We start from the raw sequence: 53,524 nt of genomic DNA, 5'->3' as shown, positions 1-53,524 counted from the left end.
CGCCGGGGCCGCAATGACCCCGGCCGGCACTGGGCGACTGGCGTCGTGCGCCCGCCCCACCGCGTATCCTGCGTGGCACAACAACCACCCCAGGAGACACCCCATGACGTTTTCCCCGCGCACCGCGCACATCGGCCTGGTCGCCGCCGCCCTGCTTGTCCTGTCTGGCTGCGCCCGCCACGACCACGCGGCCATGCACGCCATGCACCACGGCGGCATGATGAGCACCGCCGCGCCCACCGCGCCGGTGAGCATCACGGCCAGCACGCCCGCGCTGAGCTCGGGCTACAAGAAGGTGGCTGCTGCGCCCGAGGCCAAGGTGTATTTTGCGAACCTGCGCAACGGCGCCACCGTCACCAACCCGGTGAAGGTGGTGTTTGGCCTCAGCGGCATGGGCGTGGCGCCGGCGGGTGTTGAGAAGGCCGGCACCGGCCACCACCACCTGCTGATCGACGTGGCCGCGGTGGATGCCAATGCTCCGCTCCCCGCCAACGACCAGCACCGCCACTTCGGCCTGGGCCAGACCGAAACCAGCGTGGAGCTCAAGCCCGGCACACACACGCTGCAACTCATCGTGGCCGATCAGAACCACATCCCGCACCACCCGGTGGTGATCAGCGAGCGCATCACCATCACGGTGAAGTGATCGCAAGCCCCGCCCGCGCAGTCAGCGCCGGTCGGGCTTGCGCACCTTGGGCTTGTTGGCGCGCTCTTTCTTTTTGTTCTGGCGCTCGACGTCGGCCTGCTGGCCGGCCGCGAGCCACTGCACAAACTGCTCCGGGGTTTCGAGCGTGACGCGTCCGAGCACACCGCTGCGGAAGTCGGCGATCAGCAGTTCGGCCACTTTCTGCCAGTTGATGCTGCAGCCAGCACCGATGGCGCCACGCTTGCGTGCGATGGCGGCCATCAGCTCTTCGTCCGGCAGGCTGGCCACGGTGTCCATGGGCAGGCCGAGCTTGTAGCGCGCTTCGAGCTGCGCACCGTAGGCAACCTTGAGTCTGGACAACAGCTCCAGCGCCACCTCCTGGTCGTCGTAGGCGTTGCGGCCCACCGCGCCACTGGCAGCCAGGTTGTAGCCGCTCTCGGGCACCACGATGCGCGGCCACAGCATGCCGGGCGTGTCAAAGAGGTAAAAGTCGTCGGCCAGCGCGATGCGCTGTTCGGTGCGGGTGATGCCGGCCTCATCGCCGGTCTTGGCCGCGCGCTTGCCCATGAAGGTGTTGATCAGCGTGCTCTTGCCCACGTTGGGAATGCCGCAGATCAGCACCCGCATGGGCTTGACCATGCCGCCGCGCAGCGGTGCGAGTTCGAAGCACGACGCGATGATGGCGCGCGCTGGCGCGGTGATGCTGGCGTCGAGCGAAATGGCGCGGGTGTTGGGCTGGGCGTTGTAGTGCGCAAGCCAGAGCGCGGTGCGCTCGGGGTCGGCCATGTCCTGCTTGTTGATCACCTTGAGCGCGGGCCGCCCGGCCGTGAGCTCGGCCAGCAGCGGGTTGGCGCTGGACCCCGGCAGGCGCGCGTCGAGCATCTCGATCACGACGTCGATGTCCTTCACCCGCTCGGTGATGGCCTTGCGCGTGAGGTGCATGTGCCCGGGGAACCACTGGATGCTCATGGGTGAGTGTTGAAGAAGGGTCTGAAAGTGAGATGGAGAGCGGGGATTGTGCCTTGGTGTATTTCCCGGGGTGCGCGGGCAGTGGCGCTGCCTACAATGAATTTCCACCACAACATCCCCCGAGGAGCCCCATGGCCATCACCGTGAAAATCGATCTGGGCTACGAATTCGACGTCAAGGCCAAGGCGGCCGAGGTGTTCGAGGTGCTCTCCGATGTGCCCACATCAGTTGCCCATTTTCCCAAGGTCGAGAAGCTCACCGATCTGGGGGGCGGCGTTTACCAGTGGGAGATGGAGAAGGTCGGCACAGCGCAGGTGAACATCCAGACCATCTACGCCAGCAAGTACGTGAGCGACAAGGCCAAGGGCACAGTGAAGTGGACACCGGTCAAGGGCGTGGGCAATGCGCTGGTGGGCGGCAACTGGAAGATCGTGGACAACAAGAAGTCCACCAACGTGACGCTGGCGATTCAGGGCGAGATCGAGGTGCCGCTGCCCGGGCTGATGAAGATGGTGGTGGCGCCGGTGGTCGAGGGCGAGTTTGAAAAACTCGTCGAAAAATACATCGACAACCTCGTCAAGCGCTTCGGCGGAGAGGCTTGAAGAAAGGGACTCAGGCCGTCACCACCGCGGTCTGGGCCTGTGGCCGACCCAACCGGCTGGGCGAGGTGTATTCCTGCCGGTAAATCTCGAACGGCATGGTGTCGGCAGCCTCAATGGCACGCTGGTCTTCGATCGACTTGGCCGCCATGGCTTCAAAGCGCGCCTGCTGCTTGGCGCTCCAGTCGAGCGAGAGCAGGTGCTGGTGCGTGACCAGGGACTGCGCGCGCGCAAAGCCCACGAACGAATCGGCGTGGTGTGCGTGCATGGCCTGCAGCACGCGGGCCGAGGGCAGCAGCTCGGGCGACTGCAGATGGGCCAGTGCCAGGGCCACGGCGCTGGCGTGCTCGGTGCCGCCATGCGCGGCATCCAGCGCCTGTGCAATCGGCGCCAGCTCGGCCATGATCTCGGCCGCCCACTGCATCAGCGGCACAGCCTCGCCGGCCCTCATGAGGTTCAGGCCGGGCTCGCGCCCGCGCGCAGCGGTGAGGTGCTGGTTGTGCGCGAGTTCGCGGATCTCGGCCGGTGTGTCGGGCGGGCTGTCTGAGAGCATGCAGTGCAGCAGGAACACGTCAAGAAAACGCAGCGTGCTCGCACCGATGCCAATGGGCTCGAACGGGTTGAGGTCCATCAAACGCACTTCGATGTACTCCACGCCGCGTTCGCGCAGCGCGTGCAGCGGGCGTTCGCCGGGGTAGATCACACGCTTGGGGCGGATGGTGCCGTAGAACTCGTTCTCGATCTGCAGCAGCGTGGTGGCGAGCTGGTTGTAGTCACCGCCCGGGTTGCGGATGCCCAGCGCCTCATACGCAGGCCAGGGCCGTGTGAGCGCGTCGTGCAGCGAGGCCGCGTAGCCCTCCAGGCCGTTGTAGCTCACGGCCAGCGTGGCCTGTGCCTCGCTCTGGTAACCCAGGCGCCCCATGCGCAGCGAGGTGCCGTGCGGCATGTACAGCGTGCCGGTGTCACCCAGTTTTTGCAGTTCGTGTTCACGGCCTTCGACAAACGACGAACACACGGCCGGCGAAGCGCCGAACAGCGTGAGCAGCAAAAAGGCGTGGCGGCGGAAATTGCGGATGGTGGCGAAGTACTCGTCGCTGCTCACTCCGGGCAGCGACCAGTTGTAGTGAATGCCCGAGATGGTCTGCATGCGCCGGCCATAACGGTGGCCCAGGCCCATGCGGTAGACACTCTTGGCACGGCCGACGTTGGACGAGCCGTAGCGGCCCAGCGGGATGGTCTCGTCGGTGGGCAGGCCACACGGCATGCTGGACGCCCACATCATTTCTTCACCCACGGCGCGCAGGCTGCGCACGGTGTACTGGTGCACGTCGGTGAGTTCGGTCAGGCACGATTCGACCGATTCGTGCACGCCGGTGATGAGTTCGAGCTGCGACTCGCTGTAGTCGGTGGTGATGTGCGGATGGGTCAGTGCACTGCCCAGGGCCGCAGGGTGCGGCGTGAGCGCCAGCTTGCCGTCGGGCTGGGCGCGCAGGCTCTCTTTTTCAAGGCCGCGGCGCATGCCGCGCAGGCGCTCACCCGTGAGGGCGTCCAGCCGGTGATTCAGAGAGGTCATACAGGGGTCGTGTTGCAGGTCCGGGGGCGGAAGTTAACACGGCTGCGCCATTTCTGCTGGCCGCACCTGGATCGGCGCTGTGGTAGGCCCCAACGGCGTCTGCACCCGCTGAAGCCAGGCCTCGATGTGCGCAGGGTCGTTCAAGAGTCGAAGGTCGTCGTACGCCTGCTGCGCCTCGGGGTAGCGCTTGCGCAAGTAGTTGAGCCATTGTTTGAGCCGCCCGGCGCGGTGGCGGCGCTCCACGCGCGCGCTCACCTGTTGCCAGAAGATCTGCAGCAGCGGTGGCAACACGTCCCAGGCCACCTCGCCCTGCCCTTTGATGGCGAGCGCCAGGCCGGGATCGGTCACCATGCCGCGCCCGATCATGAGGTGTTCGCAGCCGGTCACTTCGCGGCAGCGCAGGGCGTCGGCCACGGTCCATATCTCGCCGTTGGCGATGACCGGCAGGCGCAGGTGGGGCGGCAGCGACTGGCGCACTTCGGCGAGCCGGTCCCAGTACGCTGGCGGCCGGTAGCCATGGGCCTTGGTGCGTGCGTGGATCACGAGTTCGTCGGCGCCGGCTTCGGCAATGGCGTGCGCGCAGTCTTCGGCGCGCGCGTCGTCGTTGAAGCCCAGCCGCATCTTGGCCGACACGGGCAGATGAGCCGGCACGGCGCGGCGCACGGCGGCCACGATGCGGCCAATGAGCTCGGGTTCGTCGAGCAACACGGCACCGCCGCGGCTCTGGTTGACGGTCTTGGCGGGGCAGCCGAAGTTGAGGTCGATGCCGTGTGGCCCCAAACCAGCGAGGCGTTCGGCGTTCTCGGCCAGGCAGCCCGGGTCGGAGCCGAGCAGTTGGGCGCGCACCGGAACGCCCGCGCGGGTGCGGCCGCCGTTGAGCAGCTCGGGCACCACGCGAACGAACACGCGCTCGGGCAGGAGCATGTCGGTGACGCGGATGAATTCGCTGACGCAGCGGTCGATGCCACCGGTGCGCGTGAGCACATCGCGCAGGGTGGCGTCGAGCAAACCTTCCATGGGGGCTAGCAACAGCATGGCGGTATTGTCCTTTGCCGGGAGAATGTGTTGCATGACGTGCTTTTTTTCTCCGGCGGGTCCGGTCATCGGCGACCGGACGGAACACCTCCGCGAATGTCCCCCGGGTCGGCTGCGCCGCCCCTCCTCCTTGATTTCGCTGCGGTGTTCCACCCGATCACCGATGACCTCGTTGGCGCGCGAGGTGGTGGCACGCGACCATCGTTGCAGCTCGTGGACGCATGGCGCTCTGCGCAGCGAAGTCAAGGGGGAGGCGGCACCAGCCGCCGGAGGACATTCGCGGAGCAGAGCGCCATGCGTCCGCGAGCCCGCGAGGTCGTTGTGAGCGATGTCTCCCTGGTCCACGAAGACCCACACTTCCTCATACTGGAAAAACCAGCAGGCTTGCTGGCCGTCCCAGGCAAAGGCCCCGACAAACACGACTGCCTGAGCACCAGAGCCCAAACACGCTGGCCCGACGCCCTCGTGGTCCATCGACTCGACATGGCCACCTCCGGCCTCGTGGTCATGGCAAGAGGCATCGAGGCCCAACGAACACTGAGCCTCGCATTTGAAGAACGCCGCGTGCACAAGCGCTACACCGCCATGGTGGCCGGCGAACTCGTCAACCCCCAACCCGACAACGGCTGGAACACCATCCACCTGCCGCTGATGGCCGACTGGCCCAACCGGCCACGGCAGAAGGTGGATCACGACCAAGGCAAACCCAGCACCACCCGCTGGCGCATCGCCCCGGGCAACACCGCGCACGGCACCACCCGGCTTGAACTTGAACCCGTGACCGGCCGCACCCACCAGCTGCGCGTGCACCTGCAATCCCTGGGACACCCCATGGTTGGCGATGCGCTGTACGCTGCGCCCGAGGTCGTTGCCATGGCCAGCCGGCTGCTGCTGCACGCCCACTGGCTGTCGCTGCCACACCCACTGCATGGCCAGACCCTGGAATTCCACAGCCCCTGCCCCTTTTGAGCACACCATGACGCCACAACACCTCACCATCCTCACCGGCGCCTCGCGCGGCATGGGTCTGGCCATGGCCCGCCGGTTGCTCGGCACAGATCGCCACCTGCTGTGCATCTCGCGCCAGGTCAACGACGAACTGACCGCAGAAGCCAAGCGCCTGGGCGCCCCGCTCACGCAATGGTCGCAAGACCTGGCCGACACCACCGGCGCCGCCCACCGGCTGCAGACCTTTCTGGACAGCCCGCCCGCGAGCCCATGGGCCAGCGCCACGCTGATCAACAACGCCGGGGTGATCCCGCGCATCGGCCCGCTCGACCACTGCCCGCCCGACGACCTGGCCAACGCGCTGCGCGTGGGCCTGGAAGCCCCCATGCAGCTCACCGCCGCTTTTTTGCGCGCCACCACCGCCTGGGTGGACGCGGGCTGGCGCGGACCGCGCAAGGTGCTCAACATCTCTTCGGGCCTGGGCCGCAGCGCCATGGCCGCGCAAGCGCCCTACTGCGCGGCCAAGGCCGGCATGGACCACTTCACCCGCTGCAGCGCGCTGGATGAAGCCCACCGCGAGCATGGCGCGCGCCTCGTGTCGCTGGCACCCGGCGTGATCGACACCGACATGCAGGTGCAACTGCGCGCGGGCGACCCGGCGGCTTTTCCCGACCGCAGCCGGTTTGTGGAACTCCAGCGCCAGGGCCAGCTCACAACGCCCGGCGCTGCGGCTGCGCGCATCCTGGCTTATCTGGAGCGCGCCGATTTCGGCGAGCAGCCGGTGGCCGACGTGCGCGGCTGAGACCCTGACCCAACGGAACACCCCATGAACCGACGCGAATTTGCCTTCACCACGACCCTGGGCCTGGGTGCCATCGCCTTGCCCGTTCACACCCACGCCCAGGCCCCCGGCTTCTGGACCCTGCTGCGCGAAGGCGGCTGTGTGGTCCTGATGCGCCACGCCCAGACCGAACCGGGCGTGGGCGATCCGCCCAATTTCGCGCTGGGCCAGTGCAGCACGCAGCGCAACCTGAGCGATGCCGGTCGCCAGCAGGCCCGGCGCGTGGGGGCTGCGTTCACGCGCGAGCGCGTCAAGCTCGACCAGGTGCGCTCCAGCGCCTGGTGCCGCTGTGTCGACACCGCCATGCTCGCCTTTGGCCAGAACACCGTGTGGACGCCGCTCAACTCGTTTTTCGGCAGCAGCGGTGGCCCCGACCAGAGCAACGATGTGCTGCGCGACGTGCAGGGCTGGATGGCGCCGCGCAACCTGATGCTGGTGACACACCAGGTGAACGTGACCGCGCTCACCGGCGAGTACCTCGCCATGGGCGAAGTGCTGGTGACCCGCCCCGGCCCGGCGTCAGCCGCCGGAGAACCCGGGCGCCTTCGCGTGCTGGCCCGCCAGACCTTCTGACGCCGCTCAATGCCGGCACCGAAGGTGCGGGCTACGATATCGGCCACCCCAACCCCGAGGAGACATCCCATGAGCAGAGAAGTTGTTGTCGTCAGCGCCGTGCGCACCGCCATTGGCACCTTTGGCGGCAGCCTGAAAGACCAGCCGCCCACCGAACTCGGGGCGCTGGTCGTGCGCGAGTCGCTGGCCCGTGCCGGCGTGGACGGCAAGGACGTGGGCCATGTGGTGTTCGGCCACGTGGTCAACACCGAACCCAAAGACATGTACCTCTCGCGCGTGGCCGCCATCCACGGCGGTTGCGCCGAGGGCACGCCCGCTTTCAACGTCAACCGGCTGTGCGGCTCGGGCCTGCAGGCCATCGTCTCGGCGTCGCAAAGCATCTTGCTGGGCGACACCGACGTGGCCATCGGCGCCGGCGCAGAAAACATGAGCCGTGCCCCGTTCGCCAGCCTCAACATGCGCTGGGGCTCCCGCATGGGCGACACCAAGATGATCGACATGATGGTCGGTGCGCTGCACGACCCCTTCCACACCATCCACATGGGCGTGACCGCCGAGAACATCGCGGCCAAATGGGGCATCAGCCGCGACGACCAGGACAAGCTCGCGGTGGAAAGCCACAACCGCGCGCAGCGCGCCACCGAAGAAGGCCGGTTCAAGGACCAGATCGTGCCGGTGGTGCTCAAGAGCCGCAAAGGCGACGTGTCCTGGGCCACCGACGAACACTTCCGCGCCGACTGCACGCTGGACGACATGGCCAAGCTCAAGCCGGTGTTCCTGAAAGAGAACGGCACCGTGACCGCCGGCAACGCCTCGGGCATCAACGACGCGGCAGCGGCCGTGGTGCTGATGGAAGCCGGTGCGGCCAAGGCGCGCGGCGCCAAGCCGCTGGCGCGTCTGGTGGCCTATGCGCACGCTGGCGTGGACCCCAAGTACATGGGTATCGGCCCGGTGCCCGCCACGAAGATCGCGCTGGAGAAAGCCGGCCTCACGGTGAAGGACCTGGACGTGATCGAGGCCAACGAAGCCTTCGCCGCACAGGCCTGCGCCGTCACACGCGACCTCGGCCTGGACCCGGCCAAGGTCAACCCCAACGGCTCGGGCATTTCGCTCGGTCACCCGATTGGCGCCACCGGTGCACTGATCACGGTCAAGGCCATCCACGAACTGCACCGGGTGCAGGGTCGCTATGCACTGGTGACCATGTGCATCGGCGGCGGTCAGGGTATTGCGGCGATCTTTGAGCGCGTTTGAAGGCCGGGCGGCAGAATGACCGCCATGCCTCAAAACGCTTCTGTCTCCACCCGCATGTGGGCACCTGCCCTGGCCGAACTCGAGCGCGGCCTGCTGCAGCGCGACGTGGCCGCCCGCGCGCTGCTGCTGGCCGCGCTGGCCGGTGAACACGTGCTGCTGCTCGGCCCGCCAGGCACCGCCAAGAGCGAACTGGCGCGCCGGCTGCAGCGCTTGCTGCCCGGCGCGCATTACTTCGAACGCCTGCTCACCCGCTTCACCGTGCCCGAAGAACTCTTCGGCCCGCTGTCGCTGCGCGCCCTTGAAGACGACCGCTACGAGCGCCTGACCGAGGGCTACCTGCCCAGCGCCGAGGTGGCCTTTCTGGACGAGGTGTTCAAGGCCAACTCCGCCATCCTCAACACCTTGCTGGGTCTGCTGCACGAGCGCCAGTTCGACAACGGCAGCCAGCGCCTGCCAGCGCCGCTGGTGTGCCTGGTGGGCGCGAGCAACGAGCAGCCCCAGGATGAGAGCCTGCTCGCGTTTTACGACCGCTTTCTGCTGCGCGTGCCGGTGCAGCCGGTGGACGACGCGCACTTTGCCGCGCTGCTGCAGACCAGCGTGGCCAGCCCCGGCGCACCACCACCCCAGGCGCTGATCGACCACCAACGGCTCGATGCCCTGCGCGAACGGGCGCCACAGATGGCGCTGGACGAGACCGTGCTCGGGCTGCTCGTGCAGGCGCGGCAGCACGCCACGCAGACGGGGCAGTCGGTGTCGGACCGGCGTTGGCGCCAGCTGGTGGAGCTGCTGAAACTGCAAGCCGCCAGCCGCAACGTGTCTGAGGTTGCCGACTGGGACCTGTGGCTGCTGCCCTTTGTGCTGGCCGCCGACCCCGAGCACGTACCAGGCTGGACCGAGTTTTTCATGCACCGCGTGGCACAGACCGCGCCCCTGCCGCTGGACGGTCTGGAGCGTGCGGTCACGGCGTTCGAGCAGCAGCTCGACATCGAACGCCGCGCGCCCGCCGACGCGCAGGACGACAGCGCCGGCAAGGTGGCGCTGGCCAAGTCCATCGCTGGCCCCACCGCTGGCGAGAGCGAGATGGTGCGCCTGACCAGCGAGCGCGCCCAGCGGCGCTACAGCCCCGTGCACATTGAAGCGCGCGTGGCGCAAACCGACGAACTGCTGGCCCGCCTGGCCGATCTGCACGGCGAGCTGGGCAGCATCGCGCAAACGGTGCTGGAGCCCGCGCGGGCGCACGACTGGCTGCCACCGTCGTGGCTGGCGCAGATCGAGGCCGTGCATCTCGGCCGCTGCGCCAGCGTGGCGGCGCTGCTGGCGCAGCTGCAGACCACACGCACCGGGTTTGCAGGCCTGCCGGTTGACGAGGCTCTGACAGGTCTGCCTGCACCGGTGACCTGGGAATCCCCATGAGGGCCTCGACAGGCTCAGCCCCCTACCACCACCTCGACACCCTGCCCCGCGAACTCTGGCGCTGGGCCGTGGTGTGCAGCAGCGGCCAGCCCGCCGCGCGCCTGCCCCACATGGCGCGCTGGATGGACGCCCTGCTGGCCGGTGCCCTGCCCGACACCACCGAGGACTTCGGCGACGCCGCCGCCACGCAGGCGCTGCGGCCCCTGCTGGTGGAACTGGAGCTGCTCACCCTCACGCAAGGCAGCGCGCCGCTCACACGCCAGGTGATGCAAAGCCTGCTGTGGCACCTGGACAGCCTGATCGACCGCCCGGCCGATGAGCCGCGCGCACAGGCGATAGCGCGCATGCGAGGCGAATTCAGAGACAGCTGGGACGTGCAGCGCCAGGGCTGGGACGAGGTGCTTTCGCTGCTGCAGTCACTCGGCGATCTGGCGCACCTGCGCTGGGACGATCTGCAAGGCCACCTGAGCCGGCGCGAATGGGGCGAAGCCCGGCGCATCGGTGAACTGCTGCAGCGCCTGCCGCAACTCGCGCGCTTCATTGACGGCGTGGGCCGGCGCGAGCAGGCTCGGCACCCGCCCGCACTCACCACCCAGCCCGATGCACACGACCCGATGCCCGCCGCGCGCCACCCGGCTGACGAAGACGAGCGCCGACCCGAGCCCACCGCCGTGGATGGCGTGCGCCGCTCGCGCACGCTGGCGCGCATGACCGGTGGCGAAAGCCTCAACCTCACCCACCCGGTGCTGCGCCGGCTGTGGCGTGCGCGCTTTGCCGAAGCCCAGCTGCTCACCTACGACGACCGCGCGCGCGAGCAGTCGCAACGCCCGTTGCCGCAGCCCGGGTTGCAGGCCCGGCGCCGCGCCAGCACGCACGCCGGGCGCGGCCCGCTCATCGTGTGCCTGGACACCTCGGGCTCCATGCGCGGCGCGCCGGAGAACGTGGCCAAGGCCTGCGTGCTGCAAGCGCTGCGCAGCGCACACGCGGGCCGGCGCGCCTGCCGCCTGGTGGCCTTTGGCGGACCCGACGAACTGCTGGAACGCGACATGGCGATGGACGCCGAGGGCCTGTCGAACCTGCTCGATCTCATGGGCCAGAGCTTCGATGGCGGCACCGACGTGCAGACGCCGATGGAGCGCGCCATCGAACTGGTGCAGACCACCGGGTGGCAGGAGGCCGACGTGCTGATCGTGAGCGACGGCGAGTTCGGCGTGACCCACCACACACTGGCCCAACTGCGCAACGCCAAGCAGCGGCTGGCCCTGCGCGTGCACGGCATCCTGATCGGCGACCGCGAGACCGTGGGCCTGGCCGAGGTGTGCGACCAGCTGCACTGGGTGCGCGAATGGCGCCGCTACGGCAGCGGCACCACCGTGGTGGGCGACGACTTCTCGCCAGTGCACAGCCGCAGCCTCACCGCGCTGTATTTCCCCAACGCGATCCGCCGCTGACCTGCACCGGCGCACCGGGCAACGAAGCGCCTGCGGCCAACCGCCTGCGGTCTGCACCGGCTGGCGCCCTGCAACGCGCTGTGCAAACCTTGCGCGCATCGTCCAGCGGGAAATCCTCGTGCGCAGACATTGGTTCTTTTCATCCACACGCGCCGTGCTGGCGGGCTCTCTTGTGCTCCTGAGCGGCCTCGCGTCTGCCCATCCGCTGACCGTCTTCACGCCACGCCCGGCTGGCGTGGCCCACGACCCCGGAACCTCGGGTGCCCTGTACCTCAACAACCGGCACATCGTCACCTTTCGCACCACGCTGCTCGGCGATTCACCCGCCGACCGGGTGCAACTGGCCGGCGCCGCGCTGGCGCAGGCCCTGCAGGCCTCGACCTCCACGCCCGCCACGGTGACCCACAGCGCCGCGGGCGATTCGGTGCGCTTCGAGGTGAACGGCCGCACGGTGTTCTTTCTGGTCGCAGCCGACGCAGGCACGCCCCGACCCGAGGCTGCGCTGCCACCCGCCACGCGCGACGTGCAGCTGCGGCTGGAGAAAGCGGTGGTTGAGGCGGCACAGTTGCGCGACCGCCTGCGCATCACGGCCGACCTGGCGATCTGCCTGGGCGCCAGCCTCGCGGCCTGGCTGCTGGTGCGCACCACCCTGTGGCTGCGCGGGCTCGCAGTCAAGCGCCTGCACGCGGCCCTGCGAAGCCCTGGAACAGCCAGCCGCCGCTCCCGTCTGGTGATGGCCCTCTCCGAACACGCCCACGTCATCTGCCGGCTGGCGGCAAACGCCTTGGCATGGGGTGCGGTGGTGCTGACCGTGGACGCCTGGATCACCTTCGTTCTGATGCAGTTCGCGTGGACGCGGCCCTGGGGCGAGATGTACTCCAGTTGGCTGGTCGAGGTGCTGCACCATTTCGTCAGCGCTGCAATTGCATCGGTGCCCGGTCTGGCGGTGGCCGGCCTCATCTTCGTGATCGCACGCATGGTGTCCAGAGCCAACGCGGCCTTCATGCAACGGGTGCAAAGTGGCGACATCGAGCTGGCCTGGCTCGACGCCCACGCTGCCCTGCCGACCCGCCGCCTGTGCGACGCCTTGCTCTGGCTGTTTGCGGTGGCCATGGCCTACCCCTACCTGCCCGGGGCGGACACCGAAGCGTTCAAGGCGCTCTCGGTCATGACCGGGTTGATGCTGTCGCTGGGCGCCTCCAGCGCCGTGGGTCAGGCCTTCGCGGGCCTGAGTCTCATGTACTCGCACTCGTTGCGCGTGGGCCAGCGCGTGAGGATCGGCGACACCGAAGGCACGGTGGTCATGCTGGGCATGTTCACCACCAAAGTGCAAACCGCCCTGGGCGAAGACGTTTTTCTGCCCAACAAGATGATCGTCGGCATGCCGGTGCGCCACCTGCAGGTTTCGGACGGCGTCCGGGAGCCGGATCAATCGCCCTGAAAACCACCCGAGCGACAGGTCACCACCAGCGTGTCGCGCCAGCCCAGTGCGTCGCCCTCCAGCGGCTGGATCGGCGTGCTTTCGTGGATCACGCGCGCGTCGTCCAGCAGCAGCAGCGACCACGGCTCGCGCAGCGTGAAACGCTGGCCGCCCGGGCCGTTGGCCTCGAACACACGGCTCTCGCCGCCCTTGATGCCGTGGCGCGCGACCATGAACACGGCCACCAGGTCCACGCCGTCGCGGTGCGCACCCTCGGGCGTGGGCCGGCCGATGCCGTCGGTGGTGTCGATGCGAAACGGGTGGGCTTCCACAAACCAGGGCTGCTGGCCACGCAATGCACTGGCGGCTTCGCCCAGGCGGACCAGCAGTCGGCTCCACGCCGGCAGCGCCACCACCGCCGGCTCCATGGGTTCGAACCAGCGCTGCATGCCACCGTGCAGGGCGTTGTATTCCAGTGGCTGCCAGTGCGCGCGGTGGGGCGACTGCGCCACATGATCGCCCTCCACCACAAAGCAGCTGTGGCGCCGGCTTCGGTAGCGCCCGCCGTCCTTCAGATACGCGTCGGGCGGCAGGTGGTCCCAACCGGCGTGCAGGGCATCCAGTTCGGCGGCGCTGGCGGGCAGCCACTCGGCCACGCTGGCGGCGCTGAGCAGCGCGAACCCGGTGGACTTGAGGGACGCCTCGACCTGATCAAGGGGAATGTACGGAGGCTGGAATTCGCTGGTCATGGGGCGGCAGTTTAGCGGTGGCCCCCGGTGGTTAAATCACCCAGGAACGAGGAGACCACCATGAGCGAGGGATTGCCTGCCACCGAACGTCCACCCGAGCCACCGCGACCAGCCTCGGTGTTCGACCTGAAGATCGCCGACCTGAGCGCAGGCGATCCGCTGCGCTGGTTGCACCTGGGCTGGGCCGACTTTGTGCGCTGCCCGCGCATCGGGCTCTTTTACGGCCTGTGCTTTTTCCTCATGGGCCACGCGCTGCTCGCCGTGTTTCGCGCTGCACCGGCCTATGTGCTGGCGCTGAGCGCGGGCTTTCTGCTGGTGGGGCCGTTCCTGTGCCTGGGGCTGTTTGACGCCAGCCGCGCGCTGCAAGCCGGGCAGCAACCGTCGCTGCGCGCCTCGCTGCTGGCGTGGCGGCCCACCCAGGGCACCATGGCCATCTTTGCGGGGGTGCTGCTCATCCTGGAGATGCTGTGGGGCCGGGCTTCGCTGGTGGTGTTTGCCGTGACCTTCAACACCATGCCGTCCACCGCCAACCTGCTGAGCCAGCTGCTCGACCGCGACAACCTGTCGTTCCTGATCACCTACACGGTGGTGGGGGGTGCCTTTGCCGGCCTGATCTTCGTCACCAGCGTGGTCTCGATCCCGATGATCCTGGACCGCCGGGTCGACGCCATCTCAGCCGGACTCACCAGCATCAGGGCCTGCCTGCAAAACCCGGGCGTGATGCTGCTGTGGGGCGCACTCATCACGCTGCTGGTGGGTCTGGCGATGCTGCCGCTGTTTCTGGGCCTGCTGGTGGTGGGGCCTGTGCTGGGCCACGCCACCTGGCACGCCTACCAGGGCACGGTGAGCGGGCCGCTCTGAGCGGTCAGCGACCGGGGGGCGTGTCGCCGCGCTGGTTGTTGCTGCGCCTTCCGGGGCGCTTGCCCAGCAGTGCGGGCTCGATGCTGTCTTCAAACAAGGGCCACAGCGCCTGCACGCTCTCCAGTGCCACCTCTTCACCCACCGAACGGCCCAGGCGCTGGTGCAACTCCACCCGCAGGAACCACAGGCTCGTGGGGTCCACCGCCACCAGCAGGCGGTGGCGCAGCCGTTCGTCTTCCCAGTTGGCGTCCTTGGGCATGAGGTCGATCATGGCGCGGCGGATGCGGGAGAGTGCGGCGGGATCGTGGCGCACCGGCTCGCTCATGAGCCGCTGCGTGACGGTGTCCAGGATGGTGGAGAAGATGCGCATCGGGTGGGTACTTCTTGTTTGAGATGTTGACCAACACAACGCATTCGAGGGATGCGTATTCCCGCACTACCGACCCGGTTTGTAACACGGCGTGAGCGTCTGCATCAGCCGTTGACGTTGACCACCAGGCGCCCGCGCACCTGCCCCGCCAGGATGTCGCTGCCCGCGCCGATGGCCTGCGCCAGACCGATCTCGGTGGTGATGGCGGCGAGTTGCTCGCGGTTGAGGGTTTTGGCCAGCGCGTCCCAGGCGGCCACGCGCCGCGCCATCGGCGCCATCACGCTGTCGATGCCGCAGAGCGTGACGCCGCGCAAGATGAAAGGCGCCACGCTGGCCGGCAGATCCATACCCTGGGCCAGGCCACAGGCCGCCACGGCGCCGCCGTAGCGCGTGCTGGCGCAGGCGTTGGCCAGGGTGTGGCTGCCCACCGAATCCACCACACCGATCCAGCGCTCCTTCTGCAGCGGTTTGCCGGGCGCACTGAGTTCGTTGCGGTCGATCACCGCAGCGGCGCCGAGCGACTTGAGGTACGCCGTTTCCTGCGGGCGGCCGGTGGAGGCCACCACCGTGTGGCCCAGACCCGCGAGCAGCGAAATGGCCACGCTGCCCACGCCACCGTTGGCGCCGGTCACCAGCACCTCGCCGCTGCCGGGGGCCACACCCGCGTCTGCCCAATGCCGCTGCAGCGCCATCACGCACAGCATGGCGGTGTAACCCGCCGTGCCCAGCGCCATGGCATCGCGTTCGTTCAAGGTGTCGGGCAGGGCCACCAGCCAGTCGCCCTTGACGCGCGCCATCTGCGACAGGCCGCCCCAGTGGTTCTCGCCCACGCCAAAACCATTGAGCAGCACACGGTCACCGGCTTTCCATTTCGGGTGGTCGCTCTGCGTCACCGAGCCTGCGAAGTCGATGCCCGGCACCATGGGGAAGCTGCGCACCACAGGCGACTTGCCGGTGATGGCCAGGCCGTCCTTGTAGTTGACGGTGGAGTAGTCCACGCGCACCGTCACATCGCCGGTGGCGGGCAGTTGCGCTTCGTCCAGCTCGGTGAGATCGCAGCGGTAGCCCGACTCGGGCTTGGTGATGACGAGTGCTTTGAACATGGGATTTCCTAAACAGGGTTGTCGGGGGGACGGTTCGGATCGGTCTCGCGCCACAGGCGCACGGTGAGCCACCAGCCGATGAGCGAATTGGTGATTGCAAACAGGCTCACCACCAGGCGGATGCCCATGGGCGGGTCGTTCAACTGCAGAAAACCGACCATGAAGCTGGAGAGCGCGTTGAAGCCGAGCATGAGCCAGAAGAGGCTGCGGCGCGGTTGCCAGAGGCGGTGAAAGATGTGGGAAATCGAAGGCATCACATCATTGTGCGGGGTCGACCTTGCTGCTCTCTTGCTCCTGCAGCAAGCGCCACATCACCTTGCCGCTGCCGCTCTTGGGCAGGGCGGCCACAAACTCCACCGTGCGCGGGCACTTGTAGACCGCCATGTGCTCGCGGCACCAGTCCAGGATGTCCTGCTCGCTGGTGGTGGCGCGGTGCGATTCGCGCAGCACCACCACGGCCTTCACGCTCTCGCCACGGTAGGTGTCGGTGGTGGCGATCACGCAGGCTTCGGCAATGGCCGGGTGCTTGAACATCAGCGCCTCCACCTCGGCCGGCCAGACCTTGAAGCCGCTGGCGTTGATCATGCGTTTGAGCCGGTCGGTGATGAAGAAGTAGCCGTCCTCGTCGATGCGGCCGAGGTCGCCCGAGCGGAAGAAACGTTTGCCGTCAATGGTGATGAAGGCGGCCTCGGTGGCCTCCGGGCGTTTCCAGTAACCGTCGAAAACCTCGGGGCCGCAGATGACGATTTCGCCGGCTTCGCCCTGCGGCATCTCCTGCAGCGTGAGCGGGTCGACCACACGCGCTTCGGTGCTCAGAAAGGGAATGCCCAGGCATTGCTGCTTGGGGTGATCGGGTGGGTTGTTGTGCGAGGGTGCGGCGGTCTCGGTGAGGCCGTAGCCCTCGGAGTAGCGCAGGCCGTACTGATCCAGCAGGCGCTGCGCCACGGCCTGCGGCATGGCCGCCCCACCGCCACCCACCAGCACCAGGCTGGAGAGGTCGTACTGGTCGAAGCGCGGGCTGGCCAGCAGGTCGATGACCATGGTGGGGATGTTGGTCCAGTGCGTCACGCGCCAGCGCGAGATCAGCTGCCCGGCGAGGTCGCGGTCCCAGCGCGGCATGACCACCAGGGTCGCGCCGTTGTACACATTCGCGTGCATGCCCGCCACCATGCCGGTGATGTGGAACATGGGCACCACCAGCAGGCCCACGTTCTCCGGGGTGCTGTTGGTCCACATGCCCACGGCCACCGCGTTGTGCATGAGCGTGCGGTGCGGGTGCATGCAGCCTTTGGGCAGACCGGTGGTGCCGCTGGTGTAGGGCAGCACGGCGAGGTCGTCGGGGCCTCGGTTGTGCGCGGGTGCGGTGCCGCTGCAGGCCAGCGCATGGGCCCAGTCGCTCACCGTGCCGCCGGGCAGATCGGGCATGGCGTGTTGCGTGTGCAGCCAGTCGCTCCAGGCCGGCGGGATCTCGGCCGCAGGGCCGTACGCGTCGCTGTAGTGCGAGACGACCAGATGGCGCAGTCGCCCGGCCTCGGGCACCGCCGCGTTGGCCTTGAGCAGTTCACCGGCGAGGTCGGCCGCAGCGATGGCCACGCGCGCATCGGGGTCGGTGATGTAGTGCTGCAGCTCATCGCTGCGGTTCATCGGGTTGACCGGCACCACCACCGCGTTGGCCCGCAAAATCGCAAAGTGCGCCACCACCCACTGCGGGCAGTTCTGCATCAGCAGGATCACGCGGTCGCCGTCCTGCACGCCGTGCTCGCGCAGGTGCGCGGCCAGCCGCTCGGCCTGATCGAACAGTTGGCGGTAGGTGAGCACCCGGTCGAAGAACACCAGTGCGGGCTTGTCGGGGAACCGCAGCGCGCTGACCGCGAGGTTGTGCCACAGCGAAGTGGCGGGTGGCGTGATCCGGTGCGGCAGGCGTGTGGGCCAGAAGCGGTGGTGCGGCGCGGACGACCCGGCCGCCTGCGTGTTGCTGTTGCTCATGCGCTGTCTCCGTTGTTCTGTCTTGCAGACGGAGGATACGGGTCGCCCCGCCGGGATGAAAACCCCGCTTGTCGCGGGAGAGACCTCCATGAAGACAGGCAATGGCATGCAACCTGCATGGTGCATCCATGCGCGATGGCAGGGCTTTCGCACGCCAACCCCGATCCGGGGTTAAAAAAGGCCAGACCACCTTTCAAACACCACGGAGAGAGAACCCATGACGAAGACAAGCACGACACTGGCGGCCCTGGGCCTGGGGGTTGCGGCCACCCTGGCCAGCCTGCCGGCCCACGCGGGCAAGGACCTGGACGCGATCAAGAAGCGAGGCGAGCTGGTCTGTGGCGTGGGCACCGGTCTGGCCGGATTCTCCGCAGCCGACAGCCAGGGCAAGTGGAGCGGCATCGACGTGGACGTGTGCCGCTCGGTGGCCGCCGCCGTGCTCAACGATCCCAACAAGGTGCGCTATGTGCCCCTGAACGCCGCGCAGCGCTTCACCGCCCTGCAATCGGGCGAGGTCGACCTGCTGCCGCGCAACACCACCTGGACGCTCACGCGCGATGCGTCCCTGGGCCTGCACTTCACCGGCGTGAACTTCTTCGATGGCCAGGGCTTCATGGTGCCCAAGGCCCTGAAGGTGAAAAGTGCGAAAGAGCTCAAGGGCGCCACCGTGTGCGTGCAGGCCGGCACCACCACCGAACTCAACCTGAGCGACTACTCGCGCGCCAACAACCTCAACCTGCGCCCCATCGTGTTCGCCGAGCTGGCCGCCACCAACGCCGCCTACTTCGCCGGGCGCTGCCAGGCCTACACCACCGACGCCTCGGGGCTGGCCTCGATCCGCTCCAAGGAAGCTGCCAAACCCGCGGATCACATGATCCTGCCCGAGCTGATCTCCAAGGAGCCGCTCGGCCCGGCCGTGCGCCGCGGTGACGACGAGTTCTTTGCCATCGTGAAATGGGTCGGCTACGCGCTGCTGGAAGCCGAGGAGCTGGGCATCACCGCCGCCAACGTGGACACCATGAAGCGCGACAGCAAGAACCCCAACGCACTGCGCCTGCTGGGCGGTGGCACCGAAGACACGGGCAAGCTGCTGGGCCTGGACAAGGACTGGGCGGTGCGCGCCATCAAGGCCGTGGGCAACTACGGCGAGTCCTTTGAGCGCAACATCACCCCGATCGGTCTGCCGCGCGGTGTGAACGCGCTGTGGAGCAAGGGCGGCCTGATGTACCCGATGCCGGTTCGCTGAGCACGCGGTGCACAAACGACCCGCCTGGTCCTGGCGCAGCCGCGCCGCGCGCGGCCTGATCTACCAGACCCTCGCCGTCGTGCTGATCGGCCTGGGCGTGTGGTTCCTCGCGCACAACACGCAGGAGAACATGCGCATCCGCGGCATCCAGAGCGGTTTTGATTTCCTGGGCGCCTCGGCCGGTTTCGACATCGGCGAGACCCTCATCAACTACAGCCCCAGCGAGTCGTACGGCAAGGCGATCTGGGTCGGCGTGCTCAACACGCTGCGCGTGGCCCTCATCGGCATCGTGCTCACCACCGTGCTGGGCGTGCTGCTGGGCGTGGGCCGCTTCTCGCGCAACGCCCTGGTGCGCGGCATCTGCTACGGCTATGTGGAGCTGTTTCGCAACGTGCCCATCCTGCTGCAGATGTTGATGTGGTACCTGCTCTTCGTCGAGGTGCTGCCGGCGCCCGGCGACGCCTGGAACCTGGCCGACCTGTTGTATCTGAGCAAGGACGGCCTTGCCTTTCCCCGGCCGCTGCAGGGCACGGGCTACCTCATGGTGCTCGTCGGTCTGGTGGCGGGCGCGCTGCTGGCCTGGGTCTGGCGCCGCTGGGCGTGGGAGCGGTTCAAGAAGACCGGTCGCCTGCGCAAGCGCGGCTGGCCCACGCTGGGCATCGTTCTCGTGGGCATGACCGGCGGTTGGCTGGCCGGTGGCATGCCCACGCAATGGGCCATTCCCGAGGCGGGCCGCTTCATGATCGAAGGTGGCGGCCGCGTCTCGCCCGAGTTCATGGCCGTGCTCATCAGCCTGAGCTTCTACACCGCGGCGTTCGTGGCCGAGGTGGTGCGCAGCGGCATCCAGTCGGTGAGCCTGGGGCAGAAGGAAGCCTCAGCCGCGCTGGGTCTGGCACCGGGCCAGACCATGAAGCTGGTGGTGCTGCCGCAGGCCATGCGCGTGATCATTCCGCCGCTGACCAACCAGTACCTCAACCTCACCAAAAACTCCTCGCTGGCGGTGGCGGTGGGTTACCCCGACGTGGTCTCGATTGCGAACACCACGCTCAACCAGAGCGGCCGTGCGGTGGAGTGCATCGCGATCATCATGCTGGTCTACCTGAGCACATCGCTGTCCACGTCGTTGTTGATGAATGCGTACAACAAGCGCACGGCGATCAAGGAGCGTTGAGCGATGACCCAGCACTTCGTGCCCATCGCTGCGCGGCCATCGCCGGTGCGCACCCGTGGCCTCGTGCCCTGGGTCAGAGCCCACCTGTTCGGGGATGTGAAGAGCAGCATCACATCGCTGTTCTTGCTCGGGCTGGCCGCCTACCTCCTGCCCGGGCTCTACAGCTGGGGCCTGGGCCATGCCGTCTTCAGCGCCGATGCACAAGCCTGCCAGAGCGCGCGCGGTGTCGGCGCCTGCTGGGGCGTGGTGACCGAAAAATACCGGCTCATCCTGCTCGGCCGGTTCCCGTTCGAGGAGCACTGGCGCCCGGTGCTGGCCACCGGTCTCATGCTGGGCGCGCTGGTGGTGAGCTGTATCCGCGCGTTCTGGAAGCCCTGGCTGGCGCTGGTGTGGGTGGCGGTGATGGCGGTCTTCTTCGTGCTCATGGGTGGCGGCGTGCTCGGCCTGTCCAGCGTGCGCACCGACCTCTGGGGCGGTCTGCCGCTCACCGTGATGCTGGCCACGCTGTCGATCTTCATGGCGTTTCCGCTGGCCATCGTGGTGGCACTGGGCCGGCGCAGCCACCTGCCGGCGATCCGCTCGGCCTGCATCGTCTACATCGAGCTGATCCGCGGTGTGCCGCTGATCTCGGTGCTGTTCATGGCCTCGTTCATGTTCCCGCTATTCATGCCGCAGGGCGTGAGCATCGACGTGCTGGTGCGCGTGGTGGTGGGCATCACGCTGTTTGCAGCGGCTTACATGGCCGAGATCGTTCGCGGCGGGCTGCAGGCCATTCCCAAAGGGCAGCTGGAAGCGGCCGACACGCTGGGCCTGAGCTACTGGCAGACGCAGCGCAAGATCGTGCTGCCGCAGGCGCTGGCGATGGTGGTGCCCAGCATCATGAACAACTTCATCTCGATCTTCAAAGACACCTCGCTGGTGACCATCGTCTCGATGTACGAGCTCACCGGCGCGCTCTCGCTGGCACTCAACTCCGACGTGAACTGGCGCCCCTTCAAGATCGAGGCCTACCTGTTCATCACGGTGGTCTATTTTCTTTTCTGCTTCGCCATGTCCCGCTACAGCCTGTGGGTCGAGAAGCAACTCTCTGCCGGCAAGGCCCGCTGAATGAACGACACCACAGAGCCCATCATCCGTTTCGACCAGGTCAACAAGTGGTTCGGCGATTTCCACGTGCTGCGCGACATCGATCTGCACGTGGCCCGGGGCGAACGCATCGTGATCTGCGGGCCGTCCGGCTCGGGCAAGTCCACCCTGATCCGCTGCATCAACCGGCTCGAAGAACACCAGGAGGGCCGCCTCGTGGTGGACGGCATCGAGCTCACCGACGACATCAAGGCCATCGACCGGGTGCGCAAGAACGTCGGCATGGTGTTCCAGCAGTTCAACCTGTTTCCCCACCTCACCGTGCTGGAGAACCTCACGCTCTCCCCGATGTGGGTCGGCAAGGTGCCGAAGAAGGAGGCCGAAGAAAAGGCCATGGTGCAACTGGAGCGCGTGCGCATTGCCGAGCAGGCCCAAAAGTTCCCGCTGCAGCTCTCCGGGGGTCAGCAGCAACGCGTGGCGATTGCCCGCGCGTTGTGCCTCACGCCCCGGATCATGCTGTTCGACGAGCCCACCTCGGCGCTCGACCCGGAGATGATCAAGGAGGTGCTCGACGTGATGGTGGAACTCGCCAACCAGGGCATCACCATGGTCTGCGTGACGCACGAAATGGGCTTTGCCAAAGCGGTGGCCGACCGGGTGATCTTCATGGACCAGGGCCAGATCGTGGAGCAGAACACGCCCGGCGAATTCTTCACCCGTCCACAGAACGAACGCAGCCGCGACTTCCTCTCCAAGATCCTCGGGCATTGATTCGTAACGCTTCTTTTCAACACCGGGTTTTTGACTTGTGGGGGTCATGTGGCGCTGACACAATGCGCGGGTTCTCAAGGAGGCCTCCATGACCGCGCAACCCCCGTTCACCGTTCAACGGCTCTCCTGGCTGCGCTGGAGCTGCACCACCGCGCTGGGGTTGTCGGTGTGGTGCGCCGGCGCTGCGTTGGCCTTTGATGCGCAGGGCCACCGCGGTGCACGGGGGCTGGCGCCCGAGAACACGCTCGCCGGCATCGAACAGGCCCTGTCCATCGGCGTGACCACGCTGGAATTCGACGTGGTGCTCAGCGCCGAGGGCGTGCCGGTGGTCTCGCACGACACCACCCCCAACCCCGACATCACCCGCGACGCCAACGGCAAATGGCTGCAGGCGCGTGGCAAGCCCTTCAACCAGCTCAGCCTGGAGGAGATCGCAAGCCTCGATGTGGGGCGCATCAACCCGTCCAGCCGCTACGCACGCGACTTCGCCCACCAGGCGCCGGTGGACGGTGAGCGCATTCCCACACTGGCCGCCGTGTTCGAGCGCATCAAGCGCCTGGGCGCGGGCCACGTGCGCTTCAACATCGAGCTCAAGCTCAACCCCAAGCGACCCGAAGAGTCGCCCACACCCGAGGCCTTTGTGCGCGCCGTGGCAGCCGTGATCAACGGCCACGGCATGGCCTCGCGCACCACGCTGCAGAGTTTTGACTGGCGTGTGCTCAGGGCCAGCCAGGCGCTCGCACCCGGCCTGCCGCTGTCGTACCTGTCGGCACAACTCCCGCGCTTCAACACCATGGCCGATGGCGACTGGACTTCAGGCCTGAAGCTGGCGGATTTTGAAGACGCACCCAGCATGGTGGCCGCTGCGGGCGGCAAGCTCTGGTCGCCCCATTTCAGCGATCTGAGCCAGGCCACGCTGGCGCGGGCGCGCGCGCTCAGCCTGCGCGTGATTCCGTGGACGGTGAACGACACCGCCGACATGGCACGCCTCATCGACTGGGGTGTGGACGGCCTCATCACCGACCACCCCGACCGCCTGCGCAGCGTGATGCAGGAGCGCGGCATGGTCCTGCCACCCGTGGTGACCAGGCCGGCGGCCAGCGCCCGCGCGACCCTGCCCGAACCCGTGCCGCAGCCGGTGCGCTTCGGCGTGGCACCCGACCTGCGCTGACGCCGCCCACCTCTGGTCGGCCTGTGTGTAAGCCCACGGCCCTGCGGCCGACCAACCGCCATTCCCACCTCTGGAGATGGCCATGTCCACCGCCCTGCCCCGCTTCGTTGTCCTTGCTGGCGCCCTTTCGGCCGCCGTTTCTGTGGCAGCCCAGACCTGCGAGGCGCGCTCGGGACCCAGGCCACCGGCTGTGGTCGCGCTCTACACCTCCGAGGGCTGCAGCTCGTGCCCGCCGGCCGACCGCTGGCTCTCCACCCTCAAACCACAAGACAACGTGCTGGCGCTCTCGTTCCACGTGAACTACTGGAACCACCTGGGCTGGCGCGACCCGTTTGCCACCAAGGAAACCACCGCCCGCCAGTACCAGCTGAAAGAAGCGCTGGGCGGCAAGTACGTGTACACGCCGCAGGTCGTGCTCAATGGCCGCGACCACCGGGGTTGGCACGGCCAGCGCGCCAGCAGCCTGAGCGGTCTGCCCGCCGCAGTTGCACCGGCCCTGCGATTGAGCCGTCAGGGCAACGTGGTCACCGCGCAGATGGCGGCCGCGCCCGGGAGCGAGCCGGCGGGCGAACTGGCAGGCTACTGGGCGGTGCTGCAAGACGGACTGGTGAGCAAGGTCACACGCGGCGAGAACGCGGGCGAAGACCTGCGCCACGACCACGTGGTGAGCCTGTACCAGCCGGTGCCGGCCTGGAAGGCTGCACAGGGCGGCAGTGCGCAGCTCACGCTGCCCGCCGGCTCCACGCAGCGGGTGGCCTTTGTGGTGACCAACCCCGGTCTGACCCAGCCGTTGCAGGCGCTGGTGCTGCATTGCCCCGCCTGAAAAACCGGAATCGGGCGCCGGTGATGGAACCAAAGCGCCTCGGTCCGTATCATTCCGACCCATGCGCCACTGGTTCCTCGTCCTCATGATCGCCTTGCTGCCCCTGCGCGGCTGGGTGGGCGACGCCATGGCGGTGGACATGCTGGCCCAGCCCGCACACGCCACCATGGCGATGGGTGATCACGGCGCAGGCCACGGCGAGGCACACGCCCAGTGCGCCTGCGACGAACACGCTGCAGCCACCGACATGGGCGCTGACCACCAGCACACGGCCTGCGACGTCTGCAACGTGCCGGCCCTGGCCATGTCGGTACCCGGGCTGCAGATGCCACCCGCAGCCTCCACCCAGCTCGCAGTGCCTGCCGAGCGCTTCGCCAGCAGCGAGCCCCAACAGGGCATCAAGCCACCCATTTCCTGAGTTCACACACCACAGGTGCGTCCGCCGCGACCCGTTCAGGGTGCTGCAGCGGGCGCTGGTCCGTGATTTCAGGAGATTCCCATGATGGTTTTACGGCGGTTGTCACCGCCTTTGAAGAGCACCCCACGTCGCGCTGCGGCCTTGGGCCTTGCGCTGTCGGCGGTCTGCTGGTCGGCGCAGGCGCAGACATCGAGCGCCCTGCAGGCCGCCGATCCGGCGACGCCCACACCGGCAACAGCTCCGCTGGTGCTGCCCCCCACCGGCTCGGCCGCCGCGCTCGAACGCCCGGCCGACCTCGCCCGCGCACGCGAGATCTGGCAACGCGCCAACGAGCGTGTGGCCGAATTCCCGCGCGGCCACATCGACCTGTTGCGCTGGGAAGCACAGAACCCCGGCAACGCTGCGCCCGCGCCCAACGGCACCGGTGCAAAACCAGCGCCGCTGGACCTGGCACAGGCCCTGCGCCAGTCGCTGCGTCACCGGCCCGAGCTCTTCACCCGCGCCGACATGAACGCGCTGGAGAAGAGTGCGGTGCAGGTGGCCTACGCCAGGCACGTGCGCGATGTGCAGCGCGCCTGGGTCGACGCGGTGAGCACCCGCCAGAGCGCACGCCAGATGAGCGAGTTGTGGGAAGCCACCCGCACCGGCAGCGAACTCGGCCGGCGCATGGTGGTCGCCGGCAACTGGAGCCAGGCCAAGCTCATGCGCGAACAACTCACCGAGGCCAGCGCGTGGCAGGTGAGCGTGAACGCGCAGGGCGAAGCCCTGGCCGCGCTGGAGCGTCTGGCGCAACTGCTCGGCCTGTGGGAAGCCAAAGCGGTCTCGCAGCTGGGCGAGCGCTTGCCCGAGAACCTGCCCGCCGCGCCGGCGCGCCCGACCCCCGGCGCGGGTCTCACCGAGGCCACGCTGGAAGCCGGGGTGCTGCAAGCCGACCCGCTGCTGGCACTGCAACGCGTTGAGGCACAGCGCGAGCTCGGCGCGGTCGGTGCAGACCGCAAGCAGGTGTGGGCAGCAGCGGCCGACGCCGCGCTCTCGGCCATGCCCGATCCGGGCACCACCGCCACCCCGCCGCACATCGACAACCTCTCCTTGCTGCGCGACCACCCGCTGGAGCGCGCCACCCGCGCCGAGGCCCGGCTGCTGCGTGCAGCCGGCGAGCGCCGCTCCATGGCGCGCCAGGCCTGGGCGCAACTGCAGGCACGCCACGCCAGCGCGCTGCACGCGCAAAACGTGGTGGGCCAGCTGCAGGCGGCGCTGGAGCAGGAAACCCTGCTGCGCTACAACGGCATGCTGCAAAGCAGCTGGGACCTGCTGGCCAGCGCGCGCGAACGCATGCAGTCGCTCGACACCGCCCTGCTGGCCCGCCGCGATTACTGGCGCGCCCAGGCCGACTGGCAAGCCCTGCTGGCCGGCGCCGACTACGCCGGCCCCGACCCCTCTTCAACCGCCGGCGCAGGCGCCGCCAACGCCCCGGCAGGACACTGACATGAACAAAATGAACCGAAGAAACTGGCTCACCAACGCCACCATGGGTGCCGCCGTGGGCGCGGTGGCCGCCAGCAGCGTGAGCCGCGTGGCGCTGGCCGCCATCCCCGAGCCGGTGCAGCAAACCTCCGCCAACACCGCCCCGCCCTGGACGCCTCCCGGGGTGACGGGCGCGGGCCGGCCCTACAACCCGGTGGTCACGCTCAACGGCTGGACCGCGCCCTGGCGCATGAACGCCGGGGTCAAGGAGTTCCACCTCGTGGCCGAGCCGGTGGTGCGCGAGATGGCGCCGGGCTTCATGGTCAACATGTGGGGCTACAACGGCCAGAGCCCGGGCCCGACCATCGAGGTGGTCGAGGGCGACCAGGTGCGCATCTATGTGACCAACCGACTGCCCGAGCACACCACCATCCACTGGCACGGCCAGCGCCTGCCCAACGGCATGGACGGTGTGGGTGGCCTGAACCAGCCGCAGATTCCGGTGGGCAAGACCTTTGTGTACGAGTTCACCGCGCGCCGCCCCGGCACCTTCATGTACCACCCGCACGCCGATGAAATGACGCAGATGGCCATGGGCATGATGGGGTTCTGGGTCACGCACCCGAAACAGAAACATCCGCTGATCGACGACGTGCAGCGTGACTACTGTTTCCTGCTCAACGCCTTCGACGTGGAGCCCGGCAGCATGACGCCGCAGGTCAACACCATGCTGGACCAGAACATCTGGAGCTGGAACAGCCGCGTGTTCCCCGGCATCACGCCGCTGGTGGCGCGCCTGGGCGAGCGGGTGCGCGTGCGCGTGGGCAACCTCACCATGACCAACCACCCGATCCACATCCACGGCATCGAGTTCGAGGTGAGCGGCACCGACGGCGGCCCCACGCCCAAGGGCTCGCGCTGGCCCGAGGTGACCACCGACGTGGCCGTGGGCCAGATGCGCCAGTTGGAGTTCATCGCCGACGAGCCGGGCGACTGGGCCATGCACTGCCACAAGAGCCACCACACCATGGGCGCCATGGGCCACGGTGTGCCCACCATGATCGGCGTGGACCACCGCGGCCTGGTCAAGCCACTGCAACGCGCCGTGCCCGACTACATGGTGATGGGCGAGCGCGGCATGGCCGACATGGGCGAGATGCAGATGGAAATTCCGGCCAACACCTTCCCCATGATGACCGGCACCGGGCCGTATGGCCCGATCGAGATGGGCGGCATGTTCACCACGCTCAAGGTGCGCGCCGACCAGAAGGCCGGCGACTACACCGACCCCGGTGTCTACAAGATGCCGCCCGGCACGCAGGCGCGCCTGGTGGACACCGGCGCTGCGCCCGCAGCCACGCGCCCCGCAGCGCCCACCTCGACAACACCACCCGCCGCCACCGTGCGCAAGCCCGCCGGCGGCCACAGCAACCACTGAACCTTTCCCGGAGAACACACATGACCTTCAAGACCCGACGCAGCCTGCTCGCCTTGCCCCTCGCCCTCCCCTTCGCACTGGCCCTGCCGCGCGCCTTTGCCCACGGCGAACAACACGGCAAGGCCGCCGGCCCCGTGGTGAAAGAACAAAAACCCTGGGGCATCGCGGGCGAGCCGGCCCGGGCCCGACGCACGGTGGACATCCGCATGAGCGACGACATGAAAATGGTGCCCAACCACCTCGAAGTGCGCGAGGGCGAGACGTTGCGCATCCGCGCCATCAACGCGGGCAACGTGCTGCACGAGATCGTGATCGGCACGGGCGACGAGCTCAGGGCCCACGCCGAGATGATGAAAAAATTTCCCAAGATGGAGCACGACGAGCCCTACATGGCACACGTGGCCGCTGGCCAACAAGGCGAGATCGTCTGGACCTTCAACCGACCCGGCAACTTCGAATTCGCCTGCCTGATCGCCGGCCACTTCGAAGCCGGCATGCGCGGCACCATCCGCGTCACCCCCAAAGCCTGACACCCAAGGAGCCCACCATGCAACGACGTTCCCTCATCAGCGCAGCCGCGGCTTTCACCGCAGCCGTGGCCATGCCCACCTGGGCACAAACACCCTCCGCCCCGCCGGTGCTGCAGGTCTGGAAAGACCCCAACTGCGGCTGCTGCCAGGACTGGGTGAAATACATGCAGGCCGAAGGCTTCCAGGTGCAGGTGTTCGACACCGGCAACGCTGCGGTGCGCAAGCGCCTGGGTCTGCCCGACGCATTCGGCTCCTGCCACACCGGTCTGATCGGTGGCTACGTGATCGAAGGCCATGTGAACGCGCGCGAGGTCCGCCGCCTGCTGGCCGAGAAGCCCAAAGCCATCGGCCTGGCCGTGCCCGGCATGCCGGTGGGCAGCCCGGGCATGGACGGCCCGGTCTACGGCGAGCGACGCGACGCCTACGACGTGGTGCTGGTGCAGCCCGACGGCACCGGCCGCGTGTACCAGCACTACGCCGGCAACGCGGCCGGCTTCAAGCGCACCGGCACCGCAGAGGCCTTGCCCATGGCCGAGGGCGAGGTGCGCAAGGTGGACACGGCCGCCGGCAAGATCTCACTCAAACACGGTGAGATCAAGAACCTGGACATGCCGCCCATGACCATGGTGTTCCAGGTCAGCGACCCGGCGCTGCTCACCAAAGTGAAGGCCGGCGACAAGGTGCGCTTCACCGCCAAGCAGGTCAATGGCGCCTACACCGTGACGAGCATCGAAGCAGCGCCCTGAACCCGGCGCGAAGGCCGGGAGAAACAGGTGGTTGCAAAGGGGCATGCTAAGGTTCCGGCATGCCCCAGACCCTGCGCTACACGCTCATCTCGCTGCGCGAGATGGTCATGTCATTCGGCCCCTTCGCCCTGCTCACCGTGGCCCTGCTGGGCCTGGCCTACTGGTGGCTCGACCCCAACCCACCCCAGCGCGTGGTGCTGGCCACCGGCCCCGACCAAAGTGCCTACGCCGAGTTCGGCAAACGCTACGCCGAGTCGCTGGCGCGCTACGGCATCACGGTGGAGCTGCTGTCGTCCGAAGGCTCGTCGGCCAACCTCGAACTGCTGCGCACCGGCCGCGCCGACCTCGGCTTCGTGCAGGGCGGCACGGCCGACATCGCCTACGACGAGGAAGACACCATCACCTCGCTGGGCAGCCTGTTCGTCGAGCCCTTGTGGCTCTTCTACCGCGAAGACTCGGCCAGGCGCCTGCGCAAATCACCCACGGTCAGCAACCTGGCCGAGTTGAGTGGCTGGCGCGTCAACGTGGGCACTGCCGGCAGCGGTGTGCCGCGCCTGTTCTCCACGCTGCTCGACGTCAACCGCGTGGACCCAAAGCAACTGCGCCTGAGTGAACTGGAGCAGACCCCGGCCACGGTGGCGTTTCTGGGCGGCGAGCTCGACGCGGTGGTGTTCGCCTCGGCCCCCGAGTCGCTGATGGTGCAGATGCTGCTGCAGACCCCGGGCGTGAAGCTGCTCGACTTTGCGCAAAGCGAGGCGTATTCAAGACGCTTTGCTTACCTCACGCCGGTGGTCATGCCGCAAGGGGTGGTGGATCTCGCGCGCAACATCCCCACCCGCGACGTGCGGCTGGTCGCCTCCACCACCAGCCTGCTGGCGCACAGCGACACGCACCCGGCCATCCTGCAGCTGTTTGCGCAAACGGCGACCGGGCTGCACGGCAGCTCGGGATGGTTCAGCAAGGCGCGCGAATATCCCAGCCTGGCCCACAGCGAAGTGCCCATATCGCCCGAGGCCTCGCGCGCCATCCAGAACGGCGCGCCCTTCCTGCAGCGCTACCTGCCGTTCTGGCTCGCCAACCTGATCGAGCGCATGTGGCTGGCCATGGGCCTGATCCTGGCACTCGCCCTGCCGCTCTCGCGCATCGTGCCCCCGCTCTACACCTTCCGCATCCGCAAACGCGTGTTCCGCTGGTACGCCGAGCTGCGCGACGTGGAACAACGTTTCGAAGCCGACGCCGGCAAAGCCGCCGAACTGGTCGAACAGCTCGACGCCATGGAATCCAAGGTGGAGAAGGTGGTGGTGCCGCTGTCGTACACCGACGAGCTCTACGCACTGCGCAACAACATCCACCTGGTGCGCAAGAAGCTGCTGAGAAAGGTTTAGAGGCGTTTTGCCGCCGGGCCGCCCCAAGGCAAAACAACCCCCTCGGGGGGCAGCGGACCTCGCGCAGCGGGGGAGCGTGGGGGCCTTCTAGATGCCTTCAGCCTTCAGGCTGTTCAGCCAGGCCTGGCGCGTCACTTCATCAAGCGCTTCGTCCACCACGCCGTGGTCCGCCACGATCCGCAGCTTGTCTTGCTCGATCAGGCGGTCCAGCCCGCGGCGGGTCATGGAGAGCGATCGGCCATGCGGGCCTGAAAACAAAAACAGCGTGCCGTGCGGGCTGGCCCAGCTGATCTGGCAACGAACGGCTTGCCCGTCCTGCCACATGTCGACCCAGGTGCCGATGCTGAGCTGCGACGGCGGCTGCGACACCATCTCAGCCTTGAGGTCCACCCAGTCCCGCTGCAGGGGCTGGGTGTCCACAAACGACGGTTGGGTGTCGGGCTGGGATTCGGGCGACACGTCGTCCATGAAGCAGGTGTCACGCGCCTCGGCGGGTTGCATCCAGGGCTCCAGGTCGTCCTCAAACTGCACGCTGGGCATGTTGTCGGACGGCGGCTCGGCGCGCTGCGTCTTGTAGGCGGCTTCGTGCAGCCCCATCAATGCCTGGAAGAACGCCTCGGCCTGCTCTCGGGGGTAGTCGATGGAATCCAGTCCTTCGCGCAGGGTGCGCAAAACGCCGGGAATGATTTTCACCAGGCGCGGGCGGTTCAGGCTGGCCAGCGCAAGCTGGCTCGACCACAGCAGGTCCGGCAGGATGTCGGTGTAGCGCATCGCCGGCATCTCCGAGGTGCCCAGGCCGGTGGCGTTGGACACTTCCAGCCGGGCCTGCGCCACCACCTGGGCCCAGGGACCGGTGAGAAAGCGCCGCACCACACCAGGCGAGCGGGCGAAATCGTTGCGGGAACGGAACTCGGCGGCCACCCGCTCGGCCAGCAGGTTGCGCTGCTCCACCCGCACCAGTGTCTTCACGGCCAGGCCTCGCGCCTGCACCTGCTCGGGTGCCATGGCCTCGGTCTGGGAGCGGTTGAAGTGCTGAAGCAGACCCGGGAAACGATCGGCGAGGTCTGGACCGGGTTTTTGCAGCGCGTCGATGATGTTGCGCACCTGGCGCGAGAACCCGGCGTAGCCACGGTCCTGCTCATTCGTGTAGGCGAGGCTGTGCTCGGTGATGGCGTCCAGCAGGCGCCGTGCGGGGTTCTGCCGGTCGGCAAAAAAGCGGGGTTCGGTGCGCGCCACCTGCAGCAACGCAGGTTTCATGTCCTGCAGCATCTCGCGCACCGGTTGCAGCAAGCGCTCGTCGGCCGCGATCTGTTTGAGCATGAGCGAGACCACTTCACTGGCCAGCGTGCGCACCATGGCATTGCCCGTGCCGGCGATGCCTGGCTCGCGCTGGGCGTCTTCGCCTGGCTGCTCCAGGTTGCCCACCAGCAACTGATGCAGGTGGTCGAGCGTGAGCAGCGCATCGGCGCCCAGACCGGTCTCTTCCTGCGCGCCACCGACCCGTCGGCCCGTGGGAGCTTCGGCGCTGGCGGTGCGGACATCGGGCGCCTGAATCACGTTGTAGCCCGCCGCCGCCACACCCATGCGCTCCAGCAGAGTGCTGAGGTGCGTGTAGAGGCCCTGCAACTCGTTGCCCAGGGAGATGGCACCGGTCTGCAGCCAGCGCGAGCGCACGGCAGGCTCCACGCTCAAACCCTTGAGGGACTTGATCAGGGCGCCGACCACCACATCGGCGCGCAAGGGGTTGGCATCGGCATTGACGCTGAGCATGCCCTGCGCGGTGCACAGACGGGCGGTGAGCTCGACGATTTCATGGTCCACCGTCATGTTGACGATTTGCTGTACTCGGGCCAGCTCGACCGTCTCCTGCACCTGGTCGTCACCCATGAGTTCGAGCTCGTCGAAACTCACCGACTTCGCCCGGCGCGGCTGCGCGTCGGTGCCTGGCAGGGCGTTGCCCACCGAATCGCCAAGCGCCGCGAGAAACCGGGTGGCGATCAGGTCGCGGTGGGATTCCAGCGCGGTGCGTGCCTCGACGAAAACCTGCTTGTCGCCCAGCTGCCGGGCCGACAACTCTTTGTCCTTGAGGTCACCGTGCAACCTGTCCAGCCAGCGCGGCACCCACTCACGTGTTTGCGCGAGGGCCTCTTTGAGGCAGGCGTCAAAAGCCTGGAGATGGGCATCCATGCGGGCAGGTTCCTTCAATCAAAAGTCCAAGGTTCAATGGCTGAACCATTGTGACGACCTGCCACCCCCCACACAACCGGAAAAAGAAACCGGATGTCCCCGCTGTTCAAGCTTTAGACATGAGGGTGCGCCAACCCTCGGTACCGAGATCGCGCAGGGTCTGCAGGTTGCGCTCGACGATGGCGTCGGCGTCTCCACCGTCGGTGTCCACCGCACGCTCCACGCTCTCTTCGCGCAACAGGTGCAGGGTGGGAAAGGGCGCGCGGTTGGTGCAGTTGGTCACGTCGTCGGGCTCGGTGCCCTCGAACTGGAACAGCGGGTGAAACGGCGCGACCTGGATCACCCCTTCAAGCTCGTGCTCGGCCACCACGTCGTCGACCACGTTGAGGAAGTCGTTGAAGACCTCGAAGTCGGGGAACAGTGTGGCGTGCACCAGCAGCGTGGTGTCGATGGCCTCAGCCGGTGTGCTCACCAGCAGTGTGAGTTCGCGGTCAAGGTCGTCCAGAAATGCATCCAGGTGCCTCGCCGTGCTCACCACGATGCGCACCTGGTTCTTGACATACACGGCCCGAGCAAACGGGCACAGGTTCAGGCCGATGACGGCCTTTTCCAGCCAGTGGCGCGTGGCGGCTTCGACGTCCTGCATCACTTCAGCGCTTTGAAGCGCATGCGCTTGGGCTTCGCACCTTCTTCACCCAGACGCTTCTTCTTGTCGGCTTCGTATTCCTGGTAGTTGCCGTTGAAGAACACCCACTGGCTGTCGCCTTCGGCGGCCAGGATGTGCGTGGCGATGCGGTCCAGGAACCAGCGGTCGTGGCTGATGACGAGTGCGCAACCGGCGAACTCCAGCAGCGCGTCTTCCAGCGCGCGCAGGGTTTCCACGTCCAGGTCGTTCGAGGGTTCGTCCAGCAGCAGCACGTTGCCGCCTTCGGCCAGGGTCTTGGCCAGGTGCAGGCGCCCGCGTTCGCCGCCCGAAAGGCTGCCCACGCGCTTTTGCTGGTCGCCGCCGGAGAAGTTGAAACGGCCGCAGTAGGCGCGGCTGGGCATCTGGAACTTGCCCACGGTGATCATGTCCAGGCCACCGGAGATGTCTTCCCACACGGTCTTCTCGCCGGCCAGGCCATCGCGGCTCTGATCCACCACCGCCATGCGCACGGTCTGACCGATCTTCACTTCACCGCTGTCGGGTTGCTCCTTGCCGGAGATCAGCTTGAACAGCGTGGACTTGCCCGCGCCGTTGGGGCCGATGATGCCGACGATGGCACCGGCCGGAATCTGGAAGCTCAGGTTGTCGATGAGCAGGCGGTCGCCGAAGGACTTGCTGACGTTCTTGAACTCGAACACTTCGTTGCCCAGGCGCTCGGCCACGGGGATGAAGATCTCGGTGGTCTCGTTGCGCTTCTGGTAGTCCACATCGCTCAGCTCTTCAAAGCGCGCCAGGCGCGCCTTGCTCTTGGCCTGGCGGCCCTTGGGGTTCTGGCGCACCCACTCCAGTTCCTTCTTCATGGCCTTGGTGCGCGCGTCTTCGGTGCGCTGCTCTTGCTCCAGGCGGGCTTCCTTCTGCTCCAGCCAGGTCGAGTAGTTGCCCTTGTACGGAATGCCGTGGCCGCGGTCGAGTTCGAGAATCCACTCGGCTGCGTTGTCCAGGAAATAACGGTCGTGGGTGATGGCCACCACGGTGCCGGGGAAGCGCTTCAAGAACTGCTCCAGCCAGTCCACCGACTCGGCGTCCAGGTGGTTGGTGGGCTCATCAAGCAAGAGCATGTCGGGCTTGGAGAGCAGCATGCAGCACAGCGCCACGCGGCGTTTTTCACCACCCGAGAGCACGCCGACCTTGGCGTCCCACGGGGGCAGACGCAAGGCATCGGCCGCGATTTCGAGCTGGTGTTCACCGTCGGTGCCCGAGGTGGAGATGATGGCTTCCAGCTGCGCCTGTTCGGCGGCCAGCGCGTCGAAGTCGGCGTCTTCTTCGGCGTAAGCGGCGTACACCTCTTCCAGGCGCTTCTGCGCGGCGCGCACGCCGCTCATGCTGTTTTCAACCGCTTCGCGCACGCTCTGCTCGGGGTCGAGCTGTGGCTCCTGCGGCAGATACCCGATGCGGATGCCCGGCATCGGGATGGCTTCGCCTTCGATTTCCTTGTCGATGCCGGCCATGATCTTCAGCAGCGTGGACTTGCCCGAACCGTTGGTGCCGAGCACGCCGATCTTGGCGCCGGGGAAGAAGGAGAGCGAAATGTCCTTGAGGATCTGACGCTTGGGCGGCACGATTTTGCCGACCTTGTTCATGGAAAAGACGTATTGAGCCATTGCTGTGTGCCTGGGAAATCTGCGCCGAGGGTCGGCACGAAACCGCCAATTATCCCAGCATGCGACAATACGGCTCGTTGGGCACTTCAGTTGGCTCAACACCAGCCTTTCGCTGGGGTGCTCGCCAACCACTGGTGGCACCAAACCCCTGAATCCATCTGCCCCAGACTGGCCGGGTGCCGCTTCCAACACCGAAGCGGCTCACGGAGTGGCCGATGCCCCCAGCGCCCTGGACGGGCGCCTCCAAAAAAATGACCTTTGACGATCTGAATCTGGCCCCGGCCATCGTGCAAGCCGTGCGTGAGCATGGCTACGAAACACCCACCCCCATCCAGGCCGAGGCGATTCCCGCCGTGCTGGCCGGGCGCGACCTGCTCGGTGGCGCCCAGACGGGCACCGGCAAGACCGCTGCCTTCACCCTGCCCCTGCTGCAACGCCTGGCCGACGGTGAGCGCGCCAAGAACCGCTTCGGCGGCGTGGCCATCCGTGCGCTGGTGCTCACCCCCACCCGTGAACTCGCCGCGCAAGTTGAAGAGTCGGTGCGCGTCTACGGCAAGCACCTCACGCTGACCTCCACCGTTGTTTTCGGCGGTGTGGGCATGAACCCGCAGATCAACGCCATGAAGCGCGGTGTGGACGTGCTGGTGGCCACCCCCGGCCGCCTGCTCGACCTGCAGCAACAAGGTTTCCTCGACCTCTCCGGCGTGCAGATGCTGGTGCTCGATGAAGCCGACCGCATGCTCGACATGGGCTTCATCCACGACGTGAAGAAGATCCTGGCGCTGGTGCCGAAAGAAAAGCAGAGCCTGCTGTTCTCCGCCACCTTCAGCGACGAGATCCGCGACCTCGCGAGCAACCTGCTCAAGGACCCGCTGCACATCCAGGTGACCCCGCGCAACACCACCGTGCAGCGCATCACCCAGGTGATCCACCCGGTGGGCCGTGGCAAGAAGAAGGCCTTGCTCGTGCACATCATCAACCAGCACAACTGGAGCCAGGTGCTGGTGTTCACCCGCACCAAGTTCGGCGCCAACAACGTGGCCGAGTTCCTCACGAAAAACGGCATCCAGGCGATGGCGCTGCACGGCAACAAGAGCCAGGGTGCCCGCACCCAGGCGCTGGCCGGCTTCAAGAGCGGCGACATCCGCGCCCTGGTGGCCACCGACATCGCAGCCCGCGGCATCGACATCGACGAGCTGCCGCACGTGGTGAACTACGAAATCCCGAACGTCAGCGAAGACTACGTGCACCGCATCGGCCGCACCGGCCGTGCGGGCAACAGCGGTGAAGCGGTGAACCTCGTGAGCCTGGACGAAGAAGGTTTCATGATGGAGATCGAGCGCTTCACCAAGCAGCGCATTCCGGTGCAGATGTTCCCCGAGTTCATGCCCGAGCCGGGTGAGAAGGCCGAGCCCATCGCCATGGGCCGCCAGACCATCTGGGGCGGTGCCGGCAAGCCGCCGAGCCGCGACGTGATGGCTGCGGCCGCCAAGGCCGCGCGCACGGAGATGATGCAGCGCGTGCGTGAGAAAAAAGCCGGTGAGCCGCAACAAGGCCGTGGCAACGGCGGCGGTGGTGGCCAGCGCCAGCGCCCGGCCGGTGACGGCGCCCAGATCGACGGACCGCGCGGCGAAGGCCGCCGTGGTGGTGGCAACGGTGGCGGTCAACGCGCGAACGGCAACGGTGGCGGCAACGGCCAGCCACGCCACAACAACGGCCCACGCAACGGTGGCGGCAATGGTGGCCAGGGTCCACGCCCACCGCGCCAGCAGGCCGATCGCGGCGACCGCATGGACCGCGCACCGCGCGAAGACCGTGGCCCGCGTGAAGACCGCGAACCCGGCGCCGAGCGCCAGCCCGGCCCCAACGCCCACCTGGGCAGTCTGCGCATCAAAGAGCCACGCCCACGCGCGGCCAATCCGGGCGGCCAGCCCGACCCGCTGCGCACCAGCATCGACGCCATGCGCACCGGCAACCGCGGTGGCAAGGGCGGCGGTGGTGGCGGTGGCCGAGGCGGCCCACGTGGTGGTGGTGGTGGTGGTGGCGGTGGTGGTGGTGGCAACGCCGACCCATTGCGCACCAACTACGGCCGCATCCGCTGAACGGGTCGCTGAACTACAGTGCGGTCATGCAAAACGACCGCACGCTCCCCGCTCCCGACGCCCCGTCTGCCTTCATCGGCAACGGGGCGTCGCCACGTTGGGCCACGCTCATGGTGGCCACCTGCAACGTGCTCAACCTGGCCCAACCCGGGCGCCATTTCTACGACGGTCAGGACCCGTACACCAACACCGAGTTCGATCGCAAGGTCGAGTGGCTCGGCAACCGCTTCAAGGCGCTCAATGCCGATGTGATCGCTGTGCAGGAGGTGTGGGACGAACTCGCCCTGCGCGCGGCGGTGGCGCGCAGCGGTCTGCAATACAATTCGGTGGTGGTGCCCGGCGCCGAGAACGGCCCGGGGCAAGCCGGCGCACAAGGCACGCCGCGCGTGGGCATCGTCACCCGCCTGAAGCTGGAGTCGGTCGAGTCCATCGTCAACTTTCCCGCTGCGGCCGTGGTGCAGGTGCCCGGCCTGGGCGCGCACACCCGCTTCGAGCGTCCGCCGCTGGTGGCCACGCTGCGCATGAAACACGGCCAGCCGGTGTGCGTGATCACGGCGCACCTGAAAAGCAAACGGCCCAAGTACCTTGAAGACGCCAGCGGCAAGACGATCGAGGACACCGACGACCCCGGCGTGCAAGCGCTGGGTTCCATGCGGTCGCTGATCATGCGCGCCAGCGAAGCGCTGGCGCTGCGCCTGAAGGTGGTGGAACTGCTGCACCGCACGCGCTTGCCGCTGGTGCTGATGGGCGACCTCAACGACGGTCCGCACAGCGTGACCACCCAGCTGATCGCCGCCACCTCGCAGGTGGCCTACGACAAGGGTGCGCGCGACAACGCGCTGTTCAGCGCGTGGGACGTGCAGGGCGAAGCCGCGCTGCGCCGAGACGTGGCCTATTCACACATCCATCAAGGCTACCCCGAGGTGCTGGACCAGGTGCTGGTGAGCGAGGAGTTTGTGGCCGGTGGCCGCGGTGCCATCGGCGATGTGCGCCGGGTGGAGGTGTTCAACGACCACCTGTTCGAAGGCCGCGACCGCAGCCGCAGCGACCACGGTTTTGTGCGCGCCTTGCTCCGGCTGCGCCTGCCCGATGGGGTGTGAACCTCAGACCTTGACGAACGCAGTGACCAGCGGCTCGTCACCCACCTGCCGGCTCCAGTGGCCGTGCACGGTGGCATCGAATGTGGCGCCCGCAGGCAAGGTGTCGGCCGAATAAAAGTGCTCGCCCGCGCCGAAGATGCGCGAACTGCCGTCCTGCAACCCGATCTCCATCTGGCCGCTCAGCACAAACAACCACTGCGGCGCGCCGGTGCAATGAAACTCGCTGCGAAACCCCACCGGGCTCTGGCGCAACTGCAGGCAGCTGGCGGGCAGCACAGCCGACAGGCGCGCAGCGGGTGTGCCTTCGGTGAGGTCGATGGCTTCCTCGCGGAACCGGGCACGACCGTCGGTGTCGGTGAACAGCACGACCTTGGTGAAGGGGTTCATGAAGGCTCCTGAAAAGGTGCCCGGTTGTACCAGACAGCACGGGCCCGACAGCACAACGCCCGGCTCCCTCTGAAGGAAGCCGGGCGTTGGCGTTTTCAGCCTGCCGGAGGCAGGATCAGTTGGTCACGGCCGCTTTCGACGGCGCCACGGCCCGCACGTCGTTGCCCGTGTTCACCGCCTGCACCGGGCCCAGGGGTGGGTAGCTGCGGGGATCGATGTCGCGGTAGGTTTCGCCGGTTTCGCTGTTGGCGATCAGGGTGCCGTTGGCGCGTGCGTCGCGCAGCTCTTGCAGCACTTCTGCGCGGGTCTTGCCCACCACGACGGCCTTTTCAGCGGCCTTCTCGGCGGTCTTTTGGGCCGCAGGGCGCGGCGTGACCGGGTAGGCGCGCAGGCCCTGGTCGCCATCGACGAGCAGGGTGCCGTTGCGCTGGGCTTCGGCGAGTTCGGCGCGAACCTGTTCGCGGGTTTTGGCAACCGACGGATCGGCGGCCAGGGCGTGGCCGGCAACGAGGGTGGAGAGGGCGATGGCAACAACAGAGAGGCGGTTTTTCATGACAGTTTCCTTGGGGAGGGTTGAACATGCCGGTCGGTCCGTTGTGCGGTCTGGCCGGCTTCGATGCCTCTGCGGAGGGTTTGCATGCATCGATGGGTTGAACTGTAAAGTTTCTGATTCTGATAAAAAATAGCGCCGTCATCGTTGCTGTATTTCTTTTTCAGCAACAATCGAGGCTTTCTCACCCGGGAAAACCCTTTCAAGAAAGCTCTACATGGACCGACTGGCCTCGATGCGCGTTTTTCAGAAGGTGATCGACGAGGGCGGGTTTGCCGCCGCCGGACGGGCGATGGACATGTCGCCGGCCGTGGTCACTCGGCTGGTGGCCGACCTCGAAGACCACCTGGGCACGCGCCTGCTGCACCGCACGACCCGGCGCGTTTCACTCACCGATGCGGGCGACAGCTACCTGGAGCGGGTGCGCGTGATCCTGCAAGACCTGGACGAGGCGCACGCCCTGGTGAGTTCACAGACCAGCGAACTCGCGGGCGTGCTGCGCCTGCTGGCGCCGCCGGTGCTGGCCACGCATGTGCTGGCCCCGCTGGTCAGCGGTTTCCGGCAGGCCTACCCCAAGATCCTGCTCGACATCGAGGTGGCGTCGCACCGCGAGCCGCCCATTGAGGACCACGACATCACGCTGATGGGCACCCGGGCTTCGTTCGACGCCAACGTGATCGCCCGCAAAGTCATCTCCAGCGTCACGGTGCTGCTGGCCTCGCCCGACTATCTGCGGCGTCGGGGCACGCCCGCGCGCCCCGAAGACCTGGCGCAACACGACTGCCTGCGCTTCAAGCCTGATGCCGGGCGCAGCCGCACCTGGCGCCTGTTGCACGAAACCGACGAGACGCGCTTCGTCGACATCGAAGTGCAACCAGTGCTGTGGGCCAACCACACCGACACGCTGATGCACGCCGCGCTCGACGGTGCGGGCATCACCGCCACCACCGTCGAGCTGGCCGCGCCGCTGATCCAGAACGGTGACCTGGTGCGTGTGCTCAACCCCTGGATCACCGACCGCCTCACCATGTACGCAGCGCTGCCCAGCCGCAAGTTCATGCCGCGGCGCACCGAGGTGTTTCTCGACTATTTGATCGAGCAGACCCGCGCCCGTGTGGACAGCGCGATGGCCACCTGCAGCAGTTGCTGACACCTGCCCGAAGCCCCCTCCCCCTACCATCGCCGGATGACCATGAACCCCACCCCATCCAACGTCCACTTCGGCCACCAGGGCCGCGTCGTCATCGTCACCGGTGGCGCACAAGGCATCGGCGAGGCCTGCGCGCGCCGCTTCGCACGCGAAGAAGCCAGGCTGGTGATTGCCGACGTGGCCAACGCTCCCGGCAGCGCGCTGGCTCGCGAACTCGGCGCCACCTACATGCACTGCGACGTGGGCGACAAGCTCGATGTGGACGCGGTGGTGGCCAAGACCGTGGCCGCCTTCGGGCGCATCGACGTGCTCGTGAACAACGCCGGCATCTTCAAGGCGGCCGACTTTCTGGACGTGAGCGAAGACGACTTCGACGAGGTGCTGCGCGTGAACCTCAAGGGCTCGTTCCTCATGGGCCAGGCGGTGGCCCGGGTGATGGCGGCCCAGGGTGGCGGCAACATCGTCAACATGAGCTCGGTCAACGGCGTGCTCGCGATTCCGAACATCGCCAGCTACAACGTGAGCAAAGGCGGCATCAACCAGCTCACCCGCGTGATGGCGCTGGCCCTGGCCGAGCACGGCATCCGCGTGAACGCGGTGGCGCCGGGCACCATCGCCACCGAACTCGCGGCCCGCGCGGTGCTCACCAGCGAGGAGGCCAGAAACAAGATCCTCAGCCGCACGCCCATGAAGCGCCTGGGCGAGCCGGCCGAGATCGCCGATGTGGTGGCCTGGCTGGCCAGCGACGCGGCCAGCTACGTCACGGGCGAGATCGTCACCGTGGACGGCGGGCGCATGACGCTGAACTACACGGTGCCGCTGTGACTGCAGGGTAAGGCTGCGTTTACACCCCCTTACCTCTCGCCCCGGAATAGGCAGCACCCGGCCTGCGTTGTCGCATCAGACCCGGGCCGCGCAAACGACGGCTGGCCTGGTTTCTTCAACCCCGAACGAAACAAAGGACTGTCATGAAAAACAACATCGGTGCCATCGTGACCGCCGTGGCCAGCGTGGTGGGCAGCCACGGCGCCCAGGCCCAGAGCCTGCCGCTGGTGAAGGAACTCACGCAGGCCGCACATGGCGTGCTCGCCAGTCTGGACCCCCTGAAGATCAGCGCTGGCAACAGCAGTTCGAACGGAAGCTCCAACGGCGGCTCCAGTGGATCGGGCGGCGGCAGCGCATCATCGGGTGGTGGCTTTGGCGGCGGCGGGTTCGGTCGAGGCTCCAACTCATCATCCAACTCCTCGTCCAATTCCAGCTCGAACTCGTCTTCGAACTCTTCCTCCAACTCGTCGTCGAACTCCAGCTCGAACTCGTCGAGCAACAGCAGCAGCAATTCGTCCAGCAACAGCAGTTCGAACAGCAGCCGAGGCACCCCGCGCGGGGACACCGCGGTGCACGGCTTCTTCAAAGGTTGGGAAAACGGCATGAACCGCGCGGCGCGCGCCGTGGGTCTCACGCCCAATCAACCCACGCACCGCGCGTCCAACAGCAGCTCGAACAGCTCGTCCAACAGCTCGACCAACTCCAGCGCCAACCGGTCTTCCAATTCCAGTTCGAACAGCAGCCGCTGAGGCGCTATCCTGCGGTTTCCCCCACGCAGAAGGCCTCCACGCATGCCCGACGTTCCCGCCACCCCCGAGCCGAAGATCGAATTTTTGTGCGCCCCGGAAGACCTGGGGGTGATCGCAGCACCGGTGCCTGCGCGCGAGGCCATGCCCGAGTGGTTCAAGCGCCTGGCGCCGGTGGACAAACAGCGCCTCTCCACCACCGACAACGCGCTCACGGTGAAGCGCTGCATGCCGTTTCTGGACGCGCTCATGACCGGCTGGATCCTGCCGCTGGCGGCCACGGTGCGCATCGAGGTGCTGGACAACGGCCAGACGGTGAACACCGGCTGGGACTTCGACCGCACCATGGTGAGCAACCACCATCCGTACCAGATCGCCGGCCACCCGATGCAGCCGCGCCCGCCCAACAAGTTCCACAACCACTGGACCATCCGCACGCCCAAGGGTTGGAGCTGCCTGTTCATTCCGCCGATGAACCAGCCCAACGGCGTGGTGGAGATCGCGGCCGGCGTGGTCGACACCGACGAGTACACCGCGCTGATCCATTTACCGTTTTTTGCCATCGCCGCCGACGGCCTGTACACGCTGGAGAAAGGCACGCCGCTGGTGCAGGTGATTCCGTTCCGGCGCGATGCGATGGACATCGCTGGCGAGGTGCGCGCCGAAACGCAGCAGGAAGCGGCCGAGCGCCAGCGCATCCTGCGCGCCACCAGCGCCGGTGACGGCTGGTACCGCCAGCAAGCCCGCGACAAGCGCTGACATGCGCCCGCTCACCCTGGCCTTCATCGCCCCGACCTTGGTCACCGGCTGCTCGCACCTGCCCTCGGGTGGCCTGCAGGACGCGATCAATGCACTCACGCCCGCCGCGTCGGTGGCGGCCCCGCCGCTGGTGTTGCCACCGGCCCCCCGCCCCACCGCGCGCGTGGGCGACACCTATGTGTTTGGTGCCGCCTCGGTGCGCCGGGTGGCCGCGGTGAGCCCCACAGCCCTGACCTGGACCACCACCGACGGGCAACGCCTGCGCACCGGGCGCGATTTTTTCACCCCGGTGCTGGAGCAGACCTTGCCCGATCGCCGCATCACCAGCCAGTTGAGCGGCCAGCCCGCCGACCTGTGGCCGTTGTCGGTGGGCAAGACGGTGACCTTCAACGAGTTGCGCACCACCACCTTGACGACCTTCAACCGCACGGTGCAGACGCCGTTGCGCTGGGAGTGCGAGGTGGTCGACGTGCGGGTGAGTCAGGTGCCGGCGGGCGATTTCGAGACCTTCCATGTGAGCTGCAAGTCCTACCGGCAAGACTTCTTTTTGCAGCTGCAGACCATCACCTGGGACTACGCGCCTTCGCTGGGCCACTACGTGCGCCGCACCTGGTACGAGCGCGGGCGCCCGCGCCAGAGCCAGCTCGGTGCCGCGCTGCCAGGTTCGCTGGCCACGGCACCGCGGGTTGCAGCCACCCTGGAGCGGCTGCAGCAGTTGCAGCCCTGAGCGGCGTCAGCCGCAGCGCACCGGCGCTCTGGGCAAGCCCCAGCCAAACACCGGATCGCGCCCACCCGCACCGAGATCGGTCACCGGCACGCGGCGGCCATCAAGCCAGTCGGCGCGCGACAACACGCCCTCGAACATCGATTGCGACAGTTGCGCCACCAGGAAGGGAACGGCGTAGGAGGTGCCGCTGCGCAACCGCACCGCGTCCACCCCGTCGGCGGTGGGCAACTCCACACCGGGCAACGCAAAGTCCACCGCGGCGCCCTGGCTGGCGCGCCAGTAGATGCGGCCATCGCCTGAGAGCGCCGTGACACCGAGCACGCCGTCGAGCGCGGCCGGGTGGGCGGGCGGAGCGTTGCGTCCGGCGTTGCCCACCGCCGCCGCCACCAGCACGCCACGCGCCTGGGTGCGCTGGATGGCAGCGGCCAGCACCAGGTTCTCCGGGCCGGTGAGGCTCATGCCGATCACCTGCGCACGCTCGGCCACCAGCCATTCGAGGCTCTTGACCAGGCCCACCGCGTCGGCGGCCAGCGTGCCCGACGGCAGGCGCACAAACGGCTCCGCCGCGCGCAGCCGGGCCCGGGGCAACAGCCCGGGCAACGCGGTGCCGGGCTGGCCGACCAGGATCGTGGCCACTGCGGTGCCGTGGGTGGTGTCCCCGGCCTCGCGCTCATCGGCCACAAAGCGGCGCACGCGCAGGTCGGCACCTTGCAATGCGGACATCCGGGTGTCCACACCCGAGTCCACCATGCCGATGATTTGTTCGCGGCCGCAGGTGGCACTGCGCGCGGGCCAGTCCATGCGCTGCATGGGTTCGCAGCTCGCGCCCACGCATCCACCGTCGTCGGCCTGGGCCAGCTGGTAGAGGTGGTGCAGGTCGAAGACGCCCGGGTCGCGTTCATTGGCCACCGCCAGTGCCGAGCGCGCGTCAATGCCGGGCGGCAGACGCAGGCGCACCACGCGCATGCCCAGACCGGTTTGCACGCTGGTCTCCACCACGCGCGCGCCCCACTGCCCCACCCGTTGCAGCGCCGCCGGGCTGGGGTTGAGCGCGATCAGTTCGTCGGCCCTGAAGCGGTCGGCCTGCACCGGCAGCTCGGGCTCGCGCGGTCCAGGGTCGATGTCCCGACCGCCAGCGTCACCGCCCGAGGATGAGCCACCGCCGCTGCTGCCCCCACCATCGCCGCCGTCACCCCCGTCGCCGTCATCTGCACGGGCCTGACTCAGCAGCGGGCTGCCATCCAGCCAGGCCACGCCCATCGGTGGCAGCGCGTGCAGCAGCACCAGCAGCGCGAGCACGCGCCAGCCCCGGTGGGTGCGCCGCCGGGGCGGGTGGTTGGACGTCAAGGGCATGGTGTGGGCGGCGTGTGCAAAACAGGGACACAGGTTAAAACATGGCCGCCAATCCCACAGCCGTGGGGTTGGCGGCCTGACAACGCAGGCACCGGGCATTTATTCCACCAACACGGGAATAAAGCCGGCAGCCCGGCGTTGTCACCCCAAGCCACCATGTCCCACACCGACCCCCGCGCCCAGATCATCAGCCTGCTGCCCCGCTTGCGCCGTTTCGCCAGCGGGCTCACGCACGACGGCCACATGGCCGACGATCTGGTGCAGACCGCCTGCCTGAAAGCGCTGGAACGCTGGCACCAGTACCAGGCCGACACGAGCCTGGCGAGCTGGATGTTCCGCATCGTGCAGACCACCTGGCTCGACGACTACCGCACCCGGCAACGCCAGAAGACCGACACCGACACCGACGCGCTGCCCGACATCGAAGGCGAAGACGGGCGCCAGGTGGTGGAGCGGCGCAGCGACCTGCGCGCGGTGCGCGCTGCCCTGGCGCAATTGCCCGACGACCAGCGTGCGGTGCTGATGCTGGTCACGGTGGATGGCCTGTCGTACCAGGAGGCCGCGCTGGCACTCGACATCCCCATGGGCACCGTGATGAGCCGGCTCTCGCGCGCCCGCATCAGACTGGCCGACGCGCTCGGAAGGCAAGGAGCCTGAGATGACATTCAACGACGACACCCTGATCGCCTACCTGGACGGACAGTTGCCCGACCCTGACTACGGCCCGCTGGAGCAGGCCCTGCAACACGACCAAGCCCTGCGCACGCGCCTGCAGGCGCTGGCCGACAGCAGCGAACTCGCGCGCCGCGCATTCGATGCGGTGTTGCTGGAACCGGTGCCACCACCGCTGATTGCCGCGATCTGGCGCGCGCCCGATCCGCGCGCTCGGGCCACGTCCGCGCGCGCAAGCTCGTCTCGCACCCGCGGTCTGCTGGCCTGGCTCGGTCTGGATTCGGGTCTGCGCGCCTGGCCCGCGCTGGCCTCGGTGGCGGTGCTGGGCCTGGGTGTGGTGATCGGCTGGCAACTGCTGGCGCCGGCGGGCGATGCGCGCTGGGCGCTGCGTGAAGGTGCACCGGTGACCGACGAGGCGCTGGCCCTGGCGCTGGAGGTCTCACCCAGCGGGCGTGTGCTGCGCACGGCGGGCGGTGCGGTGGAAATTCTGGCCAGCTTCGAACAGGCGGGTGGCGGACACTGCCGCGAGTTCAACCGCAGCAGCCCACGCGGCACGCGGGACGAGCTGGGCATTGCCTGCCGCGACGCGCAAGGCGACTGGCAACTCGAACTGCTCGTGGCCGAGGAGCGTGAGGCATCCGGCGGTGAAGCGCGCTACCAGACCGCCAGCGACCAGCAACACGACCGGGCCGACGCCTTCCTGCGTGACCGTGCACGGGGTCAGCCGCTGGACGAGGCCGAAGAGCAGGCGCTCATCGAAGGCGGCTGGGTGCGCTGAGCTCAGGCCGGCCGGGGCCGCACCACCACCGCCTCGCGGATCGGCAGGTGGATCAGCGCCGCACCCACTGCGAGCACGATGTCGATGTACCAGATCCAGTCGTAGTTGCCGGTGGCTTCGAACACCTGGCCACCCAGCCACGCACCGAGGAAACCACCGATCTGGTGCGACAGCATCACCAGGCCGAACAGCATGGCCATGTTGCCGGTGCCGAAGAACTTGGCGACCAGCCCCACCGTGGGCGGCACGGTGGACAGGAACGTGAGGCCCATCACCGCGGCAAACGTGAGCATCACCGCCTCGGTCTTGGGCGCGAGCAGGAAGATCAACACGGCCACCGCGCGCGTGGCGTACACCAGCGAGAGCAGCGACTTCATGCGCCAGCGGCCCACGGCCCAGCCCATGGCCAGGCTGCCGATGATGTTGAACAGCCCGATGATGCCCAGCGCCCAGGCACCCACCGGCGCGGCCACCACACCGGGCAGGTGCGTGGCCAGAAAAGCCACGTGGAAACCACAGACAAAGAAGCCGGCCGAGAGCAACAGGTAACTCGGGTTGGCCAGTGCCTTGCGGATGGCCTCGCCCGCCGGCAGCGACACTGGCGCCGGCGCGGCCCCTGCGGCAGCCGCCGGACCTGGCCCACGCAGCACCCAGGCCGCCGGCAGCGCCAGCAACACGATCAGCGCGAGTGCCTGCATCGCGCCCGCCCAGCCCAGGCCGAGCGTGAGCGCGGCGGCCAGTGGGGCCATCACGAACTGACCAAACGACCCGCCCGCGTTCACGATGCCGGTGGCCATGCCGCGCCGCTCGGCCGGCATGAGGCGCGTGGTGGCGGCCATCAGCACCGAGGGCCCGGCCATGCCGGCACCACCGGCCGAGAGCACGCCGATGGCCAGGATCAGGCCCCAGGTGCTCGTCATGAGCGGCGTGATGTAGGTGCCCAGCGCCACCAGCAGCACACCGGCGAGCAGCACGCGCCCGGCGCCGATGCGGTCGGCCACAGCGCCGGCGAACGGCTGCGTGAGCCCCCACCACAGCTGGCCGAAGGCGAACGCCAGGCTGATGCTGCCCACACCCAGGCCGGTGGCGGTGTTCAGCGGCGAGAGGAAAAACCCCATGGTCTGGCGCGTGCCCATGGTGAGTGCGAAGGTGCCGGCGGCCGCCAGCAGCACCAGCCACCACACGGCGTGTTTGTGGGCATCAGTCTTCATGGTTGTCTTCCTCATGGAATGCGGCCAGCCCTTGATCGAGCAGGTCGTGCAGCGCCGCCACGGTGGCCGCGCCGAGCTTGTCGTTGAGCGCGAGTTGTGCGGCCTTCCAGCGGCGCTGCGCCTGGCGACGCGTCTCGCACCCGGCCTCGGTGATGTGCACCAGGCGGCTGCGCGCATCGGCGCCTTCGCCCATGGCCAGCCAGCCAGCGGCCACCAGCGGCTGCAGGTTGCGCGTGAGGGTGGAGGCGCCCATGTCCATGCGCCGGGCCAGCTCGCCGGGCGCCAAGGGGCCGAGCTTGTCCACGTGGGTGAGCAACGAGTACTGGGTGATCTTCAGCCCCGAGCCCGCGAGGTGCTGGTCGTAATGCTGGGTCACGCGCCGGGTGAGCTGGCGCAGCTTGAAGTTGGTGCAGCCCACCGGGGTCGGGGCTGACGCATGGGTGTCAGAGCTCATTATTCAATTGTATCTACAATCATTGCATCTGCAAACAACATGGAATCCACATGACCACCGAAGAAACCCAGGCACTCTGGATGCAGCAGTACGACGCCATCGTCGAGCGCATGAAGAATGGCGCCGGCGTGGGCCTGGCCAACCCGGCCGACATCGCGGGGCTCACCGGCCTGCAGCAGATGCAGGCCATGCTCGACGGCCGACTGCCCTACCCCCACATCGCCCACACGCTGGACTTCTCGCTGGTCGAAGTGGGCGAAGGCCGCGCGGTGTTCCAGGGCCAACCCCAGCTCAAACACTACAACCCGCTGGGCAGCGTGCACGGCGGCTGGTACGCCACCCTGCTCGACTCGGCGCTGGGCTGCGCGGTGCACACCACGCTGCCGGTGGGCCGTGGATACACCACGGCAGAGTTGGGCGTGAACATCGTGCGCGCTGCGTCCCACAAAAGCGGTCCGCTGCGCGCCATCGGCACCGTGTTGCACGCGGGCCGCCAGCTCGCCACCGCCGAAGCCCGCATCGTCGGCGCCGACGGCAAGCTCTACGCACACGCCACCACCACCTGCCTGGTGTTCGAAGCGCCTGCGCGCTGAAGCCAGGCGAAAAAAAACCCGGCGAACCGGGCTTGTGCGGGGGTGATGCGCGGGCTCAGCCGGCGATCATCACTTCCACACGGCGTGCTTCGGCGTCGTTGCCGGTGCCGGTGGTCTGCTCGGGCTTCTTCAGCTCCATGCTGCTCTCGGCCACGCCCGCGCCCACCAGCGCATCGCGCACGGCCAGCGCACGCTTCTTGGCCAGCTCGGCGTTGAAGGCCGGGTCGCCGGTGGCGTCGTGAAAGCCCGAGAGCACCAGGCGTTTGCCGGCCTTGGCCGCAGCGATCGCATCGCCCAGGGCCACCAGCGCGCCGGCGGCCAGATCGGCCTTGCCCGAGGCAAAGTAAAACTTCACCACGCCGTTTTCCACCACCACGCTGGCGTCGTCGCTCATCGCGGCAGCCACCGCAGGCGCGGCGGCCGGCGCTGCCATCTGGGTGGTGGGCGCGCCACCGCGGGATTTGTGGATGCCCAGGCCCACGGCGAAGCCGGTCACCAGCACAATCACCGCCACCAGCAGCACCGCGACCACGCGGTACTCAACTTCGTTATCTTGGGAAGACATGGGAAACACTCCGTGAAAATGGTTGTCAGTTCATCGACCTCCCGGGCTCAGCGCGCCAAGCTCTCACAGCAGCGCAGCCCTTCGGGCGCTGCGGGATTGTAAATGGCCCCCTCCTCCTCTTCACACCCGCCTGCACCTCGCACGGTGCGCCCCACCACCTGGGACCCGGCCCAACGCAACGGCGCGCAGATGATGGCCGACACGCTGGCGCAATGGCGCTCGCAAGGGCCTCGCCCCGACCTCTGGGTGTTCGCCTACGCCTCGTTGGTGTGGCGCCCCGAATTCACCGCCGCCGAGCAGCGACTGGCACGCGTGCACGGCCACCATCGCTGCCTGGAGATGTGGAGCCGCGTCAACCGGGGCACCTTCGAATGTCCCGGCCTGGTGTTCGCGCTCATGCCGGGCGGCAGCTGCACAGGGCTCGCATTGCGCGTGCCGCACGACGAGGTGGAAGCCCTGATGCCTCTGCTGTGGGCGCGCGAAATGCCCAACCCGGTGTACGACCCCAAATGGCTGACCTGCCAGACCGACCTAGGCCCGGTGCACGCGCTGGCCTTCACGCTCTCGCGCCGCAGCCCCAGCCACACCGGCACGCTGAGCGAGGAGCGTTACCGCGACATCTTCAGCCGGTCGTGCGGGCGCTACGGCACCACGCTGGACTACGCGCGCCAGACCTTCCACGGCCTCTTGCACCACGGCATTCACGACCGCGCGCTGGGCAAGTTGCTGCAGTTGGTCGACGGCACAGATTGACCTGCCGCAAGACCCGGCAAGCGCCCCACTCCTATACTGAAATCATGAACATCGCCGACCTGCGCAAGAGCTATGAGAAGGCCGAACTCAGCGAGTCCGCCTCCCACGCCGACCCCCTCCTGCAGTTCTCGAAATGGCTGCAAGAAGCCATCAGCAGCGAGGTGCCCGAACCCAACGCCATGACGGTGGCCACGGTGGGTTCTGATCTGCGCCCGAGCACGCGCGTGGTGCTGATCAAGGGTTTCGATGAACGCGGCATCGTCTGGTACACCAACTACGCCAGCCGCAAGGGCCAGGAGCTCGCCGGCAACCCGTTTGCCGCGCTGCAGTTTCACTGGGTCGAGCTGGAACGCGTGGTGCGCATCGAAGGCGTGGTGGAAAAAGTGAGCGACGCCGAGAGCGACGACTACTTCCACAGCCGCCCACTCGACAGCCGCATCGGCGCCTGGGCCAGCCCACAAAGCCAGGTCATCGAAGGCCGCACGGTGCTGGTGACCAACGCCGCGAAGTACGGCGCGCAGTTCCTGCTGCAACCTCCGCGCCCACCGCACTGGGGCGGCTACCGCCTCAAGCCCGAGCGCTGGGAGTTCTGGCAGGGGCGCAAAAGCCGCCTGCACGACCGGCTGCGTTACACGGCGCAGGCCGAGGGCGGCTGGTTGCGCGAGCGGCTCGCGCCTTAAAGGGTTTCGATCGCTTGGTCGGCCACGGCGGCCAGCTGCCCGGTGCTGACCAGCGCTGGCGCGATCTCGGCCAGCGGCACCAGCACAAACGCACGTTGGGCCATGCGCGGGTGCGGCACCGCCAAGCGGGGTGACTCGATGCGCGCGCCGCCAAACAGCAAGAGATCCAGATCGAGCGTTCGCGGCGCGTTGCGGTACGGGCGTTCGCGGCCAGCCTGTTGTTCAATGGCCTGCAAGGCGTCCAGCAGAGCGGGCGCGGTGAGGGTGGTCGAGACCTCGGCCACGGCGTTGACGTAGTCAGGCCCGGTAGACTGGACTGGTGCGGTGCGGTACAGGCCGGAAGCACGCACGACGCGCAGGCCCGGCGTGTCGTCCAAGGCCTTCAAGGCGTCGCGCAGCGCCTGAGCAGCATCGCCGAGGTTGGCGCCCAGCGCGACGAAGGCCGTGACGTCAGAACGATCCACGGCCAGAGCGTTCAGACCGGTCCGCCGGACTCGCCACCGGCGGCGGCACCACCGGGCTTGCGGCGACGGCGGCGGCGCTTCTTGGCCGGGGCCGAACCGTCGGTGGGCGAGTTCGACTCGGCGCCCTCGTCGGACTCACCAGCGTCGTCGCCATCCCGATCGTCATTGCCAGCATCGGCCGCGCGGAAACGTGGATCGGGTGCGAGCGCTTCGCTCGATGCACCGGCGTTCGCCGGATGGTCGTCGTCGCTGCGCTTCACGCGCCGTGCTTTGCCGGCACCGGGCTTGGCCAGGTTGTCGCGGCGCTGCGCGTCCACCATGTCTTCGCGCATGTCGTCGCTGGCCATGCTGAAGGTTTCCCACCAGTGGGCCAGCTCTTCTTCCACTTCGCCGACCTGCGCGCGCAGGCGCAGGAAATCGAAGCCGGCGCGAAACCGCGCCTGGTCCACCAGGCTGAAAGGCGAGGTGCCGACGCGCTTGTCGAAGCGGGGCTGCATCATCCAGATCTCGCGCATGTCCGCACCCAGCTTGCCGCGGCCCGACACGTCGCCGATGCACGCATCAAACGCTTCGTCCACCGCGTCCTGCAGGGCGGCAAACGGCGGCGGCGGGCGCTGGCCCGGGCGGGCGTTCAGGCGCTGGCTCCAGCCTTTGCGCACGTCGGCCCACAGCACGCAGGCCAACAAAAAGCTCGGCGCGACCGGTTTGCCTTCGCCGACGCGGCGGTCGGTGTCCTGCAGGGCGAGCTTCACAAAATCGTCGTCGGCGCGCTGCACCACCACGTCGAGCAGCGGGTAGATGCCGGTGTCCAGGCCCACGGCCTTGAGCTGGGCCACGCTCGCCAGCGCGTGGCCGGTCTGCAGCAGCTTGAGCATCTCATCGAACAGGCGGCTTTGCGGAACGTCCAGCAGCAGCTTGCGCGAGGACGCCAGCGGCTCCAGCGTCTTGGCGTCAAACGTGAAACCCAGGCCACTGAGCTTGGCGGCAAAACGCACGGCGCGGATGATGCGCACCGGGTCTTCGCGGTAGCGCGTGGCGGCGTCACCAATCATGCGCAGCGTCTTCTTTTTCGCGTCGCGAATGCCGTGGTGGAAATCGACCACGGTCTGCGACTCGGGGTCGTAGTACATGGCGTTGATGCTGAAGTCGCGGCGCGCGGCGTCGTGCTCGATCGGGCCCCACACGTTGTCGCGCAGCACACGGCCGCTGGCGTCCACCGCGTGTTTCATGCCGGCGAGTTCGCCCTTGCTGGTGCGCTCGTTGCCGGCCACCTGCTCGGCGTCGGCGCTGTCCAGATACGCGCGGAAAGTCGAGACCTCGATCATTTCGTGTTCTCGGCCGCGGCCGTAGATCACGTGCACGATGCGAAAGCGCCTGCCAATGATGAAAGCGCGGCGGAACAGGCCCTTGACCTGCTCGGGCGTGGCGCTGGTGGCCACGTCGAAGTCTTTCGGTCGCAGGCCCAGCAGCAGGTCGCGCACCGCGCCACCCACGATGTAGGCGTCGAAGCCGGCTTGTTTGAGGGTGTGCACCACGTCGAGTGCTCGCTGGTCCACCAGCTTGAGGTCGATGCCGTGCACCGAGACCGGCACGTCTTCGCGCTTGCCGAACGGGCTGGCGCGGCGCGCGGGGGCAGCCGGCGATTTGCCGAGCAGCCTGTCAATGAATTTCTTGATCATTCGAATAGGTTCAATATGCGCCAGCCCCGTTCCAGGGCAATGGCTTGGAGCCGGGCGTCCGGATTGGTGGCCACGGGCTCGTGCACTTTTTCCAGCAGCGGCATGTCGTTCATGGAGTCGCTGTAGAAGGTGCTGTGCTGCACGCCGGCCCATGACAGGCCCCGCGCGGCCAGCCATTGTTCCACACGGGCGACCTTGCCCTCGCGAAACGAAGGCGTGCCCCGGATTTCACCGGTAGGCTCACCGTGCTCGTCGGTGGCCAGGTCGATGGCGATCAGTTCGTCCACACCGAAGGCTTTGGCGATCGGGCGGGTGACGAATTCGTTGGTGGCAGTGACGATCACGACCGTGTCGCCCGCCGCCTGGTGCGCGCGCACCAGCGACAGCGCAGCGTCTTTCAAGCCCGGCTGCACCACCTCGGCCATGAAGCGTTCGTGCGCCTCGCGTGCGGTCTTCAAACCACGTTCGCGCACGGCTTCGATGGCAAAGCGCACATAGCGGTGGATGTCCAGCGTGCCGGCCTTGTAGTCGGCGTAAAACCCGTCGTTGGCCTGGGCGAAGTGGGTGGCGTCGCGCCAGCCCAGTTTCACGGTGAATTCACCCCAGGCGTAATCGGAATCGAACGGGATCAGGGTGTGGTCAAGGTCAAAAAGCGCCAGTCTCATTCGTCTTCCAGCATGGATTTGATCAGGGGGATGGTGATGGCGCGCTGGGTGCGCAGGGCGTAGGCGTCGAGCTGGTCCAGCAGCAGCATGAGGCTGGAGAGGTCACGCGAGAAACGGCGCAACATGAAGTCCATCACCTCGTCGCTGAGGAACACACCCCGGTCGTCGGCGGCGCGACGCAGCACGCCGCGGCGCTCGGTTTCGCCCAGTGCGTGCAGCTGGAACACATGGCCCCACCCCAGGCGGGTGCGCAGGTCTTCGCGCAGGCGCAAATCGGCCGGCGGGCAGTTGGCTGCGGCCAGCACCCAGCGCGCCGGGCCGTGCGCCGGGTTCTGTGCGTTCACAAACCAATTGAAAGCCGCCGCCTGCTGGGTGGCGGTGTAGAGGTGGCAGTCGTCCAGCAGCACCGCGTCCCAGTGCTCATCAAACTCGGGCGGGTCCAGGGTGTCCACGTCGATCCAGCCGACCCGGCTGCCGTGCTCGCGCAAGCTTTCGCGCACCGCGCGTAACAGGTGCGTCTTGCCGCTGCCGCTCTCTCCCCACACAAAGGTGGGCACGGGCGAGCGCAGCGGGTTGTGGGTCCAGAGCTTGAGGTGCTCCAGCGCGGCTTCGTTGCCGGCGGGCACGAAGTTGGACAAGGTAGGCACAGGCGCCAGGCCGATGTCCAGCGCCATCTGTTTCATGGGGCCGGCGCTCATGACTCGATGGTCTCGTTGTTGACGCGCGGCCCGTCGCCCAGGTACATCTGGCTGGCCAAATAGCCGCGCTTGGCGCGCC

Annotated in this window: 55 protein-coding genes and 1 pseudogene; 35 read left to right on the top strand and 21 right to left on the bottom strand. The window is 67.7% G+C overall.

The window, feature by feature from the left end; genetic code table 11:
• Window positions 1-103: 103 nt before the first annotated feature.
• The gene (locus tag ACN4F8_RS07945) at window positions 104-646 is read left to right on the top strand and encodes a DUF4399 domain-containing protein (RefSeq protein ID WP_419473059.1); all 543 of its coding nucleotides are present in this window, start codon (window positions 104-106) and stop codon (window positions 644-646) included.
• A gap of 21 nt (window positions 647-667) precedes the next feature.
• Here ACN4F8_RS07945 and ylqF read toward each other — a convergent pair whose 3' ends face one another.
• Window positions 668-1,615: a ribosome biogenesis GTPase YlqF gene (gene ylqF / locus ACN4F8_RS07940; RefSeq protein WP_419473058.1), complete on the bottom strand. Its 948-nt coding sequence runs from the start codon at window positions 1,613-1,615 to the stop codon at window positions 668-670.
• A gap of 131 nt (window positions 1,616-1,746) precedes the next feature.
• Between ylqF and ACN4F8_RS07935 the strand changes: the two genes are divergently transcribed.
• On the top strand, window positions 1,747-2,217 hold the full coding sequence (locus tag ACN4F8_RS07935; protein ID WP_419473057.1) for an SRPBCC family protein: 471 nt from the start codon (window positions 1,747-1,749) through the stop codon (window positions 2,215-2,217).
• A 10-nt stretch (window positions 2,218-2,227) separates the two neighbouring features.
• Here ACN4F8_RS07935 and gshA read toward each other — a convergent pair whose 3' ends face one another.
• Window positions 2,228-3,787, bottom strand: coding sequence for a glutamate--cysteine ligase (gene gshA / locus ACN4F8_RS07930; RefSeq protein WP_419473056.1), 1,560 nt, complete (start codon window positions 3,785-3,787; stop codon window positions 2,228-2,230).
• A gap of 33 nt (window positions 3,788-3,820) precedes the next feature.
• Window positions 3,821-4,822 (bottom strand): tRNA dihydrouridine synthase, encoded by a 1,002-nt coding sequence (locus ACN4F8_RS07925; RefSeq protein ID WP_419473055.1) that lies wholly within the window; start codon window positions 4,820-4,822, stop codon window positions 3,821-3,823.
• A 294-nt stretch (window positions 4,823-5,116) separates the two neighbouring features.
• On the opposite strand from ACN4F8_RS07925, the gene ACN4F8_RS07920 reads away from it, so the two are divergent.
• The 7 genes from ACN4F8_RS07920 (at window position 5,117) to ACN4F8_RS07890 (ending at window position 12,743) form a co-directional block, all read left to right on the top strand.
• Complete coding sequence (locus tag ACN4F8_RS07920) at window positions 5,117-5,791, top strand: RluA family pseudouridine synthase (RefSeq protein ID WP_419473054.1); 675 nt, start codon at window positions 5,117-5,119, stop codon at window positions 5,789-5,791.
• A 7-nt stretch (window positions 5,792-5,798) separates the two neighbouring features.
• Window positions 5,799-6,572 (top strand): SDR family NAD(P)-dependent oxidoreductase, encoded by a 774-nt coding sequence (locus tag ACN4F8_RS07915; protein WP_419473053.1) that lies wholly within the window; start codon window positions 5,799-5,801, stop codon window positions 6,570-6,572.
• Between the two features lie 24 nt (window positions 6,573-6,596).
• On the top strand, window positions 6,597-7,184 hold the full coding sequence (locus tag ACN4F8_RS07910; protein ID WP_419473052.1) for a histidine phosphatase family protein: 588 nt from the start codon (window positions 6,597-6,599) through the stop codon (window positions 7,182-7,184).
• Between the two features lie 69 nt (window positions 7,185-7,253).
• Window positions 7,254-8,438: a beta-ketothiolase BktB gene (gene bktB, locus ACN4F8_RS07905; RefSeq protein ID WP_419473051.1), complete on the top strand. Its 1,185-nt coding sequence runs from the start codon at window positions 7,254-7,256 to the stop codon at window positions 8,436-8,438.
• Between the two features lie 24 nt (window positions 8,439-8,462).
• Window positions 8,463-9,851 carry an AAA family ATPase gene (locus ACN4F8_RS07900; protein WP_419473050.1) on the top strand — a complete coding sequence of 463 codons (1,389 nt, stop codon included), beginning with the start codon at window positions 8,463-8,465 and terminating at the stop codon, window positions 9,849-9,851.
• Complete coding sequence (locus ACN4F8_RS07895; RefSeq protein ID WP_419473049.1) at window positions 9,848-11,302, top strand: VWA domain-containing protein; 1,455 nt, start codon at window positions 9,848-9,850, stop codon at window positions 11,300-11,302. Before ACN4F8_RS07900 ends, ACN4F8_RS07895 begins: the two co-directional genes overlap by 4 nt.
• Before the next feature lie 118 nt (window positions 11,303-11,420).
• The gene (locus ACN4F8_RS07890; RefSeq protein WP_419473048.1) at window positions 11,421-12,743 is read left to right on the top strand and encodes a mechanosensitive ion channel domain-containing protein; all 1,323 of its coding nucleotides are present in this window, start codon (window positions 11,421-11,423) and stop codon (window positions 12,741-12,743) included.
• Here ACN4F8_RS07890 and ACN4F8_RS07885 read toward each other — a convergent pair.
• Entirely contained in the window at window positions 12,731-13,471 is a 741-nt protein-coding gene (locus ACN4F8_RS07885) for a 2OG-Fe dioxygenase family protein (RefSeq protein ID WP_419473047.1), read from the bottom strand. The genes ACN4F8_RS07890 and ACN4F8_RS07885 overlap by 13 nt on opposite strands.
• 60 nt (window positions 13,472-13,531) lie before the next feature.
• Between ACN4F8_RS07885 and ACN4F8_RS07880 the strand changes: the two genes are divergently transcribed.
• Entirely contained in the window at window positions 13,532-14,332 is an 801-nt protein-coding gene (locus ACN4F8_RS07880; RefSeq protein ID WP_419473046.1) for a DUF2189 domain-containing protein, read from the top strand.
• 4 nt (window positions 14,333-14,336) lie between these two features.
• Here the strand turns inward: ACN4F8_RS07880 and ACN4F8_RS07875 are convergent, their stop codons facing one another.
• From ACN4F8_RS07875 to ACN4F8_RS07860, 4 genes are all read right to left on the bottom strand, one after another.
• The gene (locus ACN4F8_RS07875) at window positions 14,337-14,702 is read right to left on the bottom strand and encodes a hypothetical protein (RefSeq protein ID WP_419473045.1); all 366 of its coding nucleotides are present in this window, start codon (window positions 14,700-14,702) and stop codon (window positions 14,337-14,339) included.
• Window positions 14,703-14,806: 104 nt separating this feature from the next.
• Window positions 14,807-15,805, bottom strand: a complete 999-nt coding sequence (locus ACN4F8_RS07870; RefSeq protein ID WP_419473044.1) for an MDR family oxidoreductase — start codon at window positions 15,803-15,805, stop codon at window positions 14,807-14,809.
• Window positions 15,806-15,813: 8 nt separating this feature from the next.
• A complete protein-coding gene (locus ACN4F8_RS07865) occupies window positions 15,814-16,059 on the bottom strand; it encodes a hypothetical protein (RefSeq protein WP_419473043.1) in 246 nt (81 codons plus the stop codon).
• A 4-nt stretch (window positions 16,060-16,063) separates the two neighbouring features.
• On the bottom strand, window positions 16,064-17,791 hold the full coding sequence (locus ACN4F8_RS07860) for a long-chain fatty acid--CoA ligase (RefSeq protein ID WP_419473042.1): 1,728 nt from the start codon (window positions 17,789-17,791) through the stop codon (window positions 16,064-16,066).
• A gap of 217 nt (window positions 17,792-18,008) precedes the next feature.
• Between ACN4F8_RS07860 and ACN4F8_RS07855 the strand changes: the two genes are divergently transcribed.
• The 13 genes and pseudogenes from ACN4F8_RS07855 (at window position 18,009) to ACN4F8_RS07795 (ending at window position 30,040) form a co-directional block, all read left to right on the top strand.
• On the top strand, window positions 18,009-19,037 hold the full coding sequence (locus tag ACN4F8_RS07855; RefSeq protein WP_419473041.1) for an amino acid ABC transporter substrate-binding protein: 1,029 nt from the start codon (window positions 18,009-18,011) through the stop codon (window positions 19,035-19,037).
• A 7-nt stretch (window positions 19,038-19,044) separates the two neighbouring features.
• Window positions 19,045-20,208 (top strand): amino acid ABC transporter permease, encoded by a 1,164-nt coding sequence (locus tag ACN4F8_RS07850; RefSeq protein ID WP_419473040.1) that lies wholly within the window; start codon window positions 19,045-19,047, stop codon window positions 20,206-20,208.
• A 3-nt stretch (window positions 20,209-20,211) separates the two neighbouring features.
• Window positions 20,212-21,315, top strand: coding sequence for an amino acid ABC transporter permease (locus ACN4F8_RS07845; protein ID WP_419473039.1), 1,104 nt, complete (start codon window positions 20,212-20,214; stop codon window positions 21,313-21,315).
• Entirely contained in the window at window positions 21,316-22,065 is a 750-nt protein-coding gene (locus ACN4F8_RS07840) for an amino acid ABC transporter ATP-binding protein (RefSeq protein ID WP_419473038.1), read from the top strand.
• Window positions 22,066-22,153: 88 nt separating this feature from the next.
• Entirely contained in the window at window positions 22,154-23,236 is a 1,083-nt protein-coding gene (locus ACN4F8_RS07835) for a glycerophosphodiester phosphodiesterase (RefSeq protein WP_419473037.1), read from the top strand.
• A gap of 82 nt (window positions 23,237-23,318) precedes the next feature.
• A complete protein-coding gene (locus ACN4F8_RS07830) occupies window positions 23,319-24,059 on the top strand; it encodes a DUF1223 domain-containing protein (protein ID WP_419473036.1) in 741 nt (246 codons plus the stop codon).
• Between the two features lie 85 nt (window positions 24,060-24,144).
• Complete coding sequence (locus ACN4F8_RS07825) at window positions 24,145-24,477, top strand: hypothetical protein (RefSeq protein WP_419473035.1); 333 nt, start codon at window positions 24,145-24,147, stop codon at window positions 24,475-24,477.
• 81 nt (window positions 24,478-24,558) lie between these two features.
• A complete protein-coding gene (locus ACN4F8_RS07820) occupies window positions 24,559-25,962 on the top strand; it encodes a hypothetical protein (RefSeq protein ID WP_419473034.1) in 1,404 nt (467 codons plus the stop codon).
• Between the two features lie 10 nt (window positions 25,963-25,972).
• On the top strand, window positions 25,973-27,379 hold the full coding sequence (locus ACN4F8_RS07815; protein WP_419473086.1) for a multicopper oxidase family protein: 1,407 nt from the start codon (window positions 25,973-25,975) through the stop codon (window positions 27,377-27,379).
• A gap of 20 nt (window positions 27,380-27,399) precedes the next feature.
• The gene (locus tag ACN4F8_RS07810) at window positions 27,400-27,909 is read left to right on the top strand and encodes a cupredoxin domain-containing protein (protein WP_419473033.1); all 510 of its coding nucleotides are present in this window, start codon (window positions 27,400-27,402) and stop codon (window positions 27,907-27,909) included.
• Window positions 27,910-27,926: 17 nt separating this feature from the next.
• Window positions 27,927-28,385: pseudogene (locus tag ACN4F8_RS07805) on the top strand (DUF411 domain-containing protein); the annotation flags it as partial.
• 51 nt (window positions 28,386-28,436) lie between these two features.
• Complete coding sequence (locus ACN4F8_RS07800; RefSeq protein ID WP_419473085.1) at window positions 28,437-28,655, top strand: copper-binding protein; 219 nt, start codon at window positions 28,437-28,439, stop codon at window positions 28,653-28,655.
• A gap of 59 nt (window positions 28,656-28,714) precedes the next feature.
• Window positions 28,715-30,040: a TAXI family TRAP transporter solute-binding subunit gene (locus tag ACN4F8_RS07795; RefSeq protein ID WP_419473032.1), complete on the top strand. Its 1,326-nt coding sequence runs from the start codon at window positions 28,715-28,717 to the stop codon at window positions 30,038-30,040.
• 87 nt (window positions 30,041-30,127) lie between these two features.
• Here ACN4F8_RS07795 and ACN4F8_RS07790 read toward each other — a convergent pair whose 3' ends face one another.
• The 3 genes from ACN4F8_RS07790 to ettA all read right to left on the bottom strand — a co-directional run bounded on the left by ACN4F8_RS07790 (window position 30,128) and on the right by ettA (window position 34,534).
• On the bottom strand, window positions 30,128-32,227 hold the full coding sequence (locus ACN4F8_RS07790) for a DUF1631 family protein (RefSeq protein WP_419473031.1): 2,100 nt from the start codon (window positions 32,225-32,227) through the stop codon (window positions 30,128-30,130).
• Window positions 32,228-32,333: 106 nt separating this feature from the next.
• On the bottom strand, window positions 32,334-32,873 hold the full coding sequence (locus ACN4F8_RS07785) for a DUF1415 domain-containing protein (protein WP_419473030.1): 540 nt from the start codon (window positions 32,871-32,873) through the stop codon (window positions 32,334-32,336).
• Window positions 32,873-34,534 (bottom strand): energy-dependent translational throttle protein EttA, encoded by a 1,662-nt coding sequence (gene ettA / locus ACN4F8_RS07780; protein ID WP_419473029.1) that lies wholly within the window; start codon window positions 34,532-34,534, stop codon window positions 32,873-32,875. The genes ACN4F8_RS07785 and ettA overlap by 1 nt, the downstream gene beginning before the upstream one ends.
• 251 nt (window positions 34,535-34,785) lie before the next feature.
• On the opposite strand from ettA, the gene ACN4F8_RS07775 reads away from it, so the two are divergent.
• Together ACN4F8_RS07775 and ACN4F8_RS07770 are read left to right on the top strand one after the other, a co-directional pair.
• Window positions 34,786-36,636 (top strand): DEAD/DEAH box helicase, encoded by a 1,851-nt coding sequence (locus ACN4F8_RS07775; RefSeq protein WP_419473084.1) that lies wholly within the window; start codon window positions 34,786-34,788, stop codon window positions 36,634-36,636.
• A gap of 110 nt (window positions 36,637-36,746) precedes the next feature.
• Entirely contained in the window at window positions 36,747-37,736 is a 990-nt protein-coding gene (locus ACN4F8_RS07770; RefSeq protein ID WP_419473083.1) for an endonuclease/exonuclease/phosphatase family protein, read from the top strand.
• 3 nt (window positions 37,737-37,739) lie between these two features.
• Here the strand turns inward: ACN4F8_RS07770 and ACN4F8_RS07765 are convergent, their stop codons facing one another.
• Entirely contained in the window at window positions 37,740-38,123 is a 384-nt protein-coding gene (locus ACN4F8_RS07765; RefSeq protein WP_419473028.1) for a hypothetical protein, read from the bottom strand.
• A gap of 115 nt (window positions 38,124-38,238) precedes the next feature.
• Entirely contained in the window at window positions 38,239-38,676 is a 438-nt protein-coding gene (locus ACN4F8_RS07760; RefSeq protein WP_419473027.1) for a DUF4148 domain-containing protein, read from the bottom strand.
• A 214-nt stretch (window positions 38,677-38,890) separates the two neighbouring features.
• Between ACN4F8_RS07760 and ACN4F8_RS07755 the strand changes: the two genes are divergently transcribed.
• From ACN4F8_RS07755 to ACN4F8_RS07735, 5 genes are all read left to right on the top strand, one after another.
• Window positions 38,891-39,823: a LysR family transcriptional regulator gene (locus ACN4F8_RS07755; protein WP_419473026.1), complete on the top strand. Its 933-nt coding sequence runs from the start codon at window positions 38,891-38,893 to the stop codon at window positions 39,821-39,823.
• Window positions 39,824-39,865: 42 nt separating this feature from the next.
• Window positions 39,866-40,648: an SDR family NAD(P)-dependent oxidoreductase gene (locus tag ACN4F8_RS07750; RefSeq protein ID WP_419473082.1), complete on the top strand. Its 783-nt coding sequence runs from the start codon at window positions 39,866-39,868 to the stop codon at window positions 40,646-40,648.
• Between the two features lie 143 nt (window positions 40,649-40,791).
• Window positions 40,792-41,397, top strand: coding sequence for a hypothetical protein (locus ACN4F8_RS07745; protein ID WP_419473025.1), 606 nt, complete (start codon window positions 40,792-40,794; stop codon window positions 41,395-41,397).
• A 42-nt stretch (window positions 41,398-41,439) separates the two neighbouring features.
• Complete coding sequence (locus tag ACN4F8_RS07740) at window positions 41,440-42,153, top strand: DUF6065 family protein (RefSeq protein ID WP_419473024.1); 714 nt, start codon at window positions 41,440-41,442, stop codon at window positions 42,151-42,153.
• 1 nt (window position 42,154) lies between these two features.
• Window positions 42,155-42,880, top strand: a complete 726-nt coding sequence (locus ACN4F8_RS07735; protein ID WP_419473023.1) for a hypothetical protein — start codon at window positions 42,155-42,157, stop codon at window positions 42,878-42,880.
• A gap of 6 nt (window positions 42,881-42,886) precedes the next feature.
• Here the strand turns inward: ACN4F8_RS07735 and ACN4F8_RS07730 are convergent, their stop codons facing one another.
• Window positions 42,887-44,233: a S8 family serine peptidase gene (locus ACN4F8_RS07730; RefSeq protein ID WP_419473022.1), complete on the bottom strand. Its 1,347-nt coding sequence runs from the start codon at window positions 44,231-44,233 to the stop codon at window positions 42,887-42,889.
• Window positions 44,234-44,389: 156 nt separating this feature from the next.
• On the opposite strand from ACN4F8_RS07730, the gene ACN4F8_RS07725 reads away from it, so the two are divergent.
• Window positions 44,390-44,890, top strand: coding sequence for an RNA polymerase sigma factor (locus ACN4F8_RS07725; RefSeq protein WP_419473021.1), 501 nt, complete (start codon window positions 44,390-44,392; stop codon window positions 44,888-44,890).
• Between the two features lies 1 nt (window position 44,891).
• Window positions 44,892-45,683 carry an anti-sigma factor family protein gene (locus ACN4F8_RS07720; RefSeq protein ID WP_419473020.1) on the top strand — a complete coding sequence of 264 codons (792 nt, stop codon included), beginning with the start codon at window positions 44,892-44,894 and terminating at the stop codon, window positions 45,681-45,683.
• Between the two features lie 2 nt (window positions 45,684-45,685).
• On the opposite strand, the gene ACN4F8_RS07715 is transcribed toward ACN4F8_RS07720, so the two are convergent.
• Together ACN4F8_RS07715 and ACN4F8_RS07710 are read right to left on the bottom strand one after the other, a co-directional pair.
• Entirely contained in the window at window positions 45,686-46,894 is a 1,209-nt protein-coding gene (locus ACN4F8_RS07715; protein WP_419473019.1) for an MFS transporter, read from the bottom strand.
• Window positions 46,884-47,348, bottom strand: coding sequence for a MarR family winged helix-turn-helix transcriptional regulator (locus ACN4F8_RS07710; protein ID WP_419473018.1), 465 nt, complete (start codon window positions 47,346-47,348; stop codon window positions 46,884-46,886). The genes ACN4F8_RS07715 and ACN4F8_RS07710 overlap by 11 nt, the downstream gene beginning before the upstream one ends.
• A gap of 50 nt (window positions 47,349-47,398) precedes the next feature.
• On the opposite strand from ACN4F8_RS07710, the gene ACN4F8_RS07705 reads away from it, so the two are divergent.
• The gene (locus tag ACN4F8_RS07705) at window positions 47,399-47,941 is read left to right on the top strand and encodes a PaaI family thioesterase (protein WP_419473017.1); all 543 of its coding nucleotides are present in this window, start codon (window positions 47,399-47,401) and stop codon (window positions 47,939-47,941) included.
• Between the two features lie 55 nt (window positions 47,942-47,996).
• Here the strand turns inward: ACN4F8_RS07705 and ACN4F8_RS07700 are convergent, their stop codons facing one another.
• On the bottom strand, window positions 47,997-48,506 hold the full coding sequence (locus ACN4F8_RS07700; protein ID WP_419473016.1) for an OmpA family protein: 510 nt from the start codon (window positions 48,504-48,506) through the stop codon (window positions 47,997-47,999).
• 189 nt (window positions 48,507-48,695) lie between these two features.
• Between ACN4F8_RS07700 and ACN4F8_RS07695 the strand changes: the two genes are divergently transcribed.
• Together ACN4F8_RS07695 and pdxH are read left to right on the top strand one after the other, a co-directional pair.
• Entirely contained in the window at window positions 48,696-49,259 is a 564-nt protein-coding gene (locus ACN4F8_RS07695; RefSeq protein WP_419473081.1) for a gamma-glutamylcyclotransferase, read from the top strand.
• 44 nt (window positions 49,260-49,303) lie between these two features.
• On the top strand, window positions 49,304-49,939 hold the full coding sequence (gene pdxH / locus ACN4F8_RS07690; RefSeq protein WP_419473015.1) for a pyridoxamine 5'-phosphate oxidase: 636 nt from the start codon (window positions 49,304-49,306) through the stop codon (window positions 49,937-49,939).
• Here the strand turns inward: pdxH and folK are convergent.
• From folK to hda, 4 genes are read right to left on the bottom strand one after another with little or no spacing between them, the layout of a single operon-like run.
• Window positions 49,936-50,409 (bottom strand): 2-amino-4-hydroxy-6-hydroxymethyldihydropteridine diphosphokinase, encoded by a 474-nt coding sequence (gene folK / locus ACN4F8_RS07685; protein WP_419473080.1) that lies wholly within the window; start codon window positions 50,407-50,409, stop codon window positions 49,936-49,938. The genes pdxH and folK overlap by 4 nt on opposite strands.
• A 5-nt stretch (window positions 50,410-50,414) precedes the next feature.
• Entirely contained in the window at window positions 50,415-52,082 is a 1,668-nt protein-coding gene (pcnB, locus tag ACN4F8_RS07680; RefSeq protein ID WP_419473014.1) for a polynucleotide adenylyltransferase PcnB, read from the bottom strand.
• On the bottom strand, window positions 52,079-52,747 hold the full coding sequence (locus tag ACN4F8_RS07675; protein ID WP_419473013.1) for an HAD family hydrolase: 669 nt from the start codon (window positions 52,745-52,747) through the stop codon (window positions 52,079-52,081). The genes pcnB and ACN4F8_RS07675 overlap by 4 nt, the downstream gene beginning before the upstream one ends.
• Window positions 52,744-53,430 (bottom strand): DnaA regulatory inactivator Hda, encoded by a 687-nt coding sequence (hda, locus tag ACN4F8_RS07670; protein WP_419473079.1) that lies wholly within the window; start codon window positions 53,428-53,430, stop codon window positions 52,744-52,746. The genes ACN4F8_RS07675 and hda overlap by 4 nt, the downstream gene beginning before the upstream one ends.
• Between the last annotated feature and the right edge of the window lie 94 nt (window positions 53,431-53,524).

The sequence above is a fragment of the Hydrogenophaga sp. genome (assembly GCF_048549895.1).
Lineage (GTDB): Bacteria > Pseudomonadota > Gammaproteobacteria > Burkholderiales > Burkholderiaceae_C > Hydrogenophaga.
Note: the sequence above shows the minus strand (reverse complement) of the source record. Positions and strands in the feature narration are given on the sequence as shown.

Excerpts from the sequence above, each read along its gene's own strand:
- ACN4F8_RS07775 (WP_419473084.1), top strand. The coding sequence starts at position 34,786 with ATGACCTTTGACGATCTGAATCTGGCCCCGGCCATCGTGCAAGCCGTG.
- ACN4F8_RS07790 (WP_419473031.1), bottom strand. The coding sequence starts at position 32,227 with ATGGATGCCCATCTCCAGGCTTTTGACGCCTGCCTCAAAGAGGCCCTC.
- ACN4F8_RS07915 (WP_419473053.1), top strand. The coding sequence starts at position 5,799 with ATGACGCCACAACACCTCACCATCCTCACCGGCGCCTCGCGCGGCATG.
- gshA (WP_419473056.1), bottom strand. The coding sequence starts at position 3,787 with ATGACCTCTCTGAATCACCGGCTGGACGCCCTCACGGGTGAGCGCCTG.
- ACN4F8_RS07735 (WP_419473023.1), top strand. The coding sequence starts at position 42,155 with ATGCGCCCGCTCACCCTGGCCTTCATCGCCCCGACCTTGGTCACCGGC.
- ACN4F8_RS07820 (WP_419473034.1), top strand. The coding sequence starts at position 24,559 with ATGATGGTTTTACGGCGGTTGTCACCGCCTTTGAAGAGCACCCCACGT.
- ACN4F8_RS07695 (WP_419473081.1), top strand. The coding sequence starts at position 48,696 with ATGATGGCCGACACGCTGGCGCAATGGCGCTCGCAAGGGCCTCGCCCC.
- ACN4F8_RS07825 (WP_419473035.1), top strand. The coding sequence starts at position 24,145 with ATGATCGCCTTGCTGCCCCTGCGCGGCTGGGTGGGCGACGCCATGGCG.
- ACN4F8_RS07720 (WP_419473020.1), top strand. The coding sequence starts at position 44,892 with ATGACATTCAACGACGACACCCTGATCGCCTACCTGGACGGACAGTTG.
- ACN4F8_RS07870 (WP_419473044.1), bottom strand. The coding sequence starts at position 15,805 with ATGTTCAAAGCACTCGTCATCACCAAGCCCGAGTCGGGCTACCGCTGC.
- ACN4F8_RS07945 (WP_419473059.1), top strand. The coding sequence starts at position 104 with ATGACGTTTTCCCCGCGCACCGCGCACATCGGCCTGGTCGCCGCCGCC.
- ACN4F8_RS07830 (WP_419473036.1), top strand. The coding sequence starts at position 23,319 with ATGTCCACCGCCCTGCCCCGCTTCGTTGTCCTTGCTGGCGCCCTTTCG.
- ACN4F8_RS07715 (WP_419473019.1), bottom strand. The coding sequence starts at position 46,894 with ATGAAGACTGATGCCCACAAACACGCCGTGTGGTGGCTGGTGCTGCTG.
- ACN4F8_RS07745 (WP_419473025.1), top strand. The coding sequence starts at position 40,792 with ATGAAAAACAACATCGGTGCCATCGTGACCGCCGTGGCCAGCGTGGTG.
- ACN4F8_RS07810 (WP_419473033.1), top strand. The coding sequence starts at position 27,400 with ATGACCTTCAAGACCCGACGCAGCCTGCTCGCCTTGCCCCTCGCCCTC.
- ylqF (WP_419473058.1), bottom strand. The coding sequence starts at position 1,615 with ATGAGCATCCAGTGGTTCCCCGGGCACATGCACCTCACGCGCAAGGCC.
- ACN4F8_RS07700 (WP_419473016.1), bottom strand. The coding sequence starts at position 48,506 with ATGTCTTCCCAAGATAACGAAGTTGAGTACCGCGTGGTCGCGGTGCTG.
- ACN4F8_RS07750 (WP_419473082.1), top strand. The coding sequence starts at position 39,866 with ATGAACCCCACCCCATCCAACGTCCACTTCGGCCACCAGGGCCGCGTC.
- ACN4F8_RS07785 (WP_419473030.1), bottom strand. The coding sequence starts at position 32,873 with ATGCAGGACGTCGAAGCCGCCACGCGCCACTGGCTGGAAAAGGCCGTC.
- ACN4F8_RS07815 (WP_419473086.1), top strand. The coding sequence starts at position 25,973 with ATGAACCGAAGAAACTGGCTCACCAACGCCACCATGGGTGCCGCCGTG.
- hda (WP_419473079.1), bottom strand. The coding sequence starts at position 53,430 with ATGAAACAGATGGCGCTGGACATCGGCCTGGCGCCTGTGCCTACCTTG.
- ACN4F8_RS07705 (WP_419473017.1), top strand. The coding sequence starts at position 47,399 with ATGACCACCGAAGAAACCCAGGCACTCTGGATGCAGCAGTACGACGCC.
- ACN4F8_RS07725 (WP_419473021.1), top strand. The coding sequence starts at position 44,390 with ATGTCCCACACCGACCCCCGCGCCCAGATCATCAGCCTGCTGCCCCGC.
- ACN4F8_RS07800 (WP_419473085.1), top strand. The coding sequence starts at position 28,437 with ATGGCCGAGGGCGAGGTGCGCAAGGTGGACACGGCCGCCGGCAAGATC.
- ACN4F8_RS07910 (WP_419473052.1), top strand. The coding sequence starts at position 6,597 with ATGAACCGACGCGAATTTGCCTTCACCACGACCCTGGGCCTGGGTGCC.
- ACN4F8_RS07795 (WP_419473032.1), top strand. The coding sequence starts at position 28,715 with ATGCCCCAGACCCTGCGCTACACGCTCATCTCGCTGCGCGAGATGGTC.
- ACN4F8_RS07840 (WP_419473038.1), top strand. The coding sequence starts at position 21,316 with ATGAACGACACCACAGAGCCCATCATCCGTTTCGACCAGGTCAACAAG.
- ACN4F8_RS07865 (WP_419473043.1), bottom strand. The coding sequence starts at position 16,059 with ATGCCTTCGATTTCCCACATCTTTCACCGCCTCTGGCAACCGCGCCGC.
- ACN4F8_RS07925 (WP_419473055.1), bottom strand. The coding sequence starts at position 4,822 with ATGCTGTTGCTAGCCCCCATGGAAGGTTTGCTCGACGCCACCCTGCGC.
- ACN4F8_RS07835 (WP_419473037.1), top strand. The coding sequence starts at position 22,154 with ATGACCGCGCAACCCCCGTTCACCGTTCAACGGCTCTCCTGGCTGCGC.
- ACN4F8_RS07875 (WP_419473045.1), bottom strand. The coding sequence starts at position 14,702 with ATGCGCATCTTCTCCACCATCCTGGACACCGTCACGCAGCGGCTCATG.
- ACN4F8_RS07895 (WP_419473049.1), top strand. The coding sequence starts at position 9,848 with ATGAGGGCCTCGACAGGCTCAGCCCCCTACCACCACCTCGACACCCTG.
- ACN4F8_RS07845 (WP_419473039.1), top strand. The coding sequence starts at position 20,212 with ATGACCCAGCACTTCGTGCCCATCGCTGCGCGGCCATCGCCGGTGCGC.
- ACN4F8_RS07740 (WP_419473024.1), top strand. The coding sequence starts at position 41,440 with ATGCCCGACGTTCCCGCCACCCCCGAGCCGAAGATCGAATTTTTGTGC.
- ACN4F8_RS07770 (WP_419473083.1), top strand. The coding sequence starts at position 36,747 with ATGGTGGCCACCTGCAACGTGCTCAACCTGGCCCAACCCGGGCGCCAT.
- ACN4F8_RS07855 (WP_419473041.1), top strand. The coding sequence starts at position 18,009 with ATGACGAAGACAAGCACGACACTGGCGGCCCTGGGCCTGGGGGTTGCG.
- ACN4F8_RS07880 (WP_419473046.1), top strand. The coding sequence starts at position 13,532 with ATGAGCGAGGGATTGCCTGCCACCGAACGTCCACCCGAGCCACCGCGA.
- pcnB (WP_419473014.1), bottom strand. The coding sequence starts at position 52,082 with ATGATCAAGAAATTCATTGACAGGCTGCTCGGCAAATCGCCGGCTGCC.
- ACN4F8_RS07935 (WP_419473057.1), top strand. The coding sequence starts at position 1,747 with ATGGCCATCACCGTGAAAATCGATCTGGGCTACGAATTCGACGTCAAG.
- ACN4F8_RS07730 (WP_419473022.1), bottom strand. The coding sequence starts at position 44,233 with ATGCCCTTGACGTCCAACCACCCGCCCCGGCGGCGCACCCACCGGGGC.
- ACN4F8_RS07760 (WP_419473027.1), bottom strand. The coding sequence starts at position 38,676 with ATGAAAAACCGCCTCTCTGTTGTTGCCATCGCCCTCTCCACCCTCGTT.
- ACN4F8_RS07675 (WP_419473013.1), bottom strand. The coding sequence starts at position 52,747 with ATGAGACTGGCGCTTTTTGACCTTGACCACACCCTGATCCCGTTCGAT.
- ACN4F8_RS07885 (WP_419473047.1), bottom strand. The coding sequence starts at position 13,471 with ATGACCAGCGAATTCCAGCCTCCGTACATTCCCCTTGATCAGGTCGAG.
- ACN4F8_RS07860 (WP_419473042.1), bottom strand. The coding sequence starts at position 17,791 with ATGAGCAACAGCAACACGCAGGCGGCCGGGTCGTCCGCGCCGCACCAC.
- ACN4F8_RS07900 (WP_419473050.1), top strand. The coding sequence starts at position 8,463 with ATGCCTCAAAACGCTTCTGTCTCCACCCGCATGTGGGCACCTGCCCTG.
- ACN4F8_RS07755 (WP_419473026.1), top strand. The coding sequence starts at position 38,891 with ATGGACCGACTGGCCTCGATGCGCGTTTTTCAGAAGGTGATCGACGAG.
- ettA (WP_419473029.1), bottom strand. The coding sequence starts at position 34,534 with ATGGCTCAATACGTCTTTTCCATGAACAAGGTCGGCAAAATCGTGCCG.
- bktB (WP_419473051.1), top strand. The coding sequence starts at position 7,254 with ATGAGCAGAGAAGTTGTTGTCGTCAGCGCCGTGCGCACCGCCATTGGC.
- ACN4F8_RS07765 (WP_419473028.1), bottom strand. The coding sequence starts at position 38,123 with ATGAACCCCTTCACCAAGGTCGTGCTGTTCACCGACACCGACGGTCGT.
- ACN4F8_RS07920 (WP_419473054.1), top strand. The coding sequence starts at position 5,117 with ATGCGTCCGCGAGCCCGCGAGGTCGTTGTGAGCGATGTCTCCCTGGTC.
- ACN4F8_RS07710 (WP_419473018.1), bottom strand. The coding sequence starts at position 47,348 with ATGAGCTCTGACACCCATGCGTCAGCCCCGACCCCGGTGGGCTGCACC.
- pdxH (WP_419473015.1), top strand. The coding sequence starts at position 49,304 with ATGAACATCGCCGACCTGCGCAAGAGCTATGAGAAGGCCGAACTCAGC.